Origin of the sequence: Olsenella sp. Marseille-P4559, assembly GCF_900605015.1 — a bacterium.
In the GTDB taxonomy this organism is placed as follows: domain Bacteria; phylum Actinomycetota; class Coriobacteriia; order Coriobacteriales; family Atopobiaceae; genus Tractidigestivibacter.
The window spans coordinates 84,493-136,054 of sequence record NZ_LR027574.1; the positions used below are offsets into that span (position 1 = coordinate 84,493).

Below are 51,562 nucleotides of genomic sequence, written 5' to 3' on the forward strand. Positions count from 1 at the left end.
GGGCGTGATGGTCGTCCCTCATACGAGGGGCGTGGATTGAAATACGGTCTGGCGGCTGAGGCCGTCCCCGTGCCTCGTCGTCCCTCATACGAGGGGCGTGGATTGAAATAGGCCCATGCGCAAACGAGACTACTTGGCCTGAGGTCGTCCCTCATACGAGGGGCGTGGATTGAAATCTCCTTGATTCGTTGCCCTTAGTCCGTGCCGCCTAGTCGTCCCTCATACGAGGGGCGTGGATTGAAATGAGCACGGCCCGATGAACGTCACGCCGACCTTGGTCGTCCCTCATACGAGGGGCGTGGATTGAAATTCGATGATGAGGACTATGCCGAATGGTCAGAGAAGGTCGTCCCTCATACGAGGGGCGTGGATTGAAATGACGGCGGGGCCGTGTGGCTCACGTGGGGCTCCCCGGTCGTCCCTCATACGAGGGGCGTGGATTGAAATATATGAGGTGGCGCATGGCGGAGCTCTTCGAGCTGGTCGTCCCTCATACGAGGGGCGTGGATTGAAATTGCGTGGCGGACGCCAAGCCGGGCGTCAGCCTGGTCGTCCCTCATACGAGGGGCGTGGATTGAAATGACGGCGGGGCCGAGGCGCTGTCCGCGATCCTGCGGTCGTCCCTCATACGAGGGGCGTGGATTGAAATTTCGTCAACCCCACCGACATCGCGACCTTCCTCGTCGTCCCTCATACGAGGGGCGTGGATTGAAATACGACGGTGGTCTCGTACCTCCCCACCGCCGTCGTCGTCCCTCATACGAGGGGCGTGGATTGAAATGCAGACGCCGCGCTCCTGTACGACGGCGTGATGGTCGTCCCTCATACGAGGGGCGTGGATTGAAATACGGTCTGGCGGCTGAGGCCGTCCCCGTGCCTCGTCGTCCCTCATACGAGGGGCGTGGATTGAAATAGGCCCATGCGCAAACGAGACTACTTGGCCTGAGGTCGTCCCTCATACGAGGGGCGTGGATTGAAATCTCCTTGATTCGTTGCCCTTAGTCCGTGCCGCCTAGTCGTCCCTCATACGAGGGGCGTGGATTGAAATGAGCACGGCCCGATGAACGTCACGCCGACCTTGGTCGTCCCTCATACGAGGGGCGTGGATTGAAATTCGATGATGAGGACTATGCCGAATGGTCAGAGAAGGTCGTCCCTCATACGAGGGGCGTGGATTGAAATGACGGCGGGGCCGTGTGGCTCACGTGGGGCTCCCCGGTCGTCCCTCATACGAGGGGCGTGGATTGAAATATATGAGGTGGCGCATGGCGGAGCTCTTCGAGCTGGTCGTCCCTCATACGAGGGGCGTGGATTGAAATCGCGTGGCGGACGCCAAGCCGGGCGTCAGCCTGGTCGTCCCTCATACGAGGGGCGTGGATTGAAATGACGGCGGGGCCGAGGCGCTGTCCGCGATCCTGCGGTCGTCCCTCATACGAGGGGCGTGGATTGAAATTTCGTCAACCCCACCGACATCGCGACCTTCCTCGTCGTCCCTCATACGAGGGGCGTGGATTGAAATTCGATTGTGACGTGCGGCACAGCATATCCGCTCGCGTCGTCCCTCATACGAGGGGCGTGGATTGAAATGACCAGTCGATGCTCAAGGCAACGGGTATAGGCTGTCGTCCCTCATACGAGGGGCGTGGATTGAAATACGACGGTGGTCTCGTACCTCCCCACCGCCGTCGTCGTCCCTCATACGAGGGGCGTGGATTGAAATAAGACAAGAGGAGGTGAGAGGATGAAGCAGACGCGTCGTCCCTCATACGAGGGGCGTGGATTGAAATTACACCGTCGCCGTCACGGCCACGGTGCCGTCGAGGTCGTCCCTCATACGAGGGGCGTGGATTGAAATGCAGACGCCGCGCTCCTGTACGACGGCGTCATGCGTCATCCCTCATACGAGGGGCGTGGATTGAAATCTACGGGAAGCCATTGGAAGACCTCACGCCCCACGGTCGTCCCTCATACGAGGGGCGTGGATTGAAATCTCCAGCAGCTCCCAATGATGCTCGCGACCGCGGTCGTCCCTCATACGAGGGGCGTGGATTGAAATGTGCCTCTGTGGGACGAGGTGACGGGGGCCCTGCGGTCGTCCCTCATACGAGGGGCGTGGATTGAAATAGCAACGGCCTGCGCTACCCCGGCGACCCCGAGGGTCGTCCCTCATACGAGGGGCGTGGATTGAAATAGCACCAGGGTCGTGCGAAGCGACCAGGACATGTGTCGTCCCTCATACGAGGGGCGTGGATTGAAATTTGACGATTGCTGCGTCGATTGCTGCCTGCCGCGGTCGTCCCTCATACGAGGGGCGTGGATTGAAATTTGAAGGAAGGTGAGACGAATGACCGTGATTAGGGTCGTCCCTCATACGAGGGGCGTGGATTGAAATGGCTGCACCGTCGGGACGGCGACGACCATGCCGACGTCGTCCCTCATACGAGGGGCGTGGATTGAAATCTCTCGTGCATCTCGGCGATGTAGTGGCAGTTCTGTCGTCCCTCATACGAGGGGCGTGGATTGAAATGCCTGCGCAAGGTCGGCGCGCAGAGGACGCCGAGTCGTCCCTCATACGAGGGGCGTGGATTGAAATTCGATGCCAATGCCAGCCGTGCCTAGGGCCTCCGTCGTCCCTCATACGAGGGGCGTGGATTGAAATAACATCGCCCGCATAGCCGCCCGCTACACCACGGTCGTCCCTCATACGAGGGGCGTGGATTGAAATGAGGACGGCACGGCCATCTGCATGAAGCAGGTGTGTCGTCCCTCATACGAGGGGCGTGGATTGAAATCAGTGCGAGGTCGACGCGACGGCCGGCCCCGTCGTGGTCGTCCCTCATACGAGGGGCGTGGATTGAAATTGCACGTCCTCGGCGTTCGAGCCGAAGACGTTGAGTCGTCCCTCATACGAGGGGCGTGGATTGAAATATGCCTCGGCCCCGGTGCCGTCACCGCCCGAGACGTCGTCCCTCATACGAGGGGCGTGGATTGAAATATGGGCTGGTACGCAGCCTCTATCTCGGTGGCCGTGTCGTCCCTCATACGAGGGGCGTGGATTGAAATTCGATGCACTCGACGCCCATCGCGCGGCCCGAGGTCGTCCCTCATACGAGGGGCGTGGATTGAAATGTGCTCAGCGCGCTCAAAGCGTGGCATGACACCTGGTCGTCCCTCATACGAGGGGCGTGGATTGAAATGTACTGTGCTTTACTGTTGAAGCGGTATCTCGTGTCGTCCCTCATACGAGGGGCGTGGATTGAAATACGACGGTGGTCTCGTACCTCCCCACCGCCGTCGTCGTCCCTCATACGAGGGGCGTGGATTGAAATGGGTGGCACGGCTCCACGCTCCTCTCGACCATCTCGTCGCCCCTCATACGAGGGGCGTGGATTGAAATTCGACGCTCCTCATGGGGTTGTCCTGCCTGAGGCGTCGCCCCTCATACGAGGGGCGTGGATTGAAATGGCTGTGAGGTGATGCGAGGAAGTAGAGCGAGGTGTCGCCCCTCATACGAGGGGCGTGGATTGAAATGAACCAAGCCGAGGGACCCGGCGGCGCGCTACCCGTCGCCCCTCATACGAGGGGCGTGGATTGAAATCACCAGAAACGGGATGCGATTCCGTACACGCCGTGTCGCCCCTCATACGAGGGGCGTGGATTGAAATCATCTGTCTATCGACGACTTACGTTCTGAGAGCGCGTCGCCCCTCATACGAGGGGCGTGGATTGAAATATCTATGGTGTGGAGGGCATCGGCAAGTCCACGCTGGTCGCCCCTCATACGAGGGGCGTGGATTGAAATTTGCATACAGAGAAGAAAACTGCTAGGCACCGCGTCGCCCCTCATACGAGGGGCGTGGATTGAAATCCGCAAAGAACTGCTCTACGAGGACATCTACACCGAGTCGCCCCTCATACGAGGGGCGTGGATTGAAATCTGATGTGCCATCCAGGCTCGTCTTACGCGCATCGTCGCCCCTCATACGAGGGGCGTGGATTGAAATAAGCGTTGGGTGACCCACGAGGTGCTCCCCGCCGTCGCCCCTCATACGAGGGGCGTGGATTGAAATATCCGTAGTCGTCTCGTACGTGGCGGCAAGCAGAAGTCGCCCCTCATACGAGGGGCGTGGATTGAAATGGCCACAGCGACTTCGCCGCGACGGAGTGCCCTGGTCGCCCCTCATACGAGGGGCGTGGATTGAAATTGCACCCAGGCGGCGTACGAGATGTGCGGCGTGGTCGCCCCTCATACGAGGGGCGTGGATTGAAATGATAGTCCCACATACCTTGCCGCCGAACAGCTCGGTCGCCCCTCATACGAGGGGCGTGGATTGAAATACCATGCGAGGGCCGGGTCGAGCGCGGAAAGGTAGTCGCCCCTCATACGAGGGGCGTGGATTGAAATAACAACGCGTGGCGCATGGTGCTCACGTCGCCCGCGGTCGCCCCTCATACGAGGGGCGTGGATTGAAATTGCTTGTGGCGTTCCCGCACATTCTGACATCCCTGTCGCCCCTCATACGAGGGGCGTGGATTGAAATGAGGCGGCGAAGAGAGGGTACTGGCGCTGGCTCGAGTCGCCCCTCATACGAGGGGCGTGGATTGAAATGCGATGTCCTGGAGAGTCGTAGTCAAGAGGACGGAGGGGGCAAGCCGAAGCGCGCGATCGTACGGTGCCTCAGGAGGCACACCGCCAGGGAGGCCTGTCGCGCCCTCATGAACCCAGCAGCCAGGGCGCACGAGGACGGTGGAGACCTCAGGTCGAGGCGGGTGGAGGCGCATCTCACCCAGAGGCAGGTCGCTGACAGGCTAGGTACCAAGCCTGTCAGGATCAACGGGATCGAGCGAGGGACGAGAAGGCGCTACGAGCTCAGGGACAGGCACTCGGTGCCCCTGAGTGAAATCGGCAAGAGCGGCGAAACGCCCCTTGACACACCATAGGAGCGTCATTCCCGACACAATCGCCTTTGGCACTCTCCCCATGGCAAAGCGCATACAAAGATGGAGGCTTGGCGCTAAGGCCAGCCCCCAAGAAAGCGAACGTATTTCTGTACCGTCACTAGCGCCTCTCAGCCGCCTTGGCCTAGACCTCTCACCAGTACTCGGGCGCCGTTACCTACGTACAGGCAGGCCTCCAGCACATCACCTTGGCCTTCCTGCCCCCATCGTTCCGCCTGCCTGCACCGTCTGCCGTTTGCCTGTTCAAAGTTGCCGGATTGGGCGGTGAAACAAGTGGTCTGTCCGCTGGTCCGTGGCACCCATAGACTTCTAGTCAAGGCAGTCCTCGGAAAAGGAGGCATGAATGGACATCATATTGGGAGCCTTGAACTGGTATGCGGCTCTGCCGTCATCGGTCATGGTGATGATCGGAATCTTCCTGGTAGGTCTTCTTCTCGCCAGGCTGAAGGTCGGAGAGGCCCTGCGTTGCTCCATCTATGTGGCTGGTGCCCTTGTTGCAATGAGCACGATGGTTGGCATGTTCTCGGGTGCGGCAACGCCGATCCTCACCCAGGTCGTAGAGGCTACAGGACTCAAACTTGACATCATTGACCTCGGTCTCGGCTCGGCGTACTCCTCGGTCCTCTTTCCACTCAGCTTCTACGCCATTCTGCTGGTCGTCGGCCTTGCGGTCAATGCCCTGATGATTGTCCTCAGGCTCACCGACACCTTTGACGTTGATGTGTTCAACTACTCTGTGTGGGCGCTTGCATCTTCCTATGTCTGGGCAATCACCGGAAGCGTGCCCCTTGCCATCGCTGCCTACGTGATCAACGAGATTATCGTCCTTAAGTTTGCCGATCTTACCGCGCCGGCAATCCAGAAGGCCTACGGCCTCGATGGCGTCTCCATCCCTCACGGCAACGCCGTCATCTTTGCTCCCGTCGGCATGGCCGCGAATTGGGTCATCGAAAAAATCCCGGTGCTCGCTAAAATTGACTGGAGCCCCGAGAAGATCGAGGAGCGCTTTGGCGGCCTTGTCTCGCCGTCCATGATTGGCTTCGTGATGGGCATCGTGCTCGGCATCGCCGGTGGCCAGGGCTTTGGTCAGACGTTCCTGCTTGGCATCACCGTGGCGGCCTTCATGATCGTCTTCCCACGCGTCGAGAACATCCTTGTCGAGGGCATCACCCCCGTCGCTGACGGGATGCGTGACATCTGCGCCAAGAGGTTCCACCGTGACCTCAACATCGGTCTCGACGCCGCCATTCTCATCGGCATGCCCGACGTCATGGCAACCGGTATCCTGGTCACCCCCGTCGTGCTGCTCCTTGCCTTCATCCTTCCGGGCAACCGCGTCCTGCCGATGGCCGACCTTGCTATTGCCGCACCGTTCCTCATCAGCTGCTGCATGCCCTTCTGCAAGAAGAACATCTTCCGTGGATTCATCGCCGGCGTGGTCGTCATGATCATTACGCTCTACGTCTGCACCGCCACGGCCAGTTGGTACACGCAGTGCGCCGCCATGAACGGCCTGCCCTTCGAGTCCCTCTCTACGACGCTGGGTATCGGCTCGAGCTGGGTTGCCTGGGCAATCGGCCAGGTGTTTGCAATCTTCGCGTAAGGCGAGCTTGCTGGTGCGACACAAGGTAACGGATGCAAGTCTTGTTTGGAGGTAGCAATGGATGCAAAGAAGATCGTCGTTGCCTGCGGTACGGGCGGCGTCACCTCGAAGAACATCGCCATGAAGATCGAGAAGTACCTCAAGGGCAAGGGAGTAGAGGCAAAGGCCTCGACCTGTCGTGTGAGCGAGGTGGTCGCCCTGGTCTCACAGATCCATCCCGATGTGGTCTGCTCGGCAACGCAGCTTCCACCCCTTGACGTTCCCACGATTAAGGCGACGGCAATCCTGACGGGCGTTGGTGCCGACAAGGTCTTCGAGCAGATTTACGACATCGTGAAGTAGCGGTTTTTGGCAGGGGGCAGAAACGCTGGAATCGCCCCCTGCGGTGTTGTGGGGGGATGCATGATGAGCAATGCGATTGCGATTTCGCCAAAGCTGGTGATACCCATGCTTCGCGCGACCAGCTCTGAGGACGCAATCAGGCAACTTGGGGGCCTGCTCGTCTCCGATGGCTTCGCCAAGGCCACCTATGTCGACGCCGTTCTGGAGAGGGAGAGGGACTATCCCACCGGAATCGAGTTTCCCCTCTGCGGCGTTGCGATGCCGCATGGGGAGCCGGACGGCGTGCTCGGGGCGGCAATCGCAATCGGCCGCTGCGCTGGCCCGGTCAGCTTCAAGAGAATGAACGACTTTGAGCAGGATATCGAGGTCGGCTTGATTGCAATGCTCGCAGTCAATGACCCGACAGGCCACCTCGATGTTCTTGGCAAGCTGATTGGCGTCTTCTCGGATGAGCCCATGTGCGGCCAGCTCCTTGCCTGCCGGGACTCTTCGGAAATCGCCCGTATCATCAATGACGCAATCAATGGGAGAGGGTAGCCGTGAACCACATGGAGAAGGTTCTGGGCGAGAAGAAAAGCGCAGGAGACAAGATTTTCGTGGGGTACTTCCCACTAGGCGATTTCAAGATGGGAGATGCAATCTCCCGTGTCGGTGAGTTCATCGATGATGGCATAGACGTCCTCGAACTCGGCATTCCATACGAGAGGCCCGTGCTCGATGGCGCTGTCGTTGCCTCATCGATGGCTCGCGCGCTTGAGGTGACGAGTCCTGCGGCCGCCGTGGACTCTATCTCTGCGCTCAGAAACGCCTACCCTGATGTCTGCCTCCAGATCATGACCTACTATGAGGTCATAGAGGCCATGGGTGTCGATGTGTTCTGCGAGCGCGTCGCCGCAGTGGGGGTGGATGGCGTACTTGCCCCCAATGTCCCAGATGCAGCGAAGGCGGCGCTCTCCGAGGCCCTTGAGCGCAACGGCCTGATTGAGCCGCTGTTCGTTCCCATCGATCTCGCGGACGAGGATGTTGCGGGCTATGCCGCCGCTGGTCGCGGCTACCTGTTCCTCCAGGCACAGGAGGGAAAGACCGGGCCTCGCGAGGGCGTCTCTCCTCGCGTTGCGGACGACATCGCCCGCCTACGCAACGCGGGGGCCACAGCCGCACTCTGCGCCGGCTTCGGCATCTCCAGGCCCAGCCAGGTCAAGAGCCTGATGGCGATGGGGGCCGACGGCGTTATCGTGGGAAGCAGCATCATCGAGGCCGTTCTTGAGGGGAATTCCAGAGAGTACATCTCCTCGCTGAGGGCGGCCCTTGACGAGTAGGAGGACCTGCGAATGCGACAGATGAACGCCCGTTCATGGGATATCCTGCGGTGTCTCATGGACAATCCGTTCTCTGCTGTGACGGCCCAACAGCTCTCCCGCAAGCTCGGCATCTCCGAGAGGACCGTGAGGTATGAGGTTGCCGCGCTCTCCGACTGGCTCGGGGAGCGCGGCATCGTGCTGGAGCGCGTTCCTCGCAGGGGGTTCTCGATTGCGATGCAAGACGTCGCTCGCGCAGCGGAGCTTGTCTCCCAGAGCAATGGGGTCCCGGATGCGAAGAGCGTCTGTCTGTCCGGCGAGCAGCGCATGTACGCCATCGTCTCGGGCCTGTTGGATGAAACCTGCCCCTCCACCGCAGCCGACATTGCCTGCGCCCTCGGCGTAAGCAGGACGACGGCGTTGCGAGACATGGAGCGCGTCGCCGGATGGCTGCGGGCTCATGGCGTCGGGCTTCTCGACGCGCCCCAAGGTGGCTGGGCGCTTGATGTGAGTGAATATCGCAGGCGTCAGGTGATGTCAGACTTCGTCGGGGAGGGGTTTGGTGTCTACGCGAACCTGTTCTCCGTACAAGGCGACGCGAGCGATTGTTCGGTTTGCGAGAGGGGCTTTGCCTGCGAGGGGGAGCTCAAGCGCATGGCGTTTGCGCTTGACCGCTACCTCGATGACGTTGGCGAGAGCCTTACGGACTCGGCCTATGTCCAGTTGACGTACTACCTCAATGCCACGCGCATCAGGACCCGTCAGGGCCACTATGTCTCCGGGTTGCCCGCCGAGCTCGACGCGGTCACCGATGAGGCTCGTGCATCGCTTGTCTCCCTGTTCGATGGGGCTGGCGCCGTTGCCGAAGGGGAGAGCCTTGACCGTGAGGTTGATGCCTTGGGAGCGATGCTGCTGGCGGCACCGAAGATGCGTGTGGACGCCTCGGGGGGCATCCGTACGGGTGCCGCAGAGCGCGTCGTGGGCAGGCTCGTCTCCGTCATCTCGGAGAAGATTGGCTACGATCTGTACCTGGACGAGGAGCTGGTTGACGGGCTGCGCATCCACGTTCAGGCCCTTCTCGCACGAGAGCGCCTTGGCATCCAGGCAAGATGCGACCTGCTGCCAAGCGTCCGGGGGCGCTTCCCGGACCTGTTCTCAATCTGCCGGGGGGCGCTGCTTGCCGCCCAAGGGGAGTATGGGCTGACCGCGAGTGACGACGAGGTCGGTTTCGTTGTCATGTACGTTGGGGCCGCGCTCGAGCGCCTTCGCCAAAACCCGGCGGCCAACAGGTCCGTCAGGGCAGTGCTCGTCTGCGGCGCCGGGATGGGGACAGTTGCGTTTCTCTCTCGGTCGCTTGCGAAGGAGTTCTCGCATCTGGAAATCGTCGCCAAGCTGTCGGCGCGCGACTGCCGCCTCTTTGACTATTCTGACGTTGACGTTGTCCTTACGACCGTCGAGCTGCCTGGTGCGCTTCCAAAGCCGACGATTCGCGTGACTCCGATGCTCTCGCGCGTTGACATACGAAAGATCGAAGCATTCCTCCATTCTCCGGTGGGCTTGCATGGCGAGAGCGAGATCGTGGACGACCTCCTTGGTCTGGTGCGCACAACATGCGACATCAAGGACGCTGCTGCCCTTGAGCGGGGAATCCGTGACATCGTGGGCGAAAGGCAGACGGCGGGCGCGCCCGCGCTTCCCGGGCTCCTGTCCCTCGACGAGCTTGTGAGCGAGGAGTTCACCCAGGTCGGGATTGCCTCAAGCTCTTGGGAGGACGCCGTGGCCAAGGCGTCTGGGCCGTTGCTTGATGCCGGCTGGATGACAGAGGACTACTACCGGGCGATTCTCGGCGTTGCTGCCGACTATGAGCAGTACGGCGTGATTCTCGCGCCGCTCTGCGCCCCGCATGCGGAGCCCGACGGCAGGAACAGGCCGGGCGTCTCAGTGGTCACGCTTCGCGACCGGGTGAAGGTGTCAATCGGTGGTGACGAGGTCCCCATCGGCATCGTGATGGTCCTCTGCCTTCAGACTCCCATCGCGCATGCCCGGGCGCTCGACGAGCTGTTCAGCCTGGTTGACGAGCACCCCGGGTTTGTCCCCGCCCTCGAGTCGGCACGGTCCCCCGCCGCTCTCGTCAAGCTCGTCAGCGACTACTGCCGCCGGATCAGGTGCTAGGTGCTGCGTGCCGGAGCTCGGCCGGATTGCGCGCGTGGGCAAGTAGGGCTCGCCTCCTTTGAGGCCCTCATGGTGGATAGCCGTGTGGAGCGCGGTCCCTACGGTTGCGGCAGTGTCCGGTAGCGCTCCTCGTGATCATGCCTTACGTGGGGCCGATACCCTCGTAGGACCACATCGAAGACCGCCCAGCTCCGGGAAAACTGGGCTGGGCGGTCCTGCCTCTTGGCAGGAAGAGCTACATATCAGTACTCCGGGTTGGGGTCCTCGATTTTGTCGGTCTGCTGGTAGGGGGCAAGTGTTGAGATCATCTTGATCGGCTCGTCGTACGGGTTGTTCACAAAGTGGATTTCACCCGGGCCAATGTGGATGAAGTCACCGGCAGATAGCGTGTGCACCACGCCGTCGACCACGATGTCCGCCTTGCCATCGAGGATGAAGAAGTTCTCCTCCATGATGTTGTGATGATGAGCCTGGAAGTTCTGATGGGGTTGGAACTGTACGAGCGCGAAGTTCATGCGCGGGCCCTTCATCAGGTACTTGGGACCCGAGTCGCCAAAGCGGTACTCAAAATCGTCCTCGTTGACGACAAACGTCTCTGCCATGTCTGTCTCCCTTGCTCTGCCCGAAGGTGCCGGGCTCCGTCAAAATCAATCCTTGCCTGCTCGGGTCCTGCCGAGAGGTCCTACAGGCCGGGCGCCCGCCACATGCTCTTGGTGATGCCCGCCTCGCTCAGCTCAAGCTGCTGCCGGTAGACCTTCCTCCAGGTCTGGTAGAGCTCCCTGTACACGGCGGCGTTCTCGGGGTTGGGCTCGTAGGTGGTGTCGTACTTCACGACCCGTGCTGCACCTTCGGCCACACTCGGATAGATGCCCACGCCTGCGCCGGCGATGATTGCGGCGCCCAGGGCGGTGGCCTCCTTCACCACGGGGACCTTCACGCGCTTGCCCGTGACGTCTGCCACGATCTGGCTCCACAGTGGGCTCTTGGCGGCACCGCCGCCAAACATGAGCTCGGCGGGCTCGTTGCCAGTGGCCTCGTGGACCAGCTCGATGTGGCCGCGGACGAGCAGGGCCGTATTCTCGAGAATCGAGCGGTAGAACGTGTACTTGTTGAACTTTTCGGGCTCAAGCTCGAAGTTGGTGAACGTGGGCGCGGCGTGCGCCCAGTGGATGTAGTTCATGATGTCGCTGAAGCAGCACAGCATGCCGTGGGAGCCCGCGGGGATGTTGGCAGCCTTCTCGTTCATAAGATCGTAGGCATCGCGGCTCTCGGCCTTGGCCTGCTCCTTCTCGGCCTGACAGAAGCCGTCGCGGAACCAGCGCAGGACGAGGCCGGGCTTGAACGCGAGGGCCTCGTACTGCCAGACGCCTGGGGTGGCGTGGCAGTTGACGCGCACGCGACATGCGGGGTCGGTCGTGGCGTCGCCAGTGTTGAACTCATATTGCCAGAAGCTGCCGCCAAAGATGCCTGCCTGGCCGGGGAGGCACGCACCCACGCCAATCATGCCAAGCTGGCAGTCACCGCCACCAACGATGACGGGCGTGCCCTCGGCAAGGCCGGTGTCGGCCGCACCCTTGGCGCTTACGGTGCCGGCAAGCTCGTCACTCTCCTTGACGGGGCCAAAGATGTCGGTGCGCAGCCCGCAGCGCTTTGCGATGCTCGGGTCCCAGTTGCGGGTCTTGAGGCTCATGATGCCAGTCGTCGAGCCGTTGGAGGGCTCTACAGCAAGCTCTCCGGTGAGCTTGTAGATGAGCCAGTCGTTGAACATGCCGATGCGTGCGGTCTTCTCGTATACCTCGGGCATCTTGTTCTTGACCCATAGCAGGCGAGGGAGGGCGCCAAGGGCGTAGGTCTGGCCGCTCTCGTGGTACAATTCCGTCTCCAGATTGGGGTCCATGGCGATAAGCTCGTCCACCTCGTCGTTGGAGCGCGCGTCGACGTTGGCGCAGCCCCAGATCTCATTGCCGTCCTTGTCGTAGAGCAGGATGCCCTCGCGCATGCAGGTGGTCGAGACAGCGGCGATGTCGGCGGGTGCGATGCCGGTTTTGGCAAGGACCTCGCTCACGCAGGTGCGTGCGAGCTCCCAGTTTGTGGCCCAGTCAAAGTCCATGCTACCGGGCCATCGGGGATTCTCGCTGTGGGTCCACTCCTTTTGGACGCAACCCACCTGCCTGCCGCTGGTGGAGAAGATGACAGCGCGCACGCTGCCGGTTCCCGCATCCATTGCCATGAGGTACTCTGCCATGGTGTCCATCTCCTAGCTCTCGGGTTGATAGTCGAGGAGTTCTGTTGCCGTTACTTCGTCCGTGACAAGGACGTTGAGGTAGTGGTGACGCAGTACGGCGCTGATTGCCGGCACCTTGACCGAGCCGCCCGCCACGCCCACGACGTTGCGCATCTTTTGGAGTGCCTCAAGGTCGGTGCTCACGACACGGCGCTCGATGTCGGTTGCGACGGGATTGCCATCGGCATCGATGAAGTGGTTGAGAACGTCACCCACGGCACCCTGCATCTTGAGCAGCGCGAAGTCGGTCTTGGAGAGGATGCCGTTGCGGATGATCGTAGCATCCTCGCTCATGCTGCCGATGCCCACGGCCGTCATATCGGCATGTAGCGTCATGCGGTAGACATCCTGGACCGATGGCTCGTGAAGCAGCGCGTCGCGTAGCTCTGGTGTGGAGAGGATGAGTGGCGAGGGGGTAAGGTAGAGGTGCATTGAGAACACCTCAGATCTCACCTTGGGTAGGTAGTAGCTCACTCCGCCCGTGAGGCTTGCCACGTTGATGTCAGAGCGGCGGTTCACGGCGAGGTTTTCCAAAATCATGCCCGTCATGTCGCCGTAGCCGATGTTGAGGAAGCCGTCTGCGCGCAGATGGTTGGCGATGTACATGGAGGCTGCGCTGGCGATGCTATTCGTGAGGTCGGCTGCGCGCGCCGGCGTGGGAATCACGAAGGCGTCACTCAGCCCAAAGCGGCCGACGAGGTCGCGCTCGATGACCATGCGCGACTGGTCCTCCTGGCGAAAGATGAAGTGGATGACGCCCTCGTTGCGGGCGCTCTCAAGCAGGCGTATGACCTTACCGCGCGAGATGCCCATGAGCTGCGAAATCTGTTGCTGCGTGTAGTTCTCCATGTAGTAGCACCAGGCCGCCTTGAGAACGAGTTCGTACTCGTTTCCGGTCTCTGCCATCGAGAGCCTCCTCCGATTGGTTTCAAGCTTCTCATGAGTCGCAAAGAACAGAACAAATGTCGAAGCTAATTACAAAAGTACAAATTTGATATAACGCGCGGATGGGGACATGTCAATCGAATCGCTTGGGAAATCCTGTGAGGGGTGGTCTGTGGCTGGTGAGTTGCCGTTTTGTTAGCCTCAACTACAAAGGTAATGTTAGACGATGAGGTGAAAGCATGACCCCCGGCCACCTCTGCCGGGAAACGGCTCCGTAAGCTGCGATATCTCCGTTCTGCTGATGACAGACGCTAAGGGCTGCTGGCAAATTGTGGCGAACAATCGTCTGACAAACATACAATTTACCGCTTATTGAACAAATCCTACCGTTCAGTCCCTAGGGGCTTTAGGGAGTGGTGACATGCGGATACCTTTGAATCGAAATCAGGCTCAAAAGTCGTGTGCGGGTTCATTTGTTTCAAGGGAGGGGAATCGAATGGACAACGAGACCCAGTCGTCACCCGCTGCGGGCAACGTCGACGCCCCCCGTGAGGTTGTCGAGGGCATCGAGGGACAAGCCAAGCTCCTGTCCGTCCGTGACATCTACAAGTCGTTCGGAGCGAACGCCGTTCTCAAGGGCATCAGCCTTGAGGTCGACCACGGAGAGGTCCTCGCGCTCATTGGCGGTAACGGTGCCGGCAAGTCCACGCTCATGAAAATCATCATGGGCATCTACTCGGCCGACAGCGGTGACGTCATCATCGGTGGCGACAAGGTTGACATCTCGAATCCGAAGGCAGCTCTTGCGCACAGCATCTACATGGTTCCACAGGAGCCCATGCTGTTCCCGAACATGACCGTTCGCGAGAACATCACGATTGGCTTCGAGGAGAAGGCCACCGTCTTGAATGAGCGTCTCGAGAATGTCATGAATCGGACGGGTTGGCACATGGACCTCGAGCGCAAAGCCATGACGCTGTCGATTGCCGAGCAGGGCATCGTTGAGGTCCTACGTGGACTCATGCGTAATCCCGAAGTGCTCATTCTCGATGAGCCCACCTCTGCTCTCACGTTCGATGAGGTACAGAGCCTGTTCAACTGTGTGCGCGAGCTGCAGAAGCAGAACATCGGCATCATCTACATCACGCACCGCCTGGCTGAGGTCTTCGAGCTCGCTACGAACGTCGCAATCCTGCGCGACGGCATCGTTGCCATGCAGGGCAAGGTTAGCGACTTCACGCGCGAGGATCTCGTGCGCGGCCTTCTTCCGCCCGATGCCTCCAGCATCTGCGTAGATGCCGCCTCCTCCGCGCGCGCTATCGACTACGACGCCTCGCCCATCTTAGAGCTCAAGGACTTCTCGGGCTATGGCTTCAAGGATATCAATCTCAAGGTGTATCCCGGCGAGATCGTGGGCATGGCCGGCGTCATCGGCGCGGGCCGCACCGAGATGGCCACGACCATTTTTGGCAGGGAGAAGCCGCTTGGCGGTAAGGTCCTGCTTGACGGTAAGGACATCACAGGCAAGAGCACCGCGGACATCATCAACGCCGGCATCAACTATGTGCCCGAGGACCGTTTCACAGACGCCCTGTTCCGTATTCGCGATGTCTCCGAGAATACGACGAGTTCGCTTCTGTGCGGCAAGCGCATGGGGGGCTTCCTGCTCAACTTCAAGAAGGAGGAGGAGACCTCCCAACGGTACGTGAACAGCTTTCGCACAAAGGTCACCGGCCTTGACCAGGAGGTCGGTGGCCTGTCCGGTGGCAATCAACAGAAGATCGTCATCGGCCGCACCTTTGCTTCCGTGCCGCGCCTGGTCATTCTCGACGAGCCAACACGTGGCATTGACGCTGCGGCTCGCGGCGACGTCTATGCCGTCCTCAACCAGCTTCGCGAGACGGGCGTTTCGATCCTTCTCATCTCCTCCGACATGGAGGAGGTCGTCGAGCTTGCCGATCGCGCGGTCGTCATGTTCCAAGGCCGCATCAACAGCGAGTTCAAGAAGGCCGACATCAAGCAGGACAACCTCATGTCCGCCGCGTTCGGTGTCGTGAAAGACAAGGGGGCGGTGCCGGCATGTGCCTAGCCTGCCAATTGGGTGGAATGTCTCTGTTCGCAAGCGATGCGAGGGAAGGGGTGTAATCGATGGAGAAAGTCAAGAAGCTTCTCAGGGCACGCGAACTCACGAGCGCGGTCTTTCTCATCATGCTGTTCGCCATCGTTGGCGCGATGAACCCAATGTTTCTTGATCCGTCTAACATCTCTGCCTGCTTCAACTCGTCCGTTGTCTATACGCTCGTTGCAGTTGGCATGGCATTTGTCCTGTTCATTGGTGAGATCGACGTCTCGGTTGGCGCAAACCTGGGTCTCACGGCCGCCGTCGTGGGCACGCTACTCAGGGATGGCCAGCCGCTTGCCCTTGCCATTGTCGTCGCCATCGTCATCGGCGCCGCAATCGGCCTCATCAACGGCTGGGGCGTGTGCATCATGGGTGCCCCCTCATTGATTTTCACGCTTGGCGTTAACGGTATCCTGCGTGGTCTCATCTACCTGTATACGAACGGTGCCTGGGTAGAGAACCTCCCCAAGGCGTTCAAGGATTTCGCCGCGGTGAACCTCATCGGATCGGTGTCAGTGTACTACTGCTGCATCATCGTGCTCGTCATCGCCATTCACCTTCTGCTCACCCGTACGCGCCAGGGCCGCTACTTCGTGGCCGTCGGGGATAACGCCCAGGGCGCCACGCTCGTCGGCCTGCCCACGCTCAAGACCAAGATAATCGCCTATGTGATTTGCGCGGTCATGGCCTCCGTCGGCGGCATCATCTTCGCAAGCCGCATCGGCTTCATCACCCCGATGAGCGGCAACGGCTACGAGATGAAGGCCATCGCGGCCTGCGTGCTCGGCGGCATCTCGCTCACCGGCGGCGTTGGCTCCGTGATTGGCTCTGCCATCGGCGCCGTTATCATGTCCTCCATCAGCTACCTGCTTGTGTTCATGGGCTTCTCATCCAACTACGACAACGCCATCACGGGCATCATCCTGCTCGTCATCGTTGTCATCGACGCTGTGCTCCAACACCGAAGCCTCATCAAGAACAAGCGCAATCGTCTGCTGGCCCGCGTCTCCCAGGACGCTCCGGCAGTTCAGGCCGATAAGGGCGGTGAGGCGTAATGGATAAGGCCAGGGAGCTTCTCAATCGAGGACAGGCTGGCTGGAATCTCGTCCTCATTGCCCTGCTCGTGCTCGAGTTTGTAATCTTTGGCACCGTGAACCCCAAGTTCCTTCGCCCACAGCTGCTCTTCACTGCAGTGAACGATAACCTTGCTGTGTTCATGCTTGCCCTGTTCGTCACGCTCGTCATGTGCACCGGAGGCATCGACATCCAGGTTGCCTCGCTCGTGGGCCTCACGTCAATCATCATCGGTGTGGCTTGGCAGGACTTTGGGTTCTCCATCTGGGGCGCCTGTGCCCTCGCGACTGTGGTTGTTTGCCTGTGTGGCGCACTCTCGGGCTTCTTTATCGCCTACTGCAGGGTGCAAGCGATGGTCATCACTCTGGGCGGCAGCTTCCTGTACTCCGGTGTTGCGCTTCTCGTCTCCACGCTTTCGAGCACTGCGTCCTATGAGTCCATCAGCGGCTTTCCTCCGGAGTTCAAGTTCATTGCGAACTACCAGATTGGTGGCGTCCTGCCGTTCCAGGTCCTCATCTATGGTGCAATGCTCGTAGTCGCTTTCGTCCTCTTGCACAAGACCAAGTACGGCCGCAAGGTCCTCCTCACTGGCGTAAATCAGTCAGCTGCCGAATACTCTGGGATTAACACCCGTCGCGTGATGATGTCCACCTATGTCCTGAGCGCACTGGCAGCTGCGATTGCCGGCATCGTGCTCACGGCGTACCTGGGGACCGCAAAGTCCGACCTCGGTGGCGACCTCACGATGGACATCATCACGGCCGTCGTCCTGGGTGGCACGCTCTCCACGGGTGGCAAGGGCTCGGTCATCGGTACGGCGCTTGCGTCCTTCGCCATTGCGCTGCTTCGCTTTGGTCTTCCCCTGTGCTTCAAGATTGGCACGCAGTATTTGGATATCCCGGTGGGCATCCTGCTCGTCGCGGTTATCATCGGGCGTTCTGCAGCGACTAATACGGGAATGGTCCCGTGGTTGCGCTCGCTATTCGCAAGGAAGGGTAACTCGGAGGCAAGTGCCCAGTAAGGGGCAAGGAAAAGGGAGGTTCGTTATGAAGAACATGACTCGTCGCGGATTCCTGAAGGCGGCTGGCGCTGGCGTAGCCGTCGCAGGCCTCGGCCTAGTTGGCTGTGGTGGCGGCTCTGGTTCCGCCGCTACGACCGCCGACGCGAGCGGCGGCGACGCCGCCGGTGGTGACGTTGCCGGCAAGACCGTTGCCTTCATCCCAAAGATCACGGGCAACGCCTTCTTCGAGTCCGCTAATGACGGTGCTCAGAAGTATGCCAAGGACTGGGGCTTCACGGTCGACTACATCGGCTCCTCCAGTGCCTCTGCTTCCGACCAGGTTGGCATCATCAACCAGGCCGTCGCCAATGGCGTCGACGCTCTCTGTATCTCCACGGTTGACGCCGCTGGCGTGTCCGACGCCCTGAAGAAGGCCACGGACTCTGGCATCGTCGTCGCCACGTGGGACTCCGACGCCCAGCCCGAGGACCGCACTCTCATGGTCTCCCAGGGCACACCCGAGATTCTCGGCCAGATGCTCATCGACATGTCCGTCGATGGCCTCAAGCAGCGCGGCAAGGATCCCAGCTCCGACAAGATTACCTATGCTTGGCACTACTCTCAGGCCACTGTTACCGACCAGAACTCCTGGCAGGTCGCTGCTGAGGCCATTATCAAGAAGGACTATCCCAACTGGGAGAACGTCCACCCCGACAACTACTACTCCAATCAGGACGCCGAGCAGGCCAAGACGGTCGGTGCCGCTGTCCTGAGTGCGTTCCCCGACATTGACCTCATCATCTGCAATGACTCCACGGCTCTTCCCGGCCAGCTCGCTGCTGCTGAGGCCGCCGGTTATGACCAGACCAAAATCACAATAACCGGCTTTGCCTCCCCGCAGTCCATCAAGGACTACTGCGCCAACGGCACCATCTACAATTGGGGCCTCTGGGACTGCGGCATCCAGGGCGCCATGGGCTGCTACGTCGCTGCTTACCTCGCCGCTGGGAACAAGGTCAAGGTTGGCGACACCATCTCCATCCCGAGCATCGGTGACGTCAAGGTCGAGGCCAACGACTCCATCTCTGAGGGTGCCAAGACTGGCGATGAGAACAACGGTGTCGTGCTGTTGCCCGAGCGTCTCGTCTTCACCAAGGATAATATGAATAACTACAACTTCTAAGCTATAGGCGCCTGCTTGTTACGGGGGGCGCCGCAAAGGCGCGGCGGCCCTCCTTGTTTCTGCGGGGTCGTTATGATTAACGCGATGCTCTTGCGCGAGACAGGGCAAAGTCGGAATCATCTCGGCATCGCCTCCGCTGGTCGTTCGCTTGGCGGCGACCGCATCCCTAGACCCCCATCACCATTACAGGAGTCTTCCCCAGGAGTGGGGAGGGCAAGTGGAAAGGATTCTGACACATGGCTGATTTGGATGATCTCAAGGTTGCCCACGACTATCACGTCGATGTGCCCTTCGCCAACGATAAAGGCTTCTACGTCAAGGGAGCCAACAGCCTTGACTGGGGCATGAAGAAGCACCTCTCCAACATCTTTAGCCCCAAGAGTGGCAATACCGTCATGTTTGCCTTCGATCACGGCTACTTCATGGGCGCCACAGCTGGCCTTGAGCGCCTCGATTTGCTCCTACCCAAGCTCGCCCCCTATGTGGACTGCTTCATGGGTACTCGCGGTGCCCTCCGCACCTGCGTGCCGCCCGAGATCACGAAGGCCATCGCTCTGCGCACCACCTCTGGCTCTTCTATGCTTCAGGGTGACCTCTCACATGAGGTTGTCGCTGTTGATATCGAAGACGCTATCCGCATGAACGCGGACTGCATGGCCTCCCAAGTCTTCATCGGTGCCGACGGCCAGCTGTCCTCCATCGACAACCTGAGCCGCACCATCAACGTCGGCATGCGCTACAGCATCCCGACGCTTGGCGTCTGTGCTGTGGGCAAGGATATGGAGCGCACACCGCGCTTCTTCAAGCTCGCTACGCGCATCATCGCCGAAATGGGCTGCCAGATGGTTAAGACCTACGACTGCGAGGACTTCGATGAGGTCGTGGCCGCCTGTCCCGTGCCCATCGTTGTTGCCGGCGGCAAGAAGCTCCCCGAGAAGGACGCCCTGCACCTCGCCTACGACGTCATCTGCAAGGGTGCCCGCGGCGTTGACATGGGCCGTAATATCTTCCAGTCCACACACCCCATCGAGATGGCCCAGTGTGTCAACAAGATTGTGCACGAGGGTATGACTGACGTCGAGGCTTGGGAGATGTTCCAGGACATTGCCAAGTAGAGACGGGCTCCAGCGGAGCTTCCGCATCAGGACGGCACACGAATGCCGCTCATCCACATAACGCATCACATGGCCCACGCCCGTCTTGGGTGTGCCGTCTCCCGCGTCCAGAGTCCAGTTCCCCCTTCCACTGGCTCTGGACGCATTTGTATGCTCGTGCGGTCGATAGGGGGCAACATGGGCGAAACAGCTTCCAAGGAGGGCTCCATGACCGGTGAGGACTACTGCGCATGGTGCTTGTCGATGCCCGTCTCGCCGCCGAGGAGAGCGAGGTGCCCATCGGTACCGCTGTCGTGTGTGATGGCAAGGCCGTCGCCCGTGCGCGTAGCGGGCGCGGGACGAAGCGGAGCCCTTCCGCCCGTGCGGGGTTTTCGGCGACCGGCTTCTTGTGGGTCTGGCCGTAGCCTTCGATAGGTCGGCATCGTTGATGTTGGTCTCGCCGATTCAGACATGGACGCGCAGTACGATTCGCTCCTGGTAACCGCCCGCGACGGCGAACAGGTGGTGCTACTCCCAGGCGGTGTGGTAGCTGGTGCGGCAGGCCCCGTGCATGCGTCGAGCGGTACGGAGAACAGCGCGAGCCTGATGAAGAACACCCAGGAGGCGATTGGCTGCTTGCAGTTCCGAGCACCGTGCCGGTCAGCGATGTGAAGCGCGCCCCGCAGTGCGGGCACCTCCACCGCTGCACGTCGGACGGCTCCCGCCCATCCCTCCGGGGGGAACTTCGAGCCGCACTGTGTTTGATAGCCTTGATGTTGCGGGTTGGGCCTGGTGCCGACGTACCAAGCGGTGACGTTTGGAGGGCAGGATCTACAGCAAGGGGGGAGAAGACCAGGGCAGCCAAGCCCTACATCAGGCACGGCCTCAAGGCCACGGCGCCATGCGGGAGCTCGGGTACCCCGGCCGCGTTCGGCTGGCCGGCTGGTGCGGAGAGTGGCAAGACGGCGGGGACGAGACCATGGGCATGGCCTTAAGCGCTGCACGACAAGACAGAGGAAGGCCGCAGCCAGGCGCTGCCTCGCCCACGGGGGGGCGCAGCGCCCCCACCAGGCGTGGGCTCGGGCATCCCAGGCGCACATCGCCTCTCGCGCGCCGTTGGCCAGGTCCCAATGCAGCAATATTCCATCATGGATCTGCGCCAGAGGTTCGGCATTCTGGACGACGTGCCCGACAGCCAGGTGAAGGATTGGCTTCTGCTCGACTACTATGCGAGCCAAGACAACCACAGCCCTAGCCACTGGCCTTGGTCATGGAATAAGGACACGTACGACGAGCACGAGGATCCCGATGAACAGCACAGTGAGGGTATGAACACCTTTGACGAGCGGTATCGCCTTCATCGTTGGCTTGAGGGGTATGATATCGATGCCAGCGTTTCGCTTGTCCGTCCGGTGAACATCCTTGGGGGCATGGACGCGATGAAAGACGACCAGCGCAAGGGGAAGCACGTCATCCTCAACATGCCTCGCACGGAGTTCTGCCATGAAGACGGAAGTGTGTGTTTCGATGCCGATAGGGGGCATGCTGTTACGGTCATTGGCATCGACGCGCGAGGCCGGATCATCGTCTCCTCCTGGGGGCAGCGGCTGTACGTGTGGCCGAGCGACTTCGGCCCGCTCGGCCTGATATACGAGACGGTGGACTATGGTGAGTAGCCAGCTGACGCGTCGGGGTGTAATCAGGCTGGCGGTGTCGCTCGGCGCTGCGGCAGTCTGTGCGGGTAGCGTATGGTTCGCCACCACCGGGGGGCCGATGACCGAGGAACAGAAGAGCCTGCTTAACGGCTTCAAGCACCTGAGGAAGTTGCAGGACTACGACTACGACTTCAAGCTCGCGAAGTCCAAGGGCATCTGCTCGAGGGACGACGGGCCGGACCTGGGCTACATCGAGCTCCAGGGGAAGTACGACCGGGCCCTGTCGCTCTTCCTCGGGCAGACGCTCGACATGCAGAGCCTCGATGCCGAGCTCGAGGCGAAAGGGATTCCAGGCTACAACGTGCGTCCCGATGACCCTGCCGGCACCATGTGGGAATGGTTCCGCAGCCGCTCGCACCTCTCCTCCCCCTATCTCTACCTGAGGAGCAACCTGCGCATCGAGCGCCTATCGGAGGAGGACATAGAGGCTCTGCGCACCGAATCGCTCGACACGGACGAGGGCAGGCAGGCGCTCGCTGTCCTCGCGGCGCGCACCTACCAGGAGCTCACGAGCTACGAGGGGGAGCACGGCTCCTGGACCCTTGGGGATGGCATCCACACCGTGCTGTACTGCGACCTCGGTAGCCACAATCCCACAGATCCCGGCAATAACCCCGCTCCGGCCGAGAGCCTCGTCCTGTGGCTCACTTTCAAAGACGAGACGCTGCGCGACATGTCGCGCAGCGTGGAGGAGAGGAACGACATTTACGACAGAAACCTGGACTGGCGCTTCTACATCCAGAACGAGGTCATCCCTGCCTACGAGAAGAAGTTTTCCGACATCTTGGGCTATCCGGTGAAGATATTCCTGCATGACAACCCCATGACCAAGGAGGAGCACGACGAGTTCGAGAGGGAGCTTGCCGGCAACTAGCGACGCACGAGCGGGAACGGAGGGACCTCATGGCAGAGGGGACCATACGCACCAGCGAGGCGGCGTCGGCCAGGCTCGCCGAGCTCGTCGAGGCGGACGCGAAGGCGGCCGTCGCCGCAGACGGCGCGCTCCACGTGGCGGATGGCATACGCGCGCGGACGCTCTAGGGGCACCGATGAACAGAGTGGAGTACGAGCGCAGGCGGGAGGCCATCGGCCGGCAGGGTGCGGCACGGCGCGGCGCGCTGGAGCGCGAGCCCGGCGCCATGCGCGACGAGGACAAGAGACTTGCCGAGCGCGTGGAGGAGGCCGCGTCCCTCACGAGCCAGGATCTCTTCGGCGTGAGCGAGCGCGTCGCCTCCGGGCTGCTCCCCGCCTCCCTCATGGCAAAGGCCGATGCCGCGGCTGCCCAACTGAGATGGTTCCAGGGCGTTGCCGAGGACGAGGGGCGCAGTCGCGACATACGACGCCGCGAGGTGGAGAATCGCCTGCAGGAGGCCATCGACGACTGTCGCGTACGGCTCGCCCGACTGGATGACGAGTTCTCCAGGGGACGCTGCGAGGGGATGTAGCGGCGGCGGCTTAGCTCCAGCCGTGGTTCATCGTTTTTCCTGAAGCCAGTCTGGCGTTTCCGCAGGTCATCGGATGCTTGATTCAGAAAAGCGATGAACTGCATGAGCGGCGAGCGCTGTGGCCACTTGGGTTTGAGGTCCCATAGGGCCATCCCATTTCACGAATTGACGGTTGGTGGCAGTTTTCCGGGGGCGCCTCAAGTATCAAGTGGTTCAGGCCTTGATGAAGTGCCGGTCAGCGATTTACTACCTTGCCGCTCTCACATCAAGGATTTTCCCAGAACTGCCACCAACCGTCATTCGTAATTGGCGACTTATCATTGGGGAACTCGCTGACGTAGGCGCAGCAATGGAGCGTGTGGGTGCTGTACGGTCAGGCCTGAGAAACACTGCTTTAGCCATGGTGGCTAGGTGACGTTCGTACCCTTGAAGGTCGTTGCAGCGGGGAGCCAAGGCATATGCGCGCGACTCAGTACCTAATCAGTTGCAAAGACAACATACCTTCTTTGCGTATCGCGCCATCCTATCTCTGATTGCCGAGCGAAAGGAGCAGTGCTCATGAACGAAACAGCGGGCCACGTATTTGACATCGCAGCAGATAATCCGCCGGTTGCAGGTTGTACCGTGTCGCGTCCGGTGTGGGTGGCGGGCGGCAACGGGCTTTCGTACTTCAGCCTCGGTGCCGGTACCGACATCAGCGCGGAGCTCTATGGCTATCATCGGCTTGAGCTGGTCGTTGCCGGCGAGGCCCAGATGACGGGCCACACATCTGCTATCGTTTGCACCGGCCAGGTCGTGGCTACTCCCACAGATGTCCCGGTGGGAGTGCGTGCCGAGAAGGATACTGTCTACGTCGAGGTTTCGCTCGAGAAGGGTACAACCATGAACAGCGTGATCAAGCCAGGCGAGGCGTTCACCCTCAAAGACCTCATCCCTTACCAGGACGGTCGCATCGTAAACATGGACCTGGCGCACAACGACAGCATGAAGTTCGTGCTGATGAGCTTTGACGCCGGCACTGGCCTTTCGGAGCACGCCGCTCCCGGCGATGCTCTGGTGTTCGCACTGGAGGGCGAGGCCACCATCACCTACGAGGGCGTCGAGAACGTTGTCCGTGCTGGTCAGACCTTCAAGTTTGACGCCGGTGGCCACCATGCCGTGCGTGCCGACAAGCAATTCAAGATGGCGCTGCTGGTCACACTGGCCTAGCGCTTCCTCAGCAGACTTGCAGGGGACCTCGACAGTCCGACAAGGGCACACGGCCGGCGCTGCCCTCACTCCGGGATCGGTATCAGCACGTTCACGTGGAACACGTCGTCGTCGTGGCTGAAGGTCACGGAACCGCCGTACTTCTCGGCAACGTCTCGCATGGAGCGCGAGCCAAGCCCGTGGCCGGTGGGGTCGGCGGCCGTGGTCTTGGGCAGTCCGTCGACCATCGTCACGTTGCCGTCGAAGTAGTTGGTCACGTTGAGTGTGAGCATCCCGCCCGTGCGCCGAGCCACCAGGCCAATGGCGCGCCTGTTGGGGTCGGGGAGCTTGCGTATGGCGTCCAGCGAGTTGTCGAGGGCGTTTCCCACCAACGAATAGATGTCGACAGGGTCCATGAATGACAGTGCCGAGCCGTCGGCGATGCACGAGAGCGTGGCTCCCTCGCGCTCGCACACAAGGCCTTTCACAAGGAGGAGTGCGTCCAGAGCGTCGTTTCCGGTCTTCAGCCTAAGCTCTGGCATGCGTGCCTCGCCCGCCAGCTCCTCGAGCTTCGCGGCGTTTGCCCCGCCTTCTCGCGCCGCCGCACGCACGCGGCAGCGCAGCGCCTCCACGCGTGCGTTTACAGCCTCTACGCTCTCGCGCATGAGCGTGTAGTGGGCCTCCTGGTCGGCATCCATGCGTTTCAAGGCTGCCATGTCAGACTCGAGCTGGCGCGAGTAGAGCATCTCAAACTCGAGTGCCAGCGCGAAGACGCAGATCACGTCGTGTACGGCGCGCAGCACCATCACGAGTGGTACGGGAATGCCGGCAATCAGCAGGTACTTGTTCTCCATGTCAAAGACGATGGCGATGAGCACCACCAGCGCAAGCACCAGAAGGATCTTTTTGTTCTCGATTTCTACCAGGCCGTTCTTATGGATGGGCCGCACAAAGAACCAGTAGCACACCGGGTAGACCACGGCCATTCCCAAAAGGTTGAGCGGCAAGAACAAGGGGCTGGCCATGTTGGTTCCCGTGCCCTCGGCAAGAAGAAACGCCGAGTAGGTCACGCAACTCGCGAGGTTCTGGATGATGTATCCCGCCGTTGCGCAGAAGAGCGCCGTCCAGATGGACACCTCAAAGCAAAGGACCAGCGTCCCAACGATGAGCGCCAGCATTGCCACAAAGTCCAGCGCCTCGGCCACAAACGAGACCGTTCGCGACGAGAAGACCGAGACGACGAGCGAGTTCCTATAGAGCGCAAACGAGACGAACGCCATGGCCACGCAGGACGCAACTCCGCGCAACGCGAAGAGACTGCGCTTGGGAAGCAGGGCCGCAAACATCCCTACAGCTATCACGAGCTGCGTGGATATGGTTGCGGTCAGGATGAGGGCCGACCTTGTCATGATGGCTGCGATGGTCGTGCTCACGCGTGCGCCGCCTCCCCCTTAGCCGGGATTGGGATGAGAACATCCAGCCTAAAGAGGTCGCCGTCAGTGCTCGTGGTGATCGAGCCGCCGTAGCGCTCTGCGACGGCACGCATGTGACGCGCGCCATAGCCGCGGGCGTCTTGGCGCGTCTGTGCAAGTGGCAGTCCGTTCGAGACCCGAACGTCTCCTTGGAAATAGTTCTCCACGTGCGCGCTCACCATGCCGCCGGTGCTTCTCACAGAGAGGTCGATCACGCGCTTCTCGGGGTCATCGAGCTTCTCGACGGCCTCTATTGCGTTGTCGACGGCGTCGCCAAAGAGCGAGTAGATGTCTGTGGGTGCCATGAAGGAGAGCGCGTCGCCATCGACCACGCAGCCAAGAGCGATGCCCCCGCGCTCGCACACCAGGCCCTTCTCGGTGAGCACGGTGTCGAGGGCCACGTTTCCGGTCTTCACGGCGGCATCGTAGACGCTTAGCCGACGCTCCAGGTCTGCAAGGGCGTCGGCGCCCACAAAGCCCAGCGACTCGAGGTCGCGCAGCTGGTGGCGAATGTCATGCATGCGCATGTTGATGGCCTGTGCGTTGGCGCATGACGCCGCAAGGTCCTTGGCATCGTCGGCACGCGCACGCTCCATGGCGGCAATGCTCGTGCGCAGGCTTCTCGTGTAGAGCAGCTCGAACTCCACGGTAAGCATGAACACGCAGGAGATGCCGTGGATGAGGCGTAGAAGCACCACGTCCATCCCGCCTGCGCCAAGTGCGGGCAATGACTTGTTTACCAGGTCAAAGGCAATGACCACGAGAATAACCGCCGCCACGACCACAAGCATGGCGTGGTCTTCGACGTCTGCCAGGCGGTGGCGTCTCACCGGCAGGGCGAAGGCCAGGTAGCCCAGGACGTAGATGATGCAGGTGACGGCTGCCGCCTGCGCCAGGTAGAGTGGGGCAGGGGGCTCTCCCATCACAAAGACGATAAGGCCCTCGGTGCCGCTCGCGAGGTTTTGCAGGGTGTATCCCGCGGTGGCAAAGAAGAGCGCCACCCAGACCGAGGCGTCGAAGAGGGCGAGCAGCAACGGTACGGCCAGCACGAGCACAATCGAGAAGAGCAGGAACTCCCCAAGGACTCGCGTGGGACCCACGCTTGAAGACATGCCGGTGGCATTGGACGCGCCAACCGCCACAAGCGTGAGGGCAACTCCCACTATGGTCAGGCTGACAAGACGAGCCCAGAAGTGGGGGCGCTTGGGAAGCGGCCAGGCAAAAAGGAGCATGGCCACCGCAATCTGCGTTGCAGTCCCGAGCGAGCTTGCCGCAAGGGTGGCGTCCATTAGATGGATCCGCCCAGGTACTTGGCTATCTCGTCAATGGCGGGACGACGTCGCGACCGGCTGAAGAAGTACGTCTCGCCCGTGGTGGTGCGCACCTCGGACCCGGTTACGGTGCGTACGTATGCCATGTTGAGCAGGCAGCTGTTCGAGATGCGCACAAAGGGGGCCTGTGAGAGCCCCTCCTCCGTCTTGGAGAGGCTCCCGCGCACCACGTAGGTCTGGCCGTTGGATAGGTGATAGACCAGACTGTGGTTGGAGACCTCGACGGCCACCAGCTCGGCGGCAGGTATGACGCGCAGGCCGTCGTGGGAGGTCACCACCACGTTTGTGCCGGAGCTTCTCCTCAGGATGCGCATCGCCTTGTCCATGCGCATCCTGAAGTTGTAGTACGAGACGGGCTTCACCACAAAGTCCAGGGCATCCACCTCGTAGCCACGCGCCGCGTACTGGGCGAGGTTGGTTACAAAGATGATGGGTGTCTCGGAGTCGTAGGTGCGGATGAGCGTTGCCGCCTCCATGCCGTTGATGCCGGGAAGCCCAATGTCCATGAAGATGAGGTCGAACTTCGCGTCGCCCGCGGTTGCGCCCAGGGCAGACTTCTCCCAGCTCACCTGGAACTCCACGCCGTTCTCGCGCGCGTAGCGCTCGAGGCTGTGGCGAAGCGTCTCAGCCTCTCGCTCGTCGTCCTCAACCATGAGTATGCGATACATGAATGTCCTCCATTCCCATGAAATATGGTACGCGAAGGCGGGCGAGCGTGCGAGGTGCTTGGATTCCAGGTTGTTTTGGCCGTCCATGCGCCTGTGGTTCTCGACCCTTGCGTTGGCCGGCAGTGCGCCCGCGCGGGGCCGCTGCAGTCCGCGACCCAGTTTTGACGGATTACGCCCCTTGGCGCTCGGCCGCGATTGTGCCGCCTACTGTTACGGCTGAGGGGGCTCTTCTGCAGCGCGCTGGCTGTGGATCCGCGGCGGCCGGCCATGGGACCGGCCATTCGTGGCGTGTGACAGACCGAATGTGACACATCTCACCGGCGCAACGGGAGGGGAAATAGAGTTGATGCAGTCGAGGGGCGCGGTGGAGCGCCCTGTATGCGAGGGAGCGGATTCGATGAAGCACGCGGATCTTATCGGGAAGATGACGTTAGAGGAGAAGTGCGCGCTCCTCCAGGGGGCGACGACCTTTGGAAGCTGGGGCAGTGAGCGCCTGGGCATCCCTGCCATGGAGTTCTCCGACGGCCCCAATGGCCTTCGCCACCAGCTGGGTGCGGCCGACCACCTGGGCATCGCGGGCTCCGAGCCCGCCACCTGCTTTCCCACGGCGGTCACGGTGGCAAACACCTGGGACGAGGCACTGGGAGAGAAGATCGGCGAGGCCCTGGGCGAGGAGGCCGCGGCACAGGGCGTGGGGACACTCCTGGGGCCGGGCCTGTGCATAAAGCGCTCGCCGCTCTGTGGGCGCAACTTCGAGTACTTCTCCGAAGACCCCTATCTTGCGGGCAAGATGGCCGCATCCTACGTGCGCGGCATCCAATCGAAGGGCGTTGCTGCCTGCCCCAAGCACTTTGCCGCCAACAGCCAGGAGACGCGTCGCCAGGCATCCAACTCGGTGCTCGACGAGCGCACCCTGCGCGAGAACTACCTCACGGCCTTCGAGATCGTGGTGCGCGAGGCCCATCCAAAGTCGATCATGAGTTCCTACAACCTCATCAACGGCACCTATGCCAACGAGAACCGCCATCTGCTGCGCGACATCCTGTACGGTGAGTGGGGCTTCGGCGGTGCCGTGGTGACCGACTGGGGCGGCTCGAACGACCACGTCGCCGGCATCGGGGCGGGTTCCACCTTCGAGATGCCCGCGCCGGGCATGGACTCCATTCGCCAGCTTGTGGCCGCGGTGCACTCCGGAAGGCTCTCCGAGGAGGTGCTGGACGGCTGCGTGGATGACGCGCTGGAGCTCGTGCTCTCCACGCGCCCGGCTGTCGAGCGTGCCACGGGCGAGTTTGACAAGGACGCGCACCACGCGCTTGCCCGCCAGGCGGCGGCCGAGGGTGCGGTGCTGCTCAAGAACGAGGGCTCGCTTCTCCCGTTGGCCGCCGGTACCAGGGTGACCCTCGTGGGCGACTTTGCCCGCGAGCCCAGGTACCAAGGCGCCGGCTCCTCTGCGGTCAACTCCACGAAGGTCGACAATGTGCTTGACCTGGTGGGGGAGAGCGGCCTTACCCTCGTTGGGTACGAGCAGGGCTTCCTGCGTCACGGCGGCGAGGACACCGCCAAGCGCGATGCCGCCGTCGACCTTGCGCGCCACGCCGACGTTGTCATCGCGTGCCTGGCGCTGGACGAGATTGTGGAGTCCGAGGGCGCGGACCGTCGCAATATGCGCCTGAACGATAACCAGGTCGAGCTCCTGCATGCCGTCTCGCAGGTGAACCCCAATGTGGTCGTACTGCTCTCGGCGGGATCTAGTGTCGAGACCGACTGGATCGCCGACGCCCGTGCGGTGCTCTACCTCGCACTTGGCGGCCAGGCAGGCGCCGGTGCGGCACTCGATCTGGTCTGCGGCCGCGTGAACCCCTCTGGCAAGCTCACCGAGACCTGGCCCAAGCGCTTGGCCGACACGCCTGCCGCGGGCCGCTTCCCTGCCCAGGGCATGAGCGCGGAGTACCGCGAGGGCATCTACGTGGGCTATCGCTACTACCAGACGGCTGGCGTCGATGTGGCGTTCCCGTTTGGCTATGGTCTCTCGTACACGCGCTTCTCGTACAGCAACCTCAAGGCGACCCCCGAGGGCGTGACCTTCACCCTTGCCAACGAGGGCGACCGTGCTGGTGCTGAGGTGTGCCAGCTCTACGTGTCCAAGCCCGACCACCAGGTGTTCCGCGCCGCCCAGGAGCTCAAGGGCTTCGCCCGCGTGGAGCTTGCGGCGCACGAGAGCAAGCAGGTGAGCATCGCCCTGGACGACAAGGCGTTTCGCTACTTCAACGTTGCCACCGATGCCTGGGAGGTCGAGGGCGGCACGTACGAGCTGCACGTTGGCGCCTCCAGCGAGGACATTCGCCTGGTGGGGACGGTCGAGGTCGAGGGCACCGGTGCCGCCGACCCCTACGCCGACGTAGATGTGACGCCCTATCAGACAGGCAGGGTGCAGACCGTGGACGACGCCCACTTTGCGGCGCTTCTCGGCCACCCCATCCCCAGCCCCAAGGTGCGCATTGACCGCAACATGTGCTTCTGCGACCTCAACCACGGGCGCTCGCCGATCTTCTGGGTTGTGTGGCTGGTGCTGGCTGCCATGAAGCGTGCATCGGATGCCTCGGGCAAGCCCAACCTCAACGTGCTGTTCATCTGGAACATGCCGCTACGCGCCCTTGCCAAGATGACCAATGGCATGGTCTCGATGGGTATGGTCGACGCGATCGTGCGCGAGATCAGATGGTGGGGAATTGCGGGCATCGTGCCGGCTCTGCTCGTCCAGCTTAGGACTGGCAACGGCTTTGTTCTGGTGTGGTTCCTCTGGTTCATCGTGCCGATCCTCGTCGCCTTTGTCGCGAATCTCATCGGTAACGCACGCACCGCAGGTGCGCTTGAGGCTGCGGGGAAGTAGTCCCTGCACTTGACCGCGCTGCCAGGTGGGATGGCGCGGGGTTGGATATGCGAGGGTTTATCGGCCGTTGTGCCGGGAAGGAGGGGCGAGCAATGAGCTTCAAGACCTGGACCGAGGAGCACAAGACGCTCTGGCAGTTCATCAAGTTCAACGTGCTGTCGAACATCTCCACCATCACGCGCTTCGTGTGCACGTGGGTGGGCACCGCGATCTTCATCAACGCGATGCAGCTCGACAGCCCGTTCAAGTTCTGGCTGTTCGACTACACCACCGCGGGCTCGAACTACCTGGGCGGCTTCATCACGTTCCTCATCGCCGAGGTGCTGGCGCAGGTCGTGAACTTCTTCGTGCAGATGTTCCTGGTGTTCGACTCCGACACCTCGTTCAAGGACGCAGCTTGGAAGTATGCGCTGCTCGCGGTGCTCATCGTGGTGGTCAACCTCATTCTGCCGAGCTACGTGACGGCCTTCTGCCAGAGCACCTTTGGCTGGGACGCGGGTCTCTCCGGTACCGTTGCCTCTGCGGTCAACACGCTGGCAGCCGTCATCGTGAGCTTCCCGCTGCTCAAGTTCTGGATCATGCCGGACTCCAAGTGAGACAAGGGGACAGTCCCTTTGTCTCATTCAAGGAGGCCCCGCCCTGTGTGCGCAGGACGAGGCCTCCTCTCTAGATTGGACGGAATGCTAGATTGTGCCTTTGCCGGGCGCTCGCTCACCGTCTCTTGGTAATCGAGCGCACGATAAGCACGATAACTGCAATCACGATGGCGGTACACACTAAAACCAGGGGCTCAGGTGCACTTAAACCCTCGTATTTCACAGCCTGCCTCCTAGTTTGCATACGTGTGTAGGGTCGTGCCCTCCATCAGCGCTTGGAGTGCGGCAACTGTCGACGCTATTCTGCTCACAACGTCAATATTTGATAAGCGGCTCATGACAAGGTTTCATCACCTCCTCACCATGATTATACGGTCTGCGTATGCCTGACCTTTGATTCCCCGGCTGACGGATGATTCTGCAGGGCTGGCGTTGTTAAGAACATGCGTATAAGATAAAGAGTATTGGCATAAATCGTTTAGGCGGACTCAACAAGGCAGCGGGAGATTCCAATTCAGTGCCAAGGCGGCTGTACAGCACGGTTTTGGACCACGTACCACTGTTTCGAACGTGCAGGCGCAAAGCTGGTGAAACCGAGCATATCCCGTGATCTCCCGGGCCTAGTGAGCCTCAAGCGGGGAGAACGCCGAAGCGTCGACGACCCCGTCGTTCGTGATGGGGCTCTTTGCGAGAAGAGCCTTCGGCGTCGGGGTGATGCCGCAACACGCGTTTGAGCGGCGACCGTGCTGCGCGACCCTTCTCGGGCTAGAAATTATTGCGCGCTCATTTACAATAACGATGATATCTTCCCAGATGAGGCTCGAACATCAAAAAGGGACGCGCAATAATTCCGGGCGCTACCCCTCTGACATCGCGGTCTGACACCACAGGCCGCGCTTGCGCATGGCCTCCGTAGCCAAGTCCCTCTCGCCTGCGGGTCTCGTCGCTTTTTCTGAAACCCAGTTCGGGCCGACTGGGCAGACATGAGACAAGGGGACTGTCCCCTTGTCTCACGACCGTACGAATTGTTGCCGCAACGTGTGCAGGCGGGTCTCGGTCACGCAGGATAGCCCCTCTCAGCTAGACTCAAAGGCTGGCTAAAATGTCCGCGAGAGAAGCGCATCCCCGTTCCCCCGTGAGCAAAAAGGCCACCGATACAACCGGCTGCAACGAGGGGAGCCGTCTCACATGGCATCCGACTCCATAGTCATACGCGGGGCACGCGAGCATAACCTGCAGGACATCGACGTGCGCATCCCGCGTGACAAGCTCACGGTCATCACGGGCCTCTCCGGCTCGGGCAAGTCGAGCCTTGCCTTTGACACCATCTACGCCGAGGGCCAGCGCCGCTACGTCGAGAGCCTTTCCAGCTACGCGCGCCAGTTCCTGGGCCAGATGAACAAGCCCGACCTCGACTCCATCGACGGCCTTTCGCCGGCCGTCTCGATTGACCAGAAGTCCACGTCGAGAAACCCGCGCTCGACGGTGGGCACCGTCACCGAAATCTACGACTACCTGCGTCTCCTCTTCGCGCGCGTGGGTGTGCCCCACTGCCCCGAGTGCGGGCGCGTGATTGAGCGTCAGACCACCGACCAGGTTGCCGACAAGGTCCTGGCTCAGGGGCTTGGCCGCCGCGCTCTTGTGCTGGCGCCCGTCGTTCTCGGCCGCAAGGGCGAGTACACCAAGCTCTTCGAGGACCTGCGCCGCGAGGGCTTCTCTCGCGTGCGCATCGACGGAGAGGTGCGCGAGCTCGAAGGCGAGATCCGCCTAGAGAAGAAGCTCAAGCACACCGTCGAGGTCGTGGTCGACCGCATCGTTATCCGCGAGAACTCCCTGAACCGCATCGTGGAGGCCATCGAGCAGGCAACCAAGCTGGCCGCCGGCAAGGTTGGCGTCTACCTCCTGCCCGACCGCGACGACCCCGAGGCCATGCCCGGCGAGCTTCTGCAGTACTCGCTGGCGCTGGCATGCCCCATCCACGGGCACTCGATTGACGACCTCCAGCCGCGTGACTTCTCGTTCAACGCGCCCTACGGCGCCTGTCCTGACTGTGATGGCCTGGGCTTTCGCAAGGTCGTGGACGCCGAGGCCCTGATCGACGACCCGTCGCTCTCCGTTTCCGAGGGCGTCTTTGGGTCGATCTTTGGTCACTCCAACTACTACCCACAGATTCTCTCGGCCGTCTGCACGCATCTTGGTGCCTCGGACCAAACGCCTTGGAAGGACCTCCCCAAGAAGGTCCAGAAGGCCCTTCTCGACGGACTGGGCACCACGAAGGTCCGCGTTGACTACCGCACGCGAGACGGACGCAACACCCACTGGTTCACGACGTACTCCGGCGTGCGCAAGATCCTCTTCGACAAGTACCAGGAGACCACCTCGGAGACCATGAGGACGCACCTCGAGCGCTTCATCCACGAGGTGCCCTGCCCAACCTGCCACGGCGCGCGCCTGAAGCCCGAGATTCTCGCCGTCACGGTGGGCGACAAGAACATCAGCGAGGTCTGCGACCTCTCGTGCCGTGACTGCCTGGCCTTCTTCGAAGCGCTTGAGATTCCCGAGCGCCAGCGGGCAATCGCCGTACCCATCGTGAAGGAGGTCAAGGCTCGCTTGCGCTTCATGGTTAACGTGGGTCTCGACTACCTCACGCTCAGCCGCGCCGCCGCCACGCTCTCTGGCGGAGAGGCGCAGCGCATCCGCTTGGCCACGCAGATCGGTGCCGGGCTCATGGGCGTCCTCTACATCTTGGACGAGCCTTCCATCGGCCTTCACCAGCGCGACAACGACCGCCTGATTGCCACGCTCAAGAGCCTGCGCGACATGGGGAACACCGTGATCGTGGTCGAGCACGACGAGGACACCATCCTCGCCGCCGACTACGTGATCGATATGGGGCCCGGTGCGGGCGAGCTGGGCGGCCACGTAGTTGCCGCCGGCACCTCGCAACAGATTGAGGAGAGCCCCGACTCCCTTACCGGTGCCTTCCTCACGGGTCGGCGTCAGATCCGCCTGCCGGAGGAGCGTCGCAAGCCCGGACGCGGTGTCATCAAGATCACGGGTGCCGGAGCAAACAACCTCAAGAACGTAAGCGCCAAGATCGAGCTGGGCACGCTCACCGTGGTCACGGGCGTCTCGGGATCGGGCAAGAGCTCGCTGGTCACGGACACGCTCGCACCGGCCCTCACAAACGCGGTCCAGCGATCCAAGCGCCCGGTTGGCCCGTACAAGAAGCTCGAGGGAATCGAGCTCATCGACAAGGTCATCGACATCGACCAGAGTCCCATCGGCCGCACGCCGCGCTCCAACCCCGCAACCTACATCGGCCTCTGGGACGACCTGCGCACCCTTTTCGCCTCCACGCCCGAGAGCCGCGCGCGCGGCTACAGCCCCGGTCGCTTCTCGTTTAACGTCCCTGGTGGCCGCTGCGAGGCATGCAAGGGCGACGGCCAGATCAAAATCGAGATGAACTTCCTGCCCGACGTCTACGTTCCCTGCGAGGTCTGCCACGGCAAGCGCTACAACAGGGAGACGCTTGAGGTCACCTACCACGGCAAGTCCATCTCGGACGTGCTCGACATGACCGTGAACGAGGCGCTGGCATTCTTCACCAACATCCCGCGCATCAAGAACAAGTTGCAGACCCTGCACGACGTGGGCCTGGGCTACATCCACCTGGGCCAGAGCGCCACCACGCTCTCCGGAGGCGAGGCCCAGCGCGTGAAGCTGGCAAAGGAGCTCCACCGCCAGCAGACGGGCAAGACGTTCTACATTCTCGACGAGCCCACCACCGGCCTTCACTTCGAGGATGTTCGCCAGCTCATCGACGTGCTGGAGCGCCTGGTTGACGCCGGTAACACGGTCCTTGTCATCGAACATAACCTCGATGTGATCAAGATGGCCGACCGCGTGCTTGACCTGGGCCCGGAGGGCGGAGAGGGCGGCGGAACCGTTGTGGCCTACGGCACGCCCGAGCAGGTTGCCAAGGTCCCGCAGAGCTATACCGGTCGCTACCTGGCCCGCATTCTCGAGCGTGACCGCGCGAGACTCTCTGCCGAGAAGGCGTGAGCCATGGCGAGGCGCGAGAAGCTCCAGAAGACCAACGCCATGCGCGAGCTTGAGCGCGCGGGCATCTCCTTCACGTACCGAGAGGTCGAGGAGGGCAATCTCACGCGCGGGCTGGGGCTGCGCATGGCGCTCGAGGCGGGCGTCGACCCGCAGTCCTCGTTCAAGACGCTGGTGACGGTTGCCCCGTCCGGCGCGCACGTGGTGTGCTGCGTCCCCGTGGGCGAGGAGCTCGACTTCAAGAAGGCGGCTGCGGCGGCGGGCGAGAAGAGCCTCTCGATGCTTCCCACCAGGGAGCTGGAGGGCCTTACCGGCTACGTGCGCGGGGGTTGCTCGCCTGTGGGCATGAAGAGGCGCTTTCCCACGCTCATAGACGAGACGGCCCAGCTTTTTGGCACGATTGGCATCTCGGGCGGGCGGCGCGGGCTCTCGCTGCGCCTTGCCCCCGACGACCTCCAGGCGTTTTGCGACGCCACCTATGCCGACATCTGCCGAGAGGAGGCCCGGTGAGCAGCAACTCAAACTGGAAGCCCAGGCACATGGCGCCGGCTCGCGTGAGGAGCAGCTCAAACTGGAAGCCCAATCATATGGCACCGGCTCGCAAGAGGGGCGGCAGGGGGGCGGGCGCTGCGATGCCGGCTCAGACGGTCGCCGCTGCCGAGCCGTCAAAGGCCCCTGAGTCAACCGAAAACCAGGTTGGCCGCAATGCCGCGCTCATGAGCTTCCTCGTCATTGTGAGCCGCATCACCGGGTTCTTCCGCACCTGGGGGCAGAGCTTCGCCCTTGGCGCCGGCATGGTGGCCAGCTGCTACTCGGTGGCAAACAACCTTCCCAACCAGCTCTACGAGATCGTTGTGGGCGGCATGCTCGTCACGGCGTTTTTGCCGGTGTACATGTCGGTCAAGCAGCGCGAGGGGGCCAAGGGGGCCAGCCGCTACACGTCCAACCTGGTCTCCATCGTCATCCTGCTCATGGGTGCCGTTACCATCCTGGGCTTTGCCTTTGCCGCCCAGCTCGTGTGGACGCAGTCCTTCTCGGCGACAAGCGACTTCGACGCAGGCTTTGCCACCTACCTCTTTAGGTTCTTCGTGGTGGAAGTTGTGCTCTACTCGCTGTCGTCGATCTTCTCGGGCGTGCTTAACGCCGAGAGGGACTATTTCTGGAGCAGCGCGAGCTCGATTTTCAACAACTTTGTCATCACGGCGTCGTTCCTGCTCTATGCCGCGCTTGTGAACGCCAACCCCACGCTGGCAACGCTGATCTTGGCCATTGGCAACCCCGCCGGCGTGGCCGTGCAGGTCCTCGTTCAGATGCCCTCCCTGCGCAAGCATGGCATACGCCTCACCTGGTGCGTGGACTGGCATGACCCTGCGCTGCGGGACACGCTCTCGATTGGCATCCCGTCCCTCGTGGTGATGATCACCTCGTTTGTCACCACATCCGTGCAGCAGAGCACCTCGCTTTCGGTCTCGGTCTCTGGCGCGTCGGTCATCTACTACGCACGCCTCTGGTATACGCTGCCCTACGCCATTCTCGCCGTCCCCATCACGACAGCGATGTTCACCGAGCTCTCCGACCGCTTTGCGCACGACGACATCGATGGATTCAAGCGTGGCGTCGTCTCGGGCATGAGCCAGATCCTCTTTTTCATGGTGCCGTTTGGCATGTACCTCGTAACGTTCTCCATGCCGCTCTCGTCCCTGGTTGCCGCGGGTAAGTTCACCGCTGACCAGCTTGGGATGACGGCCGCCTACATCTGCGGCCTTGCGTGTGCGCTGCCGTTCTATGGCATTGGCATGTACTTCCAGAAGGTCACCTCGTCCATGCGCCGGATGCGCGTGTATGCGCTGGCCAACGTGGTTGGCGGCGCCGGGCAGGTGGCCATGCTGTTGCTGCTCGACCCCGCTTGGTTTGGCGAGGCGGTGTCCATGTTCGTGATCGCCCTGACTTCGTTCGTCTTCTTCTTGCTGGTCGATATCGTGACGATCATGAACCTGCGTGGCACGCTTGGCAGCATGGGATTTGGCTCGGCGATGAGGTCGTTCGCGAAGTCGGCCCTCTTTGGGCTTGCCGGTTCCGGTGTTGGCTTCGTGGTACTTCGGGCGCTCACTGCTTTGGTGGGCAGCTGTGAGGGGCATACGTTTCTCTCGCTGGTGTATTGCGCGGCGGCGGGCATCCCCTCGGTTTTGGTCACCTACGGACTTGCCGTGCTCTTCAAGGTGCCCGAGGCCCGTTTCGTGAGGTCTGCCCTTGCACGCATAACGCGGCGCAGGCGCCGGTAGGGGGGTGCAGCGGTGGTACTGCTTTGAAAAGCCTAGCTGTCACTAGTGGCAGGTGGGAAGCCTGTACACATCCACTGCTGATAAGCGCCGTCTGCGCATTTCCGCCATTGCCCCCAGGGGACGGGTCCTGATCTGTCTAACGCAAGGAATGCCTCCTTATCTTCTTTAGGAAATTCTTCTCGAAGCTTCTCTTTGTGCCAAGGAATAACCTGTCTGTTGCGGTTTCCTCAGAGCCGGAGTACTTAATTGCCTCGAGCTCTATTGTGCAGACGTAATCGGCAAGTAGATTTTGACCTTATCAAACTGCTGCAGATACTCAAGATGGTCGAGTAGGAGAATCGTGAGGTCTCTCCGAACGCGTTGCACAAGCCCTCCTGGAGCGAGTGGGCCGTTGGCGAGCTCATCCTTCCTATATGCAAATGCGGCATACCGGAACGGAAGATACTGCATGAAGACGCGAAACGCCGCAAGGTGGCGTTTGCGCATGCCAACGCTTAGGTTGCGATATACATCGTGCCCATTCATGAGCGGGGAGAGGTGCAGGGGGATGTCCTCTAGGTCTTGCCTGGCAAGGGCGGCCTTGTAGTTGTCCCCATACTTTTCGATGGCGTTCTTCTGCTCGTGTACGACGAGAGCGATGAGGTAGTACTTTGACTCGGTCCCCGTCCCCGGATCGCCGGACTCATCTACAAATATGGAAAGCTCCTTCACGAAATGGCCTCCCCCGAGATAAAAAATGCCGGGAGGAAACCCCCGGCTTTCGGAAGCCCTCCACGTGGGAAGACCACCTTCCTTATACCACAAGCCGAAGTGCCGAATCAATCTTATCAGAGATAGAACACATGTTCGTCACATTCGATACAAACATACGTTCTGCATATAGTTTGACGTCAGTGGCTGTGGCGCTTGAGGGGGCCAGGCGTTAAGGTCATTGAACGAAGCCGTACACAAAGCTTGGGAGGTATCGACGCTTCAGTCGAACGCATTCTTGGGGACTGCCGAAGAGGCTCGCTTTTTCGCCGGTTAGCGATTTCTCGGACGTTTAGCCTGCCCTAACCGTCGAAAACTTACGGGTTGGTATTGGCCTCGTGAGATTTCGCCGGTTAGACGGCCGTAAACGTCTAAAAAATACGGGACGCGTTGGCATTGGCGGCAGGCGAGCAAATCGCGCACATTCACTGCCGAGAAGCACTGCCCGCGCATTCCCGGTATCGCTCCGGCCACCCTTCGGCACCCTTCCTACCTCCAATCCCGTATGAATGGACGGTTAACGCTCTGTGCGCCAAGTCGCCATACGGCCATGAGCACTTTAGTATGCTAAAGTGACTTACGTCCGAGGGGGCGCGTCAGATGGCCGTGAGGCACGTACGACCGCACAGGCCGCAGGTGCCTCGCGGCAATTTCTGTCGCGGCGGAGCGGTATGCTCTACGTACCAGAAGGAGAGGGGCAGGCGTGATAGCAGGCACACCAAGCGGGTTTCGAGACATCCTTCCCCAGGAGGCGCTCGCGAGAGAGCGCATCTCCGGCACCGTGTGCGAGGTGTTCTCGTCGCATGGCTACCTGCCGGTGGAGACGCCGCTTCTGGAGTCACGTGACGCGCTCGAACGCGCGGGTCGCATCAAGGGCCTGCCCTTCCAGCTCTTCGACGTGGACGGCAGCCTTCTCACCCTGCGCCCGGATCTCACGCTGCCCATCGCACGCATGGTGGCCACCCGCGTGCGGAAGGACCGTCTCCCGGTGCGTCTTCGCTACGAGGCACCGGTCGTGCGTGAGGAGTCGTCGCTCAAGGGCCAGCCGCGCCAGTTCACGCAGCTGGGCGTAGAGCTCGTGGGCGGCGACGGCGCCGCAGCCGAGCACGAGGTCGTGCGCCTCCTCGCCGATACGCTCGATGTGCTTGACGTGCCGGCGTGGCACATCGTGCTGGGGTCGGTCACGCCGCTCAAGGCCCTGCTCGATGCCTGTGCGCCCAACGCCCGCTTCCGCGAAGAGGCCCTTGCCCTGGTGCATGACTCGGACTTCGTTTCGCTGGACGGGCTAGTCGAGAAGGCCGCTGCGGCAGGCGGGCTGAGCCCTGCCGCAGCCCGGGCCATCTGCGGCATTCCGCGCCTGGTGGGAGGCCCCGAAGTGGCCTCCACGCTCGATGCGCTGCTTGAGGAGGCGGGTGTCGAGCAGGCCGCCCGCGGCACGGCAGAGCTCAACCGCCTGGTGGCCATGCTTCAGGACCTCTTCTCTGGCGGTCGCGCATCATTCGACTTCTCGATCATCAACTCATTCGACTACTACACCGGCATCATCTTCAAGGGTTATGCCGAAGGCATCGCAGCGTCTCTGGCCTCCGGCGGCCGCTACGACGCGGTGCTGGCAAATCTCGGCCGAGAAGGCACCGCTGCCTGCGGTTTTGCCCTCTCGCTCGAGCGTCTGCAGGAGATTCTCGGAGAGCCGGGCGAGTCGGGCGTGGTCACGCCTGGCGTGCGCCTTGCCGAGAGGCCCTTGCGCATCGCCGTCCCCAAGGGGTCCCTCCTCAAAGGCGCCATCCGTGTGCTCGGGGCAGCGGGCCTTCCCGTCGAGGGCCTGCGCGATCCGGGCCGCCAGCTCACGGTGCGCGAGGGGGACGTGGAGTACGTCATCGTGCGCGCCCAGGATGCGCCGGCCTTCGTGGGCCATGGCGGCTGCGACTGCGGCATCTGCGGGCGCGATTCGCTCGTGGAGGCCAACATGGACGTGCTCCAGCTGGTCGACCTTGGCTTTGGCGGCTGCCGCTTCGTGGTGGCCGAGCCTCGTGCCAAGGTGGGCCTCGCTGAGCGCAACTACGCCTGGCGCGGCACCGTTCGCGTGGCAACCAAGTACCCACGCATCACGCAGGCCTACTACGACTCCATCGGCCAGCAGGTGGACATCGTGACTCTTCACGGCAACATCGAGCTTGGACCCATCGTGGGCATGACAGACCGCATCGTAGACATCACGGCCACGGGCACGACGCTTCGCGAGAATGACCTTGTGGTTGTCGACGAGGTAATGGAGTGCACCGCCCGCTTCTTTGCGGGACCGGCCGCATACCGATGCGACAAGAGGATTCGTGACCTGGCGGCGCGCCTCGCCGAGGTCGCGGGAGGGGAGCAGCCTTGAGAAGGATCACGCTTGCCGCCGGTCAGGCGCTTACGCAGGCAGACCTCAACCGCTCGGGGGCGCTTCCCCACGAGGTGATGGAGGGTGCCTCTGCCATCGTGGACGACGTGCGCGAGCGGGGGGATGCCGCCGTCCGTGAGTACTGCCAGCGCTTCGACGGCGCCTGCCCCAAGGACTTCCGCGTCCCGCAGGAGCTGGTGGATGCCGCTCCCGGCATGGTGGACGCTGAGTTTCTCTCGTCCCTTCGCCGCGCGCACCGGCAGATTCTCGAATTCCACGAGCGACAGCGCGAGAACTCCTGGTTTGAGACGCGCCCCGATGGCACCATCCTGGGCGTCAAGGTGACGCCGATCGACTCCGTTGCCATCTACGTGCCAGGCGGCCGCGCGCAGTATCCCTCCACGGTGCTCATGGATGCCATTCCGGCAAAGGTTGCGGGCGTGCGTCACGTGGCCATGGTGACGCCGCCGCAGCACGATGGCACGCTCTCGGCATACACGCTGGCCGCGGCTGCCGTTGCCGGTGTCGATGAGGTCTTTGCCGTGGGTGGCGCCCAGGCCATCGGAGCCGTGGCCTACGGCACCGAGTCCATCCCCCGCGTCGACAAGGTCGTGGGACCCGGCAACGCCTACGTGGCCGCCGCAAAGTGCCACGTCTCGGGCGACGTGGGCATCGACATGATTGCCGGCCCCTCTGAGGTCTGCGTCCTGGCAGACTCCTCGGCCGACCCGGTTGTGGTCGCAGCAGACCTCATGGCCCAGGCCGAGCACGACCCCATGGCCTCCTGCTACCTCGTGACCTCAGACGCAGCGCTTCCGGACCGCGTCCTTGCCGCCGTCGAGCGCCTGGTCTCGCAGAGCCCGCGCGAGAAGATCACGCGCGCCTCGCTCGACGACCGTGGCGTGATAGTGGTCGCCGCCACGCTGGCCGATGCCGTGGAGGCCGTGAACGTGGTTGCGCCCGAGCACCTCGAGCTTCACTGCGAGGACGCCATGTCGCTTCTCGGCCAGGTTCGAAACGCCGGTGCCATCTTTGTGGGCGCCTGGAGCTCAGAGCCCCTAGGAGACTACGTGGCCGGTCCCGATCACACGCTGCCCACCGGCGGCACGGCACGCTTCTCCAACCCCCTGGGCGTCTATGACTTCCAGAAGCGCTCGAGCGTCATCTCGTACACGCCACAGGGGCTTCTCGCCGACGCACCCGCCGTCCAGGCCATGGCCCAGGCAGAGGGTCTCTGGGCGCATGCCCTCTCGGCGGGCCTGCGCGTGCAGTTGGCAGTGCGTGGCGAGAAGTGCTTTGCAGACGCGGTTGCCGCCTGCGAGGATGCCGCGCACGCCGCGTGGCCGCGCGCGCTTGACGCGCCGGTCGTGCCAAAGCTTCCGGGGTACGAGGGGTAGGGGAGCATGGCAGGAATAGCACCCGAGGTCCGCGCCCTCATGCGGCCGTCTGCGGCGGCGCTCGATCCCTATGATCCGGCCTTCTCGCCCGTGGATGTGATTCTCTCGGCAAACGAGAACAACTACGGAATCCCGCCCGAGGTCGCGCCCGCGCTGGCGGCGGCCGTGACCGAGGCCGCGTGGAACCGCTATCCGGTGCCGCTTGGCGGCGAGCTGCGCTCCCAGATTGCCGCGTGGCACAATGTGGCGCCCGAGCGGGTCATCATTGGCAACGGTGGAGACGAGCTTCTCTTCAACTTCTTCCTGGCGTTTGGCGGGGCGGGGCACGCCTTGGTGAGCTGTCCGCCCACCTTCTCGGTCTACGGTCTTTACGCTTCGATGGTCGAGACGCCCGTGATCGAGGTGGCGCGCGAGAAGGACTTTGCGCCCAATGTGGACGCCCTGGTCGAGGCTGCGCGCACGGCGATGCTTGTCGTGGTGACCTCGCCCAACAATCCCACAGGCGACCTCTTCCCGCGTGACGGCGTGCGCAGGCTCTGCGAGGCGTGCCCGGGCATCGTGCTTGTGGACGAGGCCTACATGGAGTTTGCCGATCCCGGCTCCTCCGTGGAGGGCCTGCTCCCAACCTACGACAACCTTGCCGTACTGCACACCTTCTCCAAGGCGTTTGCGCTTGCGGGTGCCCGTGTGGGCTACGTGCTTGCGAGCGCGCCCGTGGTGGCGGCGCTTGCCGCCGTGCGCCAGCCCTACTCAGTAAGCGTGCTTGACCAGGCCGCGGCTCTTGCGGCTGTCACGCATCGCGATGCCTTCCTGCCGGCCATCGAGGCGATTCGCATGGACCGCACCCGCCTGTCCGCAACGCTTGCAGGCCTTGCGTCCCTGGGCGTGCGCGTGTGGCCCAGCCAGGCAAACTTCATCTGCGTTCGCGTTCCGCACGCCCGCGATGCGTGGCGTCGGCTGCGCGACGAACGCTCAATACTGGTGAGGGACTTCTCATCCACGCCTGGCCTTGAGGACTGCCTGCGCATCACCGTGGGCAAGCCCGAGGAGAACGACCTGGTTGTGGGTGCGCTCACGTCGATTCTTAAGGGGGAATGAGCATGTCACGCATGGCAAGCGTATCCCGAAATACTGCCGAGACCTCAATCGAGGTCTCGGTAAACCTCGATGGCACGGGGGCCTCTGACATCTCGACCGGTGTGGGGTTCTTCGACCACATGCTCACGGCGCTCTCGCGCCACTCGCTCGTCGACCTTGCGGTGCACGTTACGGGCGACACCTGGGTAGATGACCACCACACCGTCGAGGACACGGGCATCGTGCTAGGGCAGGCACTCCGCGAGGCACTGGGCGACAAGCGCGGCATCCGCCGCTTTGGAGACGCCCTGGTCCCACTCGATGAGGCGCTGGTCATGGCTGCCGTCGACATCTCCGGGCGCGGCGAGCTCTTTTGGGACGTACCCATTGGCCCCCAGAAGGTGGGCACCTTCGATACCGAGCTTGGCCACGAGTTCTTCTGCGGTCTGGCGCGTGACGCAGGCGTGACCGTCCACTTGCGTGAGGTCTCTGGCGAGAATGCCCATCACATCCTTGAGGCAACGTTCAAGTCGTTTGCCCGCGCGCTGAGGGCGGCCGTCGAGCCAGATCTGCGCGTGGAGGGGATTCCGTCCACAAAGGGGGCGCTCTGATGGCATCTGCGAAGATCGTCGTCATCGACTACCACAAGGGAAACCTCCTCTCGGTGCAGCATGGCCTTTCTGCGGTGGGCGGCGAGGCCGTTGTCTCCGACGCGCCCGCAGACATCTCTGCGGCCGCGGGCCTGGTACTTCCTGGTGTCGGGAGCTTCGAGAACGCCATGGAGTACCTAGACGCCTCGGGCCAGGGCGAGGCGATTCTCGACGCCCTGAGCCGCGGCGTTCCCTTCCTGGGCATCTGCCTGGGGCTCCAGCTCCTCTTTGCGCGTGGCGAGGAGCGCTCTGGCGAGAGGGGCCTGCCGCGCGAGAACGAGGAGCCGGTCGCGGCTGGCACTCCTGGCGATGACCGCTGGGTTGCGGGGCTCGGGCTCTTCGCGGGCTCGGTCACCCGCCTCCGCTCGGGGAGGCTCAAGGTGCCGCACGTGGGTTGGGACCAGGTCCATCCCACCCAAGTGGGCGAGAACGTGCGGCTCCTGCGCGGCGTCCCCTCAGGTGCCAACTTCTACTTCACGCACTCCTACGCGCTTGCCGATGACGTCGACCCAACACTGGTGGCTGCCCAAACGCACTATGCACGGAGCTTTGGCGCAGCCGTTGCCTCCGGCTCCATCTTTGGCGTGCAGTTCCATCCCGAGAAGTCCTCGGCCACGGGTCTGGCGGTGCTCTCCAACTTCGTGGACATAGTCCGCGCGGGAGGTGTCCGATGATTCTCTTTCCGGCAATAGACCTTGTGGGCGGCCGTGTCGTGCGCCTTGCGAACGGCGACCGCTCGCGCATGGACGTCTACTCAGACGACCCGGCTGCCGTAGCGCGCGACTTTCTCGCCCGTGGGGCAACCTGGGTGCACGTGGTCGACCTCTCGAGCGCACTCGGCGAAGGCGTGGCCGCACGCGATGCCAACGCGCAGGCGATACGTGCCATCTGCCAGGTCGAGGGGATTTCGGTTGACGCGGGCGGCGGCGTGCGCTCGATGGGCGCCATGCGACGCCTTGCCGACCTGGGGGCCCGTCGCATTGCCATGGGCACGGCCCTCGTGCGCGACCCTGCACTCGCCCGCCAGGCAGCCAGCGAGTTTGGCGACATGGCAGTGGCAGACGTTGCGGCGAAAGACGGCGTGGTGAAGGTGAACGGCTGGCGCGAGGGAGGCTCCCTTGCGGCAGATGACCTGGTTGCGCGCCTTGCTGAGATGGGCTTTCGCCACCTTGTCTTCACCGATATCGCGCGCGACGGCATGCAGACGGGCATTGATGCGTCTGCGTATCGCCACATCGCCGAAGTTGCGGGGTTCCCCGTAGTCGCCTCTGGAGGCATTGCCAGTGCGGCGGACATTTGCTCCCTTGCGGCGTTGGGGCCGGAGGTGATCGAGGGCTGCATAACGGGGCGGGCGCTGTACGAGGGCGCGCTCACGCTCGAGGACGCTCTCGCCGCGTGCGGGTAGGCGTGGGGTGCCTGCCGGTCCTCCCGCACTCGCACAGCGCCACTTGGCTTCTGGTCGTTGCTCTTTGTTCTTCAGAAGGTCAGGCCCTGGTCCAGACTCCAGTCAGGGGATGACCCTTGTACGTGTTGGTTTCGTTTGATGGCCTCTTCGCATCTCTCGCCTGGCGAGTCGCAAAGCGAGCGAGCCGCCAAAGGCGGCGAGCGCCGAGCCTGGCGAGAGGTGCGAAGAGGCCCTGCCGAAGGGAAGTAACCATGCTGACAAAGAGGGTCATCCCCTGCCTGGATGTCAAGGACGGCCGCGTCGTCAAGGGCGTGAACTTCGTCGACCTTCGCGATGCCGGTGATCCGGTGGAGCTTGCGGCCAAGTATGACCGCGAAGGTGCCGACGAGGTGGTCTTCCTCGACATCACCGCAACGTCAGACGACCGGTCAACCACGGTCGAACTTGCCTCCCGTGCGGCGAGCCAGCTGCACATTCCCTATACGGTTGGTGGCGGCTTCCGTGACGTTGGGGGGTGCCGCGTGATGGTCTCCGCGGGTGCCGACAAGGTCTCCATCAACTCGGCCGCCGTGCGCGAGCCCACGCTCATCACGCGTGCCGCCACGGCCTTTGGGAGCCAGGCCGTGGTCGTGGCTATCGATGCCAAGCAGGTGGGACAGGACGACAAGTGGGAGGTCTATCTCGCGGGCGGGCGCATCCCCACGGGCATCGACGCCGTCCAGTGGGCCGAGGAGGCTGCGCGCCGCGGCGCCGGCGAGATCTTGCTCACGAGTATGGATCGCGACGGCACCAAGGATGGCTTCGACATTCCGCTCACGCGCGCCGTGTCCCGTGCGGTGGGCATTCCTGTGATCGCATCGGGCGGCGTGGGAATGCTCGAGCACTTCGCCGAGGGCATCATCGAGGGCGAGGCCGATGCGGTTCTCGCTGCAAGCGTCTTCCACTTTGGCACGTACACGGTTCGCCAGGTGAAGGAGTACATGGCAAGCCAGGGCATTCCGGTGAGGCTCGACTTCTAGGCCGGCGCCACAGCCATCATGAGAGAAGGAGCAAGAACCATGCTTGATGCGTCGTCCGTCTCGTTCACCTATGCCGGCGAGCCCACGCAGCCCTGTGATGGCTTCCCTGCCTGCGTGAGCTTTGACGCCCACGGTCTGGTGCCGGTGGTGGTGCAGCAGGAGGGCACGGGCGAGGTCCTCATGGTCGCCTGGGCCAACCGGGAGGCGCTGGACCTCACCCTCAAGACGCGTACCAGCTGGTTCTGGTCGCGCTCACGCAAGGAGCTGTGGAACAAGGGCGCCACGAGTGGAAACATGCAGCAGGTGCATCGCGTTCTGGTTGATTGCGACGCCGACACCCTCGTCTACGTGGTGGACTCGCCTGGCCCCGCCTGCCACACCGGGCACAGGAGCTGCTTCTTCCGCGAGGTTCCCCTCGCCTGAGCGCCCAGGTGCCACGCTGCCTGCACATTCCGCAGACACCCTTGCCGTACACTAGGCAAGCTGCCCGCACAGACCAAAGGAGAACAGATGGGCGTCAGAACCGCAAACGTGAAGGACGGAAACATCGGGGAGACCCTGGAGGGGCTCGCTGCCGTCATCCACCAGCGGGCAACCTCTGCGTCTCCGGAGCAGTCTTATACCGCGCGGCTCCTCACGCCCGAGAGGGGCGACAAGCTCCTCTCCAAGCTTGCGGAGGAGTCCTCCGAGATCATCATGGCCTGCAAGGACGACGACCATGACCACATCCGCTATGAGATGGGCGACCTTCTCTACCACATGCTTGTTGTCGCCGAGAAGTACGGCATTTCCCTCGGCGAGCTGGCTGGCGAGCTTGACGCCCGCCGCAAGTAGGCAGAACCGGAGGTAATCCAAGCATGGCTCAGAGGCCCGAGAACATCGACAGGGACGAGCTTGCCCAGAAGATCCAGCCGGTCATCCTGGGGGCCGACTACTCCTGCTACGCGTACGTCCGTGCCTTCTGGGAGGCCTACCGCGTCCGTTCGATTATCTATGCGGGTTCGGACATCAAGTCCATCTCCCGCACGAGATTTGCCGACTATCGCGTCGAAGCGGGCGTCGACTCTGAGGACGTACTTATCCCGCTGCTCAAGCGGGTGGGGGACCAGCTCTGCGTGGAAGGCCGCGTGCCGTTTCTCGTGACCTGCGGCGACTTCTACGCGCGCATCGTCTCCAAGCACAAGCCTGAGCTTGAGCGCTGGTACTACACACCGGTCGTGGACTTCGGCGTTCTCGACTTTGTCACCCAGAAGCAGAACTTCTACGAGGTGTGCGAAGAGGTGGGCATGTCCTACCCCAAGACGCGCTTCCTCGACTGCTCGCTTACAGGTGCCACGCCAAACGACGAGGGCTTTACGTACCCCCTGGTCGCGAAGCCGTCCAACTCGGCGCACTATCACTACGCAGAGTTCGAGGGCAAGAAGAAGGTCTTCGTAATCCAGACCCGGGAGGAGCTCTGCCAGGTCTACTCCGCGCTGCAGGAGTCGTGCTATGGCGACAGTCTCATAGTCCAGGAGCTTGTTCCCGGTGGCGACTCGCGCATGTACGCCCTTTACTGCTACGTCGACAAGGACTCCAACCCGGTCTTTACGGTCTGCTGCCACGTGGGCCTTGAGGACCACCATCCAAGCGCCATTGGCAATGCGGTTGCCATCGTCCCCGAGCCAAACGAGGAGATGCGCGCCTCCGCCGCGCGCTTCCTCAAGAAGGTCGGCTATCACGGCATGTGCTGCTTCGATGCCAAGTACGACGCGCGTGATGGCAGCTATCGCTTCCTCGAGGTCAACGCCCGTCCCGGTCGCAGTTCCTGGCTCGTGCTTCTCTCGGGCATCAACTATGCCCGCATCCAGGCGGAGGACGTCGTCCTCGGCGTAGACCCCACGCCTGTGGAGCCTAGGGACGGCTGGGCCTATGTGGGGGTTCCCAAGGCAGTCATCGAGCGCTGCATGCCGGACGTCCCAGTGAAGGGACGCGTCCTTGAGGCCTACGACAACCACACGGCCCGCTTTGCGCTTGACTGGCCAGAGGACTCCCTTGCCCAGCGCTTCTGGGCAAGGGTCAACTTCTGCCACCAGGTCTCGAAGTTCAAGCGCTACCTTCCCGAGCCGGACCAGCTCTGATGGCTGGGCTGCCTGCAGGAAGGTGCCACGCACGATGACGATTCGCGATCCCGGGGCACGTCCCGACTTCGATGATGCGCGCTCCCTTGAGGAGAGCCTGCCTGAGCTCCGCCGCCAGGTGGACGATGCCCCTGCCGATCCCGGCTGCTACCTCTGGAAGGACGCACGCGGGCAGGTCGTCTATGTGGGCAAGGCAAAGAACCTGCGCGCACGCCTGCGCCAGTACGTGACGCTTCAGGACGACCGCGACAAGATCCCCCTCATGATGCAGGTCGTGAGGTCGTTCGACTATGTTGTGGTGGGCTCCGAGCACGAAGCGCTGGTGCTTGAGCGCAACCTCATCGCCCAGTATCACCCCTACTTCAACGTCGACTTCAAGGACGACAAGAGCTACCCCTACATCGCCATCACCGAGTCGGACGTCTTCCCGGCCATCAAGTACACCCGCGAGCACCATCGCAAGGGCACGCGCTACTTTGGTCCCTACACCGATGCCCGTGCCGCCCGCGATACCATCGACACCCTGCGCAAGGTGGTGCCCATCTGCATCGCCACGTGCGCGGAGTGGAAGCGCTGCCGCCGCGAGCTCGAGCGGCGTCCGGACGAGGCCTCCATCGCCAACCTGGCGCTCGCGCGCACGGGACGCCCGTGCTTTGACTACCACATGGGCAAGGGGCCGGGCGTCTGCGTGGGCGCCATCGACACCGTCGAGTACGCCAAGCACGTGCGGCAGGTCGAAGACTTTCTCGCCGGGCGGCGCTCGCACGTGGTCTCGGCCGTGGAGGAGCAGATGCGCGAGGCGGCAGCAGACCTCGACTTCGAGCGGGCCGGGCGCCTCAAGGCGCGCCTCGAGAGCCTGAACGCGCTCGACGACCGACAGCAGGTCATGTTCTCCTCGGATGTCTCGCTCGACCTCATCGGCTTCTACCGAGAGGAGACCATCAGCGCCGCCTGTGTCTTCGTGGTGCGCGAGGGTCGCACGGTGCGCACCGTCGAGTTCATCCTGGATAAGGGAGCCGACGTGGGGGAGCTGGAGCTCCAGGGCGGCTTCCTCAAGCGCTACTACGACGAGACGGCCGACATCCCCTCAGAGGTCGACATCGATGTGGAGCTGCCCGACGCCGAGCTTCTCTCCGAGTGGCTCGCCGAGAAGCGCGGGCGCGCCTGCCACATCCATCGCCCACAGCGAGGCGAGAAGCGCCATCTGCTCGACATGGCGGCGGCCAACGCCCGCCACGCGCTCATGCGCTACATGGTGCGCACGGGCTATGCGGACGACCGCACAAACCAGGCCCTGCTCCAGCTGGAGAGCGCCCTTGCGCTCGACGCGCCGCCCATGCGCATCGAGTGCTTCGATATCTCCACGCTGCACGGTCGCTTCACCGTGGCCTCGATGGTCGTCTTCACCAACGGTCGTCCCGACAAGTCCCAGTACCGGCGCTTCAAGATCCAGACGCCGCTTACCGAGGCAAACGACTTCGCGAGCATGTCGGAGGTCCTCGCCCGTCGCTATGCGCCCGACCGCATGGTCGACGAGCGCTTTGGGTCCCGTCCCGACCTCCTGGTGGTCGATGGCGGAAAGCCCCAGCTCACGGCTGCCATGGAGCAGCTCTCCTCGCTTGGGCTCGATATTCCCGCGTGCGGCCTGGCGAAGTCCGACGAGGAGGTGTTCGTCCCCTGGGACGAGACGCCCGTGGTGCTTCCTTCGGGGTCTGCCTCGCTCTACCTCATCAAGCAGGTGCGCGACGAGTCCCACCGCTTTGCCATCACCTTCCACCGCGAGCTACGCGACAAGGCCATGACCGTCTCCGTGCTGGATGACGTTCCCGGCGTTGGCCCCAAGCGCAAGCGGGCCATCATGCGTCGCTTTGGCTCCCTCAAACGGCTGCGTGCCGCAAGCGTGGAGGACATCGCGCGGGTACCGGGCGTGCCGACTGAGGTGGCACAGGCGGTGTATGACGCGCTGCGCGCTTGGGGCGAAGAGGCCCAGACGGTGGCGGACAAGGCTGACGGCGCGGCGAGGGGCAAAAAGGGGCTTCCGGAGGGCAAGTAGGCGAGGCTGTGGAGTGTCCCAAGCGGAGCCTCCTGTGAGGGTACCCCCTGAGGTCATGACGGCATTTTTAAAGCGAGCACCTTCTATCCTATCGGCCTCCATGTCTGCGTCGACCGTTGTCACGCCACCCTGCATCGTGTGCCGTCTTCCCGAGGAACTCGTTACAGGTCGCAGGGTCGGTGCGGCCGCACGCCGTCTCTCGCGATGGCCCTTCTCACGAGCAGGTCTTGGGACGCGCCTGTGATGCCCTTCTAATTGTCAAGCCGTTTTCCAACGTGCGATTCTGGGCGATGGTGTCGTGGCAGAGCTCGCGTGCGGCGTGCCGCCTGGCGCATCGCATCGCCCCGGGCCTGGGGGCGTCCCTCGGGCGTCCTGCGGGCTGCATGCGTGCGGGTCCTCCCGTCCGTCCCCGGCCCTCCGACGGCGACGGTGCGCGTCGCGCCGTCCGCGGCCCGACGCGCTCCTCCTCGGGCGGGGGCGGTGCCACCCCCTCGAGGATGGCCCCGGTGGCCGCGCCGGGCCCGCCCGCCTCTGATGTGGCCCCTGATTCCGCACGCTCCTAGGCGACGGGCGATGCGGCGCACCCCATTGGCGTGAGCCAGCCCAGTCGGGCTTGACCCCTCCCGCTGTCATAGCAGTCGATACAGTCGTCGACGAGCGCGGAGATCTGCTCATGCGTCAGGGCGCTCGTATCGCCGACTCGCTTCCCATCCTGCCCCCAGGACGACTCCATGGGGGCGCGTCCCAGCAGCACGCCTTCCGCGACATCGACTGGTCGGCTCCCAGCGGGCCTTTCGTGGGGGGAGCGTGCCGTGCAATGGGCTCCCCGGCCGCTGCGTTCGTCCTTAGGCGGCCTGCTGCAGACAATCTGCGTGGTGCCCGCCCTGTCCACCGTCTCAGGCGGCGGCAGGCGCCCCCGCCCCCTTCCGTGGGTCTCCCGCTTTCCATCTCGCGGGTCCCTTCCCTCCGGCCCGGCGCCGATTCGCGCCTTTCCCGAAAACGCAACCTGGTGTGCGGAATATGGGGTCCCGATCACAAGATTACGC

40 protein-coding genes and 1 CRISPR repeat array are annotated in these 51,562 nt (G+C 62.6%); of the genes, 33 read left to right on the forward strand and 7 right to left on the reverse strand.

Going from position 1 to position 51,562, the window contains the following annotated elements:
- The first annotated feature begins 10 nt into the window (after positions 1 to 10).
- Positions 11 to 4,609: direct repeats of the CRISPR family, unit length 33 nt; unit sequence GTCGTCCCTCATACGAGGGGCGTGGATTGAAAT.
- Between the two features lie 107 nt (positions 4,610 to 4,716).
- The 6 genes from E0E00_RS06600 to E0E00_RS06625 all read left to right on the forward strand — a co-directional run bounded on the left by E0E00_RS06600 (position 4,717) and on the right by E0E00_RS06625 (position 10,374).
- A complete protein-coding gene (locus tag E0E00_RS06600; protein ID WP_130811761.1) occupies positions 4,717 to 4,941 on the forward strand; it encodes a helix-turn-helix transcriptional regulator in 225 nt (74 codons plus the stop codon).
- A 361-nt stretch (positions 4,942 to 5,302) separates the two neighbouring features.
- Positions 5,303 to 6,562 (forward strand): PTS transporter subunit IIC, encoded by a 1,260-nt coding sequence (locus tag E0E00_RS06605; RefSeq protein ID WP_130811762.1) that lies wholly within the window; start codon positions 5,303 to 5,305, stop codon positions 6,560 to 6,562.
- A gap of 57 nt (positions 6,563 to 6,619) precedes the next feature.
- Positions 6,620 to 6,904 carry a PTS sugar transporter subunit IIB gene (locus E0E00_RS06610; protein ID WP_130811763.1) on the forward strand — a complete coding sequence of 95 codons (285 nt, stop codon included), beginning with the start codon at positions 6,620 to 6,622 and terminating at the stop codon, positions 6,902 to 6,904.
- Between the two features lie 60 nt (positions 6,905 to 6,964).
- Entirely contained in the window at positions 6,965 to 7,441 is a 477-nt protein-coding gene (locus E0E00_RS06615) for a PTS sugar transporter subunit IIA (protein ID WP_130811764.1), read from the forward strand.
- Positions 7,442 to 7,452: 11 nt separating this feature from the next.
- The gene (gene trpA / locus E0E00_RS06620; protein ID WP_242622248.1) at positions 7,453 to 8,223 is read left to right on the forward strand and encodes a tryptophan synthase subunit alpha; all 771 of its coding nucleotides are present in this window, start codon (positions 7,453 to 7,455) and stop codon (positions 8,221 to 8,223) included.
- Between the two features lie 12 nt (positions 8,224 to 8,235).
- Entirely contained in the window at positions 8,236 to 10,374 is a 2,139-nt protein-coding gene (locus E0E00_RS06625) for a BglG family transcription antiterminator (RefSeq protein WP_130811766.1), read from the forward strand.
- 242 nt (positions 10,375 to 10,616) lie between these two features.
- On the opposite strand, the gene E0E00_RS06630 is transcribed toward E0E00_RS06625, so the two are convergent.
- The 3 genes from E0E00_RS06630 to E0E00_RS06640 form a co-directional block, all read right to left on the reverse strand.
- Complete coding sequence (locus tag E0E00_RS06630) at positions 10,617 to 10,976, reverse strand: cupin domain-containing protein (protein WP_130811767.1); 360 nt, start codon at positions 10,974 to 10,976, stop codon at positions 10,617 to 10,619.
- Positions 10,977 to 11,056: 80 nt separating this feature from the next.
- On the reverse strand, positions 11,057 to 12,619 hold the full coding sequence (lsrK, locus tag E0E00_RS06635) for an autoinducer-2 kinase (RefSeq protein ID WP_130811768.1): 1,563 nt from the start codon (positions 12,617 to 12,619) through the stop codon (positions 11,057 to 11,059).
- Positions 12,620 to 12,631: 12 nt separating this feature from the next.
- A complete protein-coding gene (locus E0E00_RS06640; protein WP_130811769.1) occupies positions 12,632 to 13,564 on the reverse strand; it encodes a sugar-binding transcriptional regulator in 933 nt (310 codons plus the stop codon).
- Between the two features lie 475 nt (positions 13,565 to 14,039).
- On the opposite strand from E0E00_RS06640, the gene E0E00_RS06645 reads away from it, so the two are divergent.
- From E0E00_RS06645 to E0E00_RS06685, 11 genes are all read left to right on the forward strand, one after another.
- Positions 14,040 to 15,632 carry a sugar ABC transporter ATP-binding protein gene (locus tag E0E00_RS06645; protein ID WP_130811770.1) on the forward strand — a complete coding sequence of 531 codons (1,593 nt, stop codon included), beginning with the start codon at positions 14,040 to 14,042 and terminating at the stop codon, positions 15,630 to 15,632.
- 59 nt (positions 15,633 to 15,691) lie between these two features.
- Positions 15,692 to 16,720, forward strand: a complete 1,029-nt coding sequence (locus E0E00_RS06650) for an ABC transporter permease (RefSeq protein WP_130811771.1) — start codon at positions 15,692 to 15,694, stop codon at positions 16,718 to 16,720.
- Entirely contained in the window at positions 16,720 to 17,760 is a 1,041-nt protein-coding gene (locus E0E00_RS06655) for an ABC transporter permease (RefSeq protein WP_130811772.1), read from the forward strand. Before E0E00_RS06650 ends, E0E00_RS06655 begins: the two co-directional genes overlap by 1 nt.
- Before the next feature lie 25 nt (positions 17,761 to 17,785).
- A complete protein-coding gene (locus tag E0E00_RS06660; RefSeq protein WP_130811773.1) occupies positions 17,786 to 18,922 on the forward strand; it encodes a substrate-binding domain-containing protein in 1,137 nt (378 codons plus the stop codon).
- A gap of 236 nt (positions 18,923 to 19,158) precedes the next feature.
- Entirely contained in the window at positions 19,159 to 20,037 is an 879-nt protein-coding gene (lsrF, locus tag E0E00_RS06665; RefSeq protein ID WP_130811774.1) for a 3-hydroxy-5-phosphonooxypentane-2,4-dione thiolase, read from the forward strand.
- A 230-nt stretch (positions 20,038 to 20,267) separates the two neighbouring features.
- A complete protein-coding gene (locus E0E00_RS14350) occupies positions 20,268 to 20,441 on the forward strand; it encodes a hypothetical protein (protein WP_165443589.1) in 174 nt (57 codons plus the stop codon).
- A 723-nt stretch (positions 20,442 to 21,164) separates the two neighbouring features.
- Positions 21,165 to 21,692, forward strand: a complete 528-nt coding sequence (locus E0E00_RS06670; protein ID WP_130811775.1) for a hypothetical protein — start codon at positions 21,165 to 21,167, stop codon at positions 21,690 to 21,692.
- A gap of 97 nt (positions 21,693 to 21,789) precedes the next feature.
- Entirely contained in the window at positions 21,790 to 22,605 is an 816-nt protein-coding gene (locus E0E00_RS06675) for a hypothetical protein (RefSeq protein WP_130811776.1), read from the forward strand.
- Positions 22,606 to 22,634: 29 nt separating this feature from the next.
- A complete protein-coding gene (locus tag E0E00_RS14355) occupies positions 22,635 to 22,772 on the forward strand; it encodes a hypothetical protein (RefSeq protein WP_165443590.1) in 138 nt (45 codons plus the stop codon).
- Positions 22,773 to 22,780: 8 nt separating this feature from the next.
- Entirely contained in the window at positions 22,781 to 23,176 is a 396-nt protein-coding gene (locus E0E00_RS06680; protein ID WP_130811777.1) for a hypothetical protein, read from the forward strand.
- A 558-nt stretch (positions 23,177 to 23,734) separates the two neighbouring features.
- A complete protein-coding gene (locus tag E0E00_RS06685) occupies positions 23,735 to 24,385 on the forward strand; it encodes a cupin domain-containing protein (protein WP_130811778.1) in 651 nt (216 codons plus the stop codon).
- A 65-nt stretch (positions 24,386 to 24,450) separates the two neighbouring features.
- Here E0E00_RS06685 and E0E00_RS06690 read toward each other — a convergent pair whose 3' ends face one another.
- The 3 genes from E0E00_RS06690 to E0E00_RS06700 are packed head-to-tail and all read right to left on the reverse strand — an operon-like array spanning position 24,451 to position 27,835.
- Positions 24,451 to 25,797, reverse strand: coding sequence for an ATP-binding protein (locus E0E00_RS06690; RefSeq protein ID WP_130811779.1), 1,347 nt, complete (start codon positions 25,795 to 25,797; stop codon positions 24,451 to 24,453).
- A complete protein-coding gene (locus tag E0E00_RS06695) occupies positions 25,794 to 27,125 on the reverse strand; it encodes an ATP-binding protein (RefSeq protein ID WP_130811780.1) in 1,332 nt (443 codons plus the stop codon). Before E0E00_RS06695 ends, E0E00_RS06690 begins: the two co-directional genes overlap by 4 nt.
- On the reverse strand, positions 27,125 to 27,835 hold the full coding sequence (locus tag E0E00_RS06700; protein WP_165443591.1) for a LytTR family DNA-binding domain-containing protein: 711 nt from the start codon (positions 27,833 to 27,835) through the stop codon (positions 27,125 to 27,127). Before E0E00_RS06700 ends, E0E00_RS06695 begins: the two co-directional genes overlap by 1 nt.
- A 397-nt stretch (positions 27,836 to 28,232) precedes the next feature.
- Between E0E00_RS06700 and E0E00_RS06705 the strand changes: the two genes are divergently transcribed.
- The 5 genes from E0E00_RS06705 (at position 28,233) to murJ (ending at position 37,665) form a co-directional block, all read left to right on the forward strand.
- The gene (locus E0E00_RS06705; protein ID WP_130811782.1) at positions 28,233 to 30,725 is read left to right on the forward strand and encodes a glycoside hydrolase family 3 C-terminal domain-containing protein; all 2,493 of its coding nucleotides are present in this window, start codon (positions 28,233 to 28,235) and stop codon (positions 30,723 to 30,725) included.
- 92 nt (positions 30,726 to 30,817) lie between these two features.
- Complete coding sequence (locus tag E0E00_RS06710) at positions 30,818 to 31,321, forward strand: PTS cellobiose transporter subunit IIC (protein WP_130811783.1); 504 nt, start codon at positions 30,818 to 30,820, stop codon at positions 31,319 to 31,321.
- 1,188 nt (positions 31,322 to 32,509) lie between these two features.
- The gene (gene uvrA / locus E0E00_RS06715) at positions 32,510 to 35,386 is read left to right on the forward strand and encodes an excinuclease ABC subunit UvrA (protein WP_130811784.1); all 2,877 of its coding nucleotides are present in this window, start codon (positions 32,510 to 32,512) and stop codon (positions 35,384 to 35,386) included.
- Between the two features lie 3 nt (positions 35,387 to 35,389).
- Positions 35,390 to 35,893 (forward strand): Cys-tRNA(Pro) deacylase, encoded by a 504-nt coding sequence (gene ybaK / locus E0E00_RS06720; RefSeq protein WP_130811785.1) that lies wholly within the window; start codon positions 35,390 to 35,392, stop codon positions 35,891 to 35,893.
- The gene (murJ, locus tag E0E00_RS06725) at positions 35,890 to 37,665 is read left to right on the forward strand and encodes a murein biosynthesis integral membrane protein MurJ (RefSeq protein ID WP_242622174.1); all 1,776 of its coding nucleotides are present in this window, start codon (positions 35,890 to 35,892) and stop codon (positions 37,663 to 37,665) included. Before ybaK ends, murJ begins: the two co-directional genes overlap by 4 nt.
- Before the next feature lie 258 nt (positions 37,666 to 37,923).
- Here murJ and E0E00_RS06730 read toward each other — a convergent pair whose 3' ends face one another.
- On the reverse strand, positions 37,924 to 38,376 hold the full coding sequence (locus E0E00_RS06730; protein ID WP_165443592.1) for a DUF3800 domain-containing protein: 453 nt from the start codon (positions 38,374 to 38,376) through the stop codon (positions 37,924 to 37,926).
- A 742-nt stretch (positions 38,377 to 39,118) separates the two neighbouring features.
- On the opposite strand from E0E00_RS06730, the gene hisG reads away from it, so the two are divergent.
- The 11 genes from hisG to uvrC all read left to right on the forward strand — a co-directional run bounded on the left by hisG (position 39,119) and on the right by uvrC (position 50,516).
- On the forward strand, positions 39,119 to 40,795 hold the full coding sequence (gene hisG / locus E0E00_RS06735) for an ATP phosphoribosyltransferase (RefSeq protein ID WP_242622175.1): 1,677 nt from the start codon (positions 39,119 to 39,121) through the stop codon (positions 40,793 to 40,795).
- Complete coding sequence (hisD, locus tag E0E00_RS06740) at positions 40,792 to 42,192, forward strand: histidinol dehydrogenase (protein WP_207302691.1); 1,401 nt, start codon at positions 40,792 to 40,794, stop codon at positions 42,190 to 42,192. The genes hisG and hisD overlap by 4 nt, the downstream gene beginning before the upstream one ends.
- A gap of 6 nt (positions 42,193 to 42,198) precedes the next feature.
- A complete protein-coding gene (hisC, locus tag E0E00_RS06745) occupies positions 42,199 to 43,290 on the forward strand; it encodes a histidinol-phosphate transaminase (RefSeq protein WP_130811787.1) in 1,092 nt (363 codons plus the stop codon).
- 2 nt (positions 43,291 to 43,292) lie between these two features.
- Positions 43,293 to 43,880 (forward strand): imidazoleglycerol-phosphate dehydratase HisB, encoded by a 588-nt coding sequence (gene hisB, locus E0E00_RS06750; RefSeq protein ID WP_130811788.1) that lies wholly within the window; start codon positions 43,293 to 43,295, stop codon positions 43,878 to 43,880.
- Positions 43,880 to 44,593, forward strand: a complete 714-nt coding sequence (locus tag E0E00_RS06755) for an imidazole glycerol phosphate synthase subunit HisH (RefSeq protein WP_130811789.1) — start codon at positions 43,880 to 43,882, stop codon at positions 44,591 to 44,593. Before hisB ends, E0E00_RS06755 begins: the two co-directional genes overlap by 1 nt.
- Entirely contained in the window at positions 44,590 to 45,324 is a 735-nt protein-coding gene (locus E0E00_RS06760) for a HisA/HisF-related TIM barrel protein (RefSeq protein ID WP_130811790.1), read from the forward strand. Before E0E00_RS06755 ends, E0E00_RS06760 begins: the two co-directional genes overlap by 4 nt.
- A gap of 251 nt (positions 45,325 to 45,575) precedes the next feature.
- On the forward strand, positions 45,576 to 46,343 hold the full coding sequence (gene hisF / locus E0E00_RS06765) for an imidazole glycerol phosphate synthase subunit HisF (protein ID WP_130811791.1): 768 nt from the start codon (positions 45,576 to 45,578) through the stop codon (positions 46,341 to 46,343).
- Between the two features lie 39 nt (positions 46,344 to 46,382).
- On the forward strand, positions 46,383 to 46,766 hold the full coding sequence (hisI, locus tag E0E00_RS06770; RefSeq protein ID WP_130811792.1) for a phosphoribosyl-AMP cyclohydrolase: 384 nt from the start codon (positions 46,383 to 46,385) through the stop codon (positions 46,764 to 46,766).
- An 87-nt stretch (positions 46,767 to 46,853) separates the two neighbouring features.
- On the forward strand, positions 46,854 to 47,177 hold the full coding sequence (hisE, locus tag E0E00_RS06775; protein ID WP_130811793.1) for a phosphoribosyl-ATP diphosphatase: 324 nt from the start codon (positions 46,854 to 46,856) through the stop codon (positions 47,175 to 47,177).
- Positions 47,178 to 47,200: 23 nt separating this feature from the next.
- Entirely contained in the window at positions 47,201 to 48,463 is a 1,263-nt protein-coding gene (locus E0E00_RS06780) for a hypothetical protein (RefSeq protein WP_130811794.1), read from the forward strand.
- 34 nt (positions 48,464 to 48,497) lie between these two features.
- Positions 48,498 to 50,516, forward strand: a complete 2,019-nt coding sequence (gene uvrC, locus E0E00_RS06785; RefSeq protein ID WP_130811795.1) for an excinuclease ABC subunit UvrC — start codon at positions 48,498 to 48,500, stop codon at positions 50,514 to 50,516.
- The last annotated feature ends 1,046 nt before the right edge of the window (positions 50,517 to 51,562 follow it).

Bases quoted from the DNA above. Each gene is read 5' to 3' on its own strand.
- E0E00_RS06600 (WP_130811761.1), top strand. From the start codon at position 4,717: ATGAACCCAGCAGCCAGGGCGCACGAGGACGGTGGAGACCTCAGGTCG.
- E0E00_RS06605 (WP_130811762.1), top strand. From the start codon at position 5,303: ATGGACATCATATTGGGAGCCTTGAACTGGTATGCGGCTCTGCCGTCA.
- E0E00_RS06610 (WP_130811763.1), top strand. From the start codon at position 6,620: ATGGATGCAAAGAAGATCGTCGTTGCCTGCGGTACGGGCGGCGTCACC.
- E0E00_RS06615 (WP_130811764.1), top strand. From the start codon at position 6,965: ATGATGAGCAATGCGATTGCGATTTCGCCAAAGCTGGTGATACCCATG.
- trpA (WP_242622248.1), top strand. From the start codon at position 7,453: ATGGAGAAGGTTCTGGGCGAGAAGAAAAGCGCAGGAGACAAGATTTTC.
- E0E00_RS06625 (WP_130811766.1), top strand. From the start codon at position 8,236: ATGCGACAGATGAACGCCCGTTCATGGGATATCCTGCGGTGTCTCATG.
- E0E00_RS06630 (WP_130811767.1), bottom strand. From the start codon at position 10,976: ATGGCAGAGACGTTTGTCGTCAACGAGGACGATTTTGAGTACCGCTTT.
- lsrK (WP_130811768.1), bottom strand. From the start codon at position 12,619: ATGGCAGAGTACCTCATGGCAATGGATGCGGGAACCGGCAGCGTGCGC.
- E0E00_RS06640 (WP_130811769.1), bottom strand. From the start codon at position 13,564: ATGGCAGAGACCGGAAACGAGTACGAACTCGTTCTCAAGGCGGCCTGG.
- E0E00_RS06645 (WP_130811770.1), top strand. From the start codon at position 14,040: ATGGACAACGAGACCCAGTCGTCACCCGCTGCGGGCAACGTCGACGCC.
- E0E00_RS06650 (WP_130811771.1), top strand. From the start codon at position 15,692: ATGGAGAAAGTCAAGAAGCTTCTCAGGGCACGCGAACTCACGAGCGCG.
- E0E00_RS06655 (WP_130811772.1), top strand. From the start codon at position 16,720: ATGGATAAGGCCAGGGAGCTTCTCAATCGAGGACAGGCTGGCTGGAAT.
- E0E00_RS06660 (WP_130811773.1), top strand. From the start codon at position 17,786: ATGAAGAACATGACTCGTCGCGGATTCCTGAAGGCGGCTGGCGCTGGC.
- lsrF (WP_130811774.1), top strand. From the start codon at position 19,159: ATGGCTGATTTGGATGATCTCAAGGTTGCCCACGACTATCACGTCGAT.
- E0E00_RS14350 (WP_165443589.1), top strand. From the start codon at position 20,268: ATGGTGCTTGTCGATGCCCGTCTCGCCGCCGAGGAGAGCGAGGTGCCC.
- E0E00_RS06670 (WP_130811775.1), top strand. From the start codon at position 21,165: ATGGATCTGCGCCAGAGGTTCGGCATTCTGGACGACGTGCCCGACAGC.
- E0E00_RS06675 (WP_130811776.1), top strand. From the start codon at position 21,790: ATGACCGAGGAACAGAAGAGCCTGCTTAACGGCTTCAAGCACCTGAGG.
- E0E00_RS14355 (WP_165443590.1), top strand. From the start codon at position 22,635: ATGGCAGAGGGGACCATACGCACCAGCGAGGCGGCGTCGGCCAGGCTC.
- E0E00_RS06680 (WP_130811777.1), top strand. From the start codon at position 22,781: ATGAACAGAGTGGAGTACGAGCGCAGGCGGGAGGCCATCGGCCGGCAG.
- E0E00_RS06685 (WP_130811778.1), top strand. From the start codon at position 23,735: ATGAACGAAACAGCGGGCCACGTATTTGACATCGCAGCAGATAATCCG.
- E0E00_RS06695 (WP_130811780.1), bottom strand. From the start codon at position 27,125: ATGGACGCCACCCTTGCGGCAAGCTCGCTCGGGACTGCAACGCAGATT.
- E0E00_RS06700 (WP_165443591.1), bottom strand. From the start codon at position 27,835: ATGTATCGCATACTCATGGTTGAGGACGACGAGCGAGAGGCTGAGACG.
- E0E00_RS06705 (WP_130811782.1), top strand. From the start codon at position 28,233: ATGAAGCACGCGGATCTTATCGGGAAGATGACGTTAGAGGAGAAGTGC.
- E0E00_RS06710 (WP_130811783.1), top strand. From the start codon at position 30,818: ATGAGCTTCAAGACCTGGACCGAGGAGCACAAGACGCTCTGGCAGTTC.
- uvrA (WP_130811784.1), top strand. From the start codon at position 32,510: ATGGCATCCGACTCCATAGTCATACGCGGGGCACGCGAGCATAACCTG.
- ybaK (WP_130811785.1), top strand. From the start codon at position 35,390: ATGGCGAGGCGCGAGAAGCTCCAGAAGACCAACGCCATGCGCGAGCTT.
- hisC (WP_130811787.1), top strand. From the start codon at position 42,199: ATGGCAGGAATAGCACCCGAGGTCCGCGCCCTCATGCGGCCGTCTGCG.
- hisB (WP_130811788.1), top strand. From the start codon at position 43,293: ATGTCACGCATGGCAAGCGTATCCCGAAATACTGCCGAGACCTCAATC.
- E0E00_RS06755 (WP_130811789.1), top strand. From the start codon at position 43,880: ATGGCATCTGCGAAGATCGTCGTCATCGACTACCACAAGGGAAACCTC.
- E0E00_RS06760 (WP_130811790.1), top strand. From the start codon at position 44,590: ATGATTCTCTTTCCGGCAATAGACCTTGTGGGCGGCCGTGTCGTGCGC.
- hisF (WP_130811791.1), top strand. From the start codon at position 45,576: ATGCTGACAAAGAGGGTCATCCCCTGCCTGGATGTCAAGGACGGCCGC.
- hisI (WP_130811792.1), top strand. From the start codon at position 46,383: ATGCTTGATGCGTCGTCCGTCTCGTTCACCTATGCCGGCGAGCCCACG.
- hisE (WP_130811793.1), top strand. From the start codon at position 46,854: ATGGGCGTCAGAACCGCAAACGTGAAGGACGGAAACATCGGGGAGACC.
- E0E00_RS06780 (WP_130811794.1), top strand. From the start codon at position 47,201: ATGGCTCAGAGGCCCGAGAACATCGACAGGGACGAGCTTGCCCAGAAG.
- uvrC (WP_130811795.1), top strand. From the start codon at position 48,498: ATGACGATTCGCGATCCCGGGGCACGTCCCGACTTCGATGATGCGCGC.